The sequence below is a fragment of the Agromyces humatus genome, from assembly GCF_021228295.1.
Lineage (GTDB): Bacteria > Actinomycetota > Actinomycetes > Actinomycetales > Microbacteriaceae > Agromyces > Agromyces humatus.
The window spans coordinates 168,498-225,820 of record NZ_JAJQPD010000001.1 but is presented as its reverse complement, the minus strand read 5'-3'; the positions used below and the strand labels follow the sequence as shown (position 1 = coordinate 225,820).

The window sequence follows — 57,323 nt, the reverse complement described above, 5'->3', positions numbered from 1 at the left end:
AACGGCAACCTCGCTCCCGTCGCATACGGCATCGCAACGATCGGCCCGGCCATCGGCGTGGGCATCGTCGTGGGCAAGACGGTCGAGTCGGTCGCACGTCAGCCTGAGCTCCAGGGTCGTCTCACGGGCCTCATGTTCCTCGGCATCGCGTTCACCGAGGCGCTCGCCTTCATCGCGATCGCCGTGGCGTTCATCCCGTTCCCGTAATCACCCCCTGACGAGACACCGAGGTACCAATGCTCCAGGCAATCGTGACTGCGGCGACTGAAGAAGAGAGCATCAACCCGCTCCTTCCCGCGCCGTACGACATCATCTGGTCGGCGGTCGCCTTCGTCATCATCCTCATCTTCTTCTGGAAGTACGTGCTGCCGCGCGTGCAGAAGCTGCTCGATGAGCGCGGCGAGGCGATCGAAGGCAACATCGCGAAGGCCGACGAGGCACAGCGCAAGGCCGAGGCGGCGCTCGAGGAGTACACCGCCCAGCTCGCCGACGCTCGCACCGAGGCCGGCCGCATCCGCGAGACCGCTCGCGAAGACGGCAAGAAGATCGTCGCCGAGGCCAAAGTGGCCGCCACGACCGAAGCGGCGCGCGTCACGGCGAGCGCGCAGGCGCAGATCGACGCCGAGCGCCAGTCGGCACTCGTCTCGCTGCGCTCCGAGGTCGGCACGCTCGCGATCGACCTGGCGTCGGGTGTCATCGGCGAGTCGCTCACCGACGACACGAAGGCCGCCGCAGTGGTCGACCGGTTCCTCGCCGACCTGGAGGCCTCCGAGGCCACCGCCGGAGGGAAGAAGTAGTCCATGGGTAGCGCTACGAGAGAGGCCATGACCGGCACGCGCGATGCGCTGACGGCACTCGGCCGCGCCGACCTGTCGGTCGCAAACGACCTCCTCGCCGCAGTCCGCGCGATCAGCGGCACGTCGCAGCTGCGCTCGGCACTCATCGACAACGAGGCCGACGCGGCGCAGAAGCGCGCGCTGGTCGACGCGGTGTTCGGCAGCAAGATCTCGACCGATGCGGCCACGCTCCTCGTGAGCGCCGCGTCGAGCCGCTGGTCGAGCGGCGCCGACTTCCTCGACGGCGTCGAAGACCTCGGCATCCGCGTGGCGGCCGACGCCACCGGCGACGACATCGACATCGACGCAGAACTCTTCGCGGTCCAGCGCACCGTCGCCTCCGATGCGGGACTCGAACTCGCACTCGGTTCCAAGCTCGGTTCGTCCGCGTCCAAGGCGGTCCTCGTCGATCGGCTCCTCACCGGCAAGGCGTCGCCGGCGACCGTGTCCATCGTGCGCCACTTGGTGCAGCAGCCGCGCGGCCGCCGCATCGGCGAGATGCTGCGCCACGCGGCATCCGTCGTCGCCGACCAGCGCGGATTCGACCTCGCGATGGTCACGACCGCCGTGCCGCTCAGCGACGCGCAGCTCGCGCGTCTCGAGCAGGGGCTCACCGCCCAGACGGGCGGCCGCCGCATCCGATTCGACACCATCGTCGATCCCGCCGTCGTCGGAGGGGTTCGCGTGCAGATCGGCGACGACGTCTTCGACGGCAGCGTCGCCAGCCGCCTCAGCTCGCTGAGGCAGAAGCTTGCCGGCTGACGCCGGACCATCACGACCGGCGTCCCGCGCCGTGACAGACCAGTAGCTGTACAACCTGTACAGATAAGGGCCAGCCCCAGAAAAGGAAATGGCAATGGCAGAACTCTCCATCAGCCCCGACGAGATCCGTTCGGCTCTCGCGGAGTTCGCCTCGGCGTACGAGCCGGGTGCAGCGCAGAAGACCGAGGTCGGATACGTCACCGACGCAGCCGACGGCATCGCCCACGTCGAGGGCCTGCCCTCGGTCATGGCGAACGAGCTCATCCGCTTCGCGGACGGCACGCTCGGCCTGGCGCTGAACCTCGACGAAGACGAGATCGGCGTCGTCGTGCTCGGCGAGTTCACCGGCATCGAAGAGGGCATGGAGGTGACCCGCACGGGCGAGGTCCTCTCGGTTCCCGTCGGCGAGGGTTACCTCGGCCGTGTCGTCGACCCGCTCGGCAACCCCATCGACGGCCTCGGCGAGATCACCGGCATCGAGGGTCGTCGTGCCCTCGAACTGCAGGCTCCCGGCGTCATGCAGCGCAAGTCGGTGCACGAGCCGCTGCAGACCGGCATCAAGGCCATCGACGCGATGATCCCGGTCGGCCGCGGCCAGCGCCAGCTCATCATCGGCGACCGCCAGACCGGTAAGACCGCGATCGCGATCGACACGATCATCAACCAGAAGGCCAACTGGGACTCGGGCGACGTCAACAAGCAGGTGCGCTGCATCTACGTGGCGATCGGCCAGAAGGGCTCGACCATCGCCTCGGTGAAGGGCGCCCTCGAAGATGCCGGCGCCATGGAGTACACGACCATCGTCGCGGCTCCCGCCTCCGACCCGGCCGGCTTCAAGTACCTCGCGCCCTACACCGGCTCGGCCATCGGCCAGCACTGGATGTACGACTCGAAGCACGTCCTCATCATCTTCGACGACCTGTCGAAGCAGGCCGAGGCCTACCGTGCCGTCTCGCTGCTGCTCCGTCGTCCGCCGGGACGCGAGGCGTACCCCGGTGACGTCTTCTACCTGCACTCGCGTCTGCTCGAGCGTTGCGCGAAGCTCTCCGATGAGCTCGGCGCCGGCTCGATGACCGGCCTCCCGATCATCGAGACCAAGGCCAACGACGTCTCGGCGTACATCCCGACCAACGTGATCTCCATCACCGACGGCCAGATCTTCCTCCAGTCCGACCTCTTCAACGCCAACCAGCGTCCGGCGGTCGACGTGGGCATCTCGGTCTCGCGAGTCGGCGGTGACGCGCAGGTCAAGTCGATCAAGAAGGTATCGGGCACGCTGAAGCTCGAACTCGCGCAGTACCGCTCGCTCGAGGCGTTCGCGATGTTCGCATCCGACCTCGACGCCGCGAGCCGCCGCCAGCTCGCCCGTGGCGCGCGCCTGACCGAGCTGCTCAAGCAGCCGCAGTACTCGCCGTACCCCGTCGAGGAGCAGGTCGTCTCGATCTGGGCAGGCACCAACGGCAAGCTCGACGAGGTCCCCGTCGAAGACATCCTGCGCTTCGAGCGCGAGCTGCTCGACTACCTCGGCCGCAACACCGAGGTGCTCTCGACGCTGCGCGATACGAACGTGCTCTCCGATGAGACCGTCGCCCAGCTCGAGTCGTCGGTCGAGACGTTCAAGCAGGAGTTCCAGACCGGCGAGGGCAAGCCGCTCGCCTCGGTCGGCTCCGAGCAGTTCGAGGCGATCGCCGCCGAAGACGTCAACCAGGAGAAGATCGTCAAGAGCCGCCGCTAGGCGATTCCGCGATTGACGACCGAACCCTAGCGATACAGGAGAGAAATGGGAGCGCAACTTCGGGTCTACCGGCAGAAGATCAAGTCTGCCCAGACGACGAAGAAGATCACCAAGGCGATGGAGCTCATCGCCGCCTCGCGCATCCAGAAGGCGCAGGCGCGTGTGACGGCTTCGACGCCGTACTCGCGCGCCATCACGCGCGCCGTCTCGGCGGTCGCGACGTACTCCAACGTCGACCACGTGCTGACGACCGAGCCCGAGTCGATCGAGCGCGCCGCGGTACTGGTTGTTACGTCCGACCGGGGCCTTGCGGGTGCATTCAACTCGCAGGTGCTGCGCGAGGCAGAAGAGCTCAGCGAGCTGCTTCGGTCGCAGGGCAAAGAGGTCGTCTACTTCCTGATCGGGCGCAAGGCGGTGGGGTACTTCCAGTTCCGCCGTCGTCCGTCCGAGCGGCAGTGGGTCGGCAGCTCCGAGAACCCCCAGTTCGACCTCGCCAAAGACGTGGCCGAGGCCGTGCTCGAGGCGTTCCTGCGCGACGCGTCCGACGGCGGGGTCGATGAGATCCACGTCGTCTACAACCGCTTCGTGAGCATGATGACGCAGACCCCCGAGGTCGTGCGCCTGCTGCCGCTCGAGGTCGTCGAAGGCGTCGAGGAGCCGGACTCCACGGTCCTGCCGCTGTACGAGTTCGAGCCCGACGTCGAGACCGTGCTCGATGCGCTGCTGCCGGTGTACATCGAGAGCCGCATCTTCAACGCCCTCCTGCAGTCGGCCGCGGCCAAGCACGCAGCCACCCAGAAGGCGATGAAGTCGGCGAGCGACAATGCCGACAAGCTCATCACCGACTACACCCGCCTCGCAAACGAGGCACGCCAGGCCGAGATCACGCAGCAGATCGCCGAGATCGTGGGCGGCGCCGACGCGCTCGTCGCCAAGAAGTAATCCAGAAAAGAGAGAGCCAGAATGACTGACACCGCAACCGCGCCGGTCGCCGAGTCGACCGCCGGCGCCGTCGGCCGCATCGCCCGCGTGACGGGCCCTGTCGTCGACATCGAGTTCCCGCACGACTCGATCCCCGAGATCTACAACGCTCTCCGCACCGACATCACGATCGGTGACGAGACCAACACCATCACGCTCGAGGTCGCACAGCACCTCGGTGACGACGTGGTTCGCGCCATCGCACTGAAGCCCACCGATGGGCTCGTGCGCGGCCAAGAGGTCACCGACACCGGCGAGGCGATCTCGGTGCCCGTCGGCGACGTCACCAAGGGCAAGGTCTTCAACGTCATCGGCGAGGTGCTGAATGGCGAGCCCGGCGAGCAGATCGAGATCACCGAGCGCTGGCCCATCCACCGCAAGCCCCCGGCCTTCGACCAGCTCGAGTCCAAGACCCAGCTGTTCGAGACCGGCATCAAGGTCATCGACCTGCTCACCCCCTACGTGCTGGGCGGCAAGATCGGCCTCTTCGGCGGCGCCGGCGTGGGCAAGACGGTTCTCATCCAGGAGATGATCCAGCGCGTCGCACAGGATCACGGTGGTGTGTCGGTGTTCGCCGGTGTCGGCGAGCGCACGCGTGAGGGCAACGACCTCATCCACGAGATGGAGGAGGCGGGCGTCTTCGACAAGACCGCCCTCGTCTTCGGCCAGATGGACGAGCCGCCGGGGACGCGTCTTCGCGTGGCTCTTTCGGCGCTCACGATGGCGGAGTACTTCCGCGACGTGCAGAAGCAGGACGTGCTGCTCTTCATCGACAACATCTTCCGCTTCACGCAGGCCGGTTCCGAGGTGTCGACCCTGCTCGGCCGCATGCCGTCGGCCGTCGGCTACCAGCCGAACCTCGCCGACGAGATGGGCATCCTCCAGGAGCGCATCACCTCGACCCGCGGTCACTCGATCACGTCGCTGCAGGCCATCTACGTGCCCGCCGACGACTACACCGACCCGGCACCGGCGACGACCTTCGCGCACCTCGACGCCACGACCGAGCTCTCGCGCGAGATCGCGTCGAAGGGTCTCTATCCGGCGGTCGACCCGCTGACCTCGACGTCGCGCATCCTCGACCCCCGTTACCTGGGTGAAGATCACTACCGCGTGGCGACGACCGTCAAGCAGATCCTCCAGAAGAACAAGGAACTCCAGGAGATCATCGCCATTCTCGGTGTCGACGAGCTCTCCGAGGAAGACAAGATCACCGTGTCGCGTGCGCGCCGCATCCAGCAGTTCCTCTCGCAGAACACCTACATGGCGAAGAAGTTCACGGGTGTCGAAGGCTCGACGGTTCCGCTGAAGGACACGATCGAGTCGTTCGATGCGATCGCCAAGGGCGAGTTCGACCACGTCGCCGAGCAGGCCTTCTTCAACGTCGGTGGCATTACCGACGTCGAAGAGAAGTGGGCGCAGATCCAGAAGGAGAACGGCTGAGCATGGCCGACCTCAACGTGAGCGTCGTCTCGGCCGACCAGGAAGTCTGGTCGGGCGAGGCGTCCATGGTGGTGGCTCGCACCACCGAAGGCGAGATCGGCATCCTGCCGGGCCACGAGCCGTTGCTTGCGATCCTCGCCGGCGGTGAGGTGCGCGTCACGCTCCCTGGTGGTGAGAAGATCACCGCGAACGCAGAAGAGGGCTTCCTGTCGGTGCAGTCGAACTCCGTGCAGGTCGTGGCCTCGCGCGCCGAACTCGCCTGAGGAGTCACGGATGCAGGGGGAGCAGCCGTTCGACCGTCAGTTCGGTGACCTGAGCGTCACCCAACTCATCGTCATGGCCGGATTGCCGGGTGCGGGCAAGTCGACGATCGCCGAGATCGTCGGCGCCCGCCTCGGTGCGACGGTCGTGTCGGTCGATCCGATCGAGTCCGCGATCCTGCGCGCCGGCATCGACGCCGACCAGCCGACGGGTCTCGCTGCGTATCTCGTTGCCGAGGAGATCGCCCAGAAAGAGCTCGAGTCGGGTCGCACGGTCATCGTCGACGCCGTCAACGCCGCCGAGGCAGCGCGATTGCAGTGGCGTGACCTCGCCGAGCGCACCGACGTGCGACTTCGGGTCATCGAGGTCGTCTGCTCAGATGAGGCGCTGCATCGCGCGCGACTCGAGAAGCGCGAGCGCCGGCTTCCTCACCTCGAGGAGACGACCTGGCGTGCGGTCGAGCAGAGCCTCGAGGGGTACGCCGTGTGGACCGGCCCGTCGTCTGCGCTTCCGCGTGTGACGATCGACAGCATCGAGACGCTCGGCACGAACGTCGACGCGGCGCTCGCCTTCATCGGCTCGTAGTGCGGATCCTCCTTCCGCCGTCGGAGACCAAGCGTGACGGTGGCACGGGCGCGCCGCTCGACCTGAAGGTGCTCTCGTTCCCGGCGCTGTCGAAGGCGCGCATGAAGGCGGTGACGGCAGTCAGCCGACTGGCACGCGACCCTGACGCGACGATGCGTGCGCTGAAGCTCGGGCCGCGCCTCGCGAGCGAAGTGACCCGCAACCGACTGCTGCGACGCTCGCCCACGATGGCTGCGATCGACCGCTACACCGGCGTGCTCTTCGATGCGCTCGATGCCGCTTCGCTCGATGCGGACGCCCGTGAGTTCGCCCGCGAGACGGTCGTCGTGCATTCGGCGTTGTTCGGCCTCGTCGGAGCGCTCGACGACATCCCGGCGTATCGGCTCTCGCACGATTCGCGGCTGCCCGACCTGCCGCTGAAGGCTCACTGGCGCGCGCCGCTGGCGGCGGAACTGGCCCGCGAGTCGGGCGTGATCGTCGACCTCCGGTCGGAGGGATACGTCGACCTCGGCCCTGCGCCCGTGCGCGACGGGAGCGTCTTCGTGCGTGTCGTCTCGATCGACGAGGCCGGCCGCCGCCGTGCGCTCAATCACTTCAACAAGCGCACGAAGGGCCTGTTCACTCGCGCCCTGCTCGACACCCGACCGCAGATCGACTCGGTGGAGCAGCTGATCGAATGGGCGCGCACCGCCGGATTCGGGCTCGAGACCGTGCCGAGCCATGGTGCCGACTCAACCTTCGAGCTCGAGCTCGTCGCCTGACTCGCGTGCGTCGCCAGGAGCCGCAGCGGCCCTGAAGCATCCGGAGAGGTGGTCGTCGACCATTCCCGCCGCCTGCATGAGCGCGTACATCGTGGTGGGCCCGACGAAGCGGAATCCTCGGCGACGAAGCTCTTTGCTCATTGCGGTCGACTCGGGCGTCGTGGCAGGCACCTCGGCGAACGATGCCGGAGCATCGGAGCGCGGAGCCGGTGCGAAGCCCCAGAGCAGCAGGTCGATCGGAACGTCGAGTGCCAGGGTGGCGCGTGCGTTCTGAATCGTCGCCTCGATCTTGCCGCGATGACGGATGATGCGCTCGTCACCGAGAAGTCGTTCGACGTCGGCCTCGGTCATCGCCGCCACACGTTTGGCGTCGAAGTCGTGGAACACCTCGCGGAACGCCGGTCGTCGACGAAGAATCGTGATCCAAGACAGACCGGCCTGGAAACCCTCGAGGCACACCTTCTCGAACAGCCGCGTCGGATCGTGCTGCGGCGTGCCCCACTCCTCGTCGTGGTAGCGGCGATATTCGTCGCTGCTCGCACCCCAGCCGCAGCGGGCGAGACCGTCGTCGCCGACCACGAGCTCGGGTCGGGGAATGACGCTCACGCGGCGAACCCGATGTGCTCGTGGCCGAGCAGCCAGAGCTTCGTCGGGATGCCCTCACCGGCGGAGTACCCGGTGACACGGCCGTCGGAGGCGAGCACACGATGGCAGCCCACGATGATCGGCACGGGATTCGCGCCGACCGCACCACCGATAGCCCGTGCGGAGCCGGGCTTGCCGACGGCGGCGGCGAGCGAGCCGTAGGAGGTGGCGTCTCCCCATCCCAAGCGTCGCAGCTCACGCCACACCGACTCTTGGAACGGAGTGCCGCGCAGTCTGACCGGCAGGTCGAACTCGGTTCGAGAACCGATGAAGTACTCGGTGAGCTCGCTTCGAGCGCGGTCGAGCACGGCATTGGTGCGCTCGGGCTCGCCGTCATGGGGGAGCACGCCATCCTGCTCGATGGTGAGCGAGACGACGGCGTCATCGTCGGCGACGACTTCGATGCGCCCGATGGGGCTTTCGAGTCTGATGAGGAACACGTTGGTCATGCTCCGAGCGTAGCCGGGGCCCCCGACATGATCTCGCGGGAATCAGACACTGCGAAGAAGTCTTCTACGGCGTGCGTGGGGAGGACGAGTGCGAGCCGGGATTCGAGCGATCAGGGTGAACTCCGACCCGACTTCTCCTCCCCAGAGGGCCGAGTTCGACGAGCTTCCGCAGCAACGATCCACGCACGGCACGCCCGAGGAATCTGCGTCAACATCACTCGGCATGACCACCATCATCCGCGCCGCATCGGCGCACGACTTCCTCGCCCTCGTCCCGTCGCTCGCCGGATTCCGGCCCGATCGGTCGCTCGTCTGCGTCGCGTTCGAAGGCAATCGAACCGTCGGCGTGCTTCGTCACGATCTGCCGTCGAGGGCGCGCGACCGCGCGGCGCTCGTCTCGGTCGTGGTCGGAACGCTCTGCCGTATGCCCGGTGTCGACGCGGTCGTGCCGGTGCTGTACACCGATCGCACATTCGAGTCCGAAGGAGGGATTCCCGAGCGGCGGCTCGCCGAGCAGCTCATCCGCCGCGCCGAGCAGGCGGGTTTCGTCGTTCGCGATGCGCTCTGTCGTGCGGCGGATGCCTGGGGGTCGTACCTCGACCGCGAGACGCCGGTGTCGGGACATCCGCTCGGAATGATCGACGCGAACCCCGTGACCGAGCAGGCACCCGACGCGGCCGATGCGCTCGATGCTCCCGGTGCGGGCGGCGTGCTGCCCGCACCCGACGGGCGGGTCGCGCTGCGCATCGCCGAGGCGCTCGAGCGGTTCACCGACGCCGAGCCGGGTGACGCGGTCTTCGAACGGCTGGGCGACGACATCGATCCCGTCGAGCTCGTCGAATCACTGGTCTCGGGCGAGCCCGCGCGGCAGCCGGCGCTGCGGCTCGCCTGGTTCCTGCACCTTGCTGCACGGCCTGCGTTCCGCGACGGGATGATGCTGCAGTTCGCGTTCGGACCGGTCATCGGTGCCGCAGCGCACGACGATGCGATCGCCACGGCCGAACGAGCAGACGTGTCGGGGGAGTCGCTCGACGAGCTCGTGCGACGTGAGGTCGCCGAGGGAGAGCACGACGAGGTCAGCGAGCTGCTCTCGCGCCTGCTGCTCGGCCAGTCCACCCTGCGACCCGAGCGCGCGCGGGTCGAGCGCGCGCTCGAGCTGCTGCGGCCGCTCATCGCCAATGCGCCCGAGGCCGATCGCGTGGGCCCGCTCTGTATCGCGGCGTGGCTCTCATGGTCGGTCGGGCGCGGGTCGGCGGCCGGTGCATTCCTCGACCGTGCCGTCGAGCTCGACCCAGCCCATTCGATGGCAGGACTGCTCGCGACGTTCATGGGCAGCGGAGCGCTGCCCGAGTGGGCGTTCGTGCGACCGGCCGCCGAGGCGGCGAGCATCGGGGCCGGTCGTTCCTAGTGACCCGTCAGTCGCGCGGTCGCGCGGGCGATGACCGATGGCTTGCGGGTCAGGAGCTCCTCGGGGTCGGCGAGCGTCATGCCGAGGATGCCGAGGTTCGCCCCGAGATACCGCAGAGGCTCGGGTTCCCACAGCGGCGACCGGTGGTTCGCCCAGGGCAGCCGGGTCAGCTCGCTGTCGATGCCCAGCACGAGGTCGGTCATCGTGCGGCCCGCGAGGTTCGTGGTCGACAGGCCGTCTCCGACGTACCCTCCGGCGAAACCGACCCCGGTCTTCGGGTTGTAGCTCGCCGTGGCGCACCAGTCGCGGGCGACGCCCAAGGGTCCGCCCCATCGATGCGTCACTCGAGCTCCGCCGACGGCGGGGAAGAGGTCGCGAAGTGCGGCGTGCAGGTGCTCGAACACCCGATCGATCCGCTCGAACGCCGGATCGACGGCGCTGCCCCAGTGATAGTTCGCGCCGCGACCGCCGAACGCGAAGCGATTGTCGGCGGTGCGCTGCCCGTAGATGAGGAGGTGCCGGTAGTCGCTGAAGGTCTGGCCGTGCTCGATGCCGATCTCCTCCCACACGGTGTCGGAAAGCGGCTCGGTCGCGATCATGAGCGAGTACAGCGGCAGGATTCGCCGGCGCACTCGCGGCAGGCTGGGGCCGTATCCCTCAGTCGCGACGATGACGCGCTTGGCGGCGATCGTGCCGTGGGCGTCGCTGCCGTCGAGCGAGCGGAAGCGTACTTGGCCGGCCGACCAGTCGAGGACCTCGGTGCGTTCGAAGACGCTGACCCCCCGGGCTTCGACGACCCGTGCCAGTCCGCGCACCAGCTTCGCCGGGTGCACCCGGGCGCAGGCGGGGTCGAAGACCGCCGCAGGCGAGCCGCCGTCGAGCGCGGTCGCTCCCGACGCGGCGGCGACGGCGCGCTGGTCGCGGTATTCGAGCAGATCGACCCCGAAGCGGTGCGCCTCGGCGACGTCGGCCTTCGCCGCGCGACGTTGCACCTCGTTTCGGGCGAACACGAGCGTGCCACCGCGCTCGAAGTCGCAGTCGATGGCTTCGAGCGCCGTCACCCGGCCGACTTCGTCGACGGTGTCGACCATGGCGCGTCGCATGGCGACGGCCGCGTCGAAGCCGTACCGACGCTCGAGGGCGCCCGCCGACTTCGGGAACAGCGCGGAGCACCATCCGCCGTTTCGCCCAGAGGCGCCGAACCCGGCGATATCGCGCTCGAGCACGGCGATCGAGAGCGACGGGTCGGCACGCGAGAGTTCGTAGGCGGTCCACAATGCGGTGAGACCGCCGCCGATGAGCGCGACGTCGAACCGCGCGTTGGCCGTGAGCGCGTCGCGCGGCGACAGGTCGTCGAGACCCTGCTCGATGAGGTCGTCGAGCCAGAAGCTCAAGCGACGATAGGCACCCGGTGAGTCATCCGTCACCGCGCGGTGAACGCTCGTCGTCACAGCCGGTTCGATGCTTCGGTCAGTACGCCGCGCAGGATCTGCTCGATCTCCTGGAACTCGGGAACGCCGATCGTGAGCGGCGGCGCGAGCTGGATGACGGGGTCACCACGGTCGTCGGCGCGGCAGTAGAGGCCGGCATCGAAGAGCGCCTTCGAGAGGAATCCGCGCAGCAGCCGCTCGGACTCGTCATCGTTGAACGTCTCGCGTGTCGCCGTGTCTTTCACGAGCTCGATGCCGAAGAAGTACCCGTCGCCGCGCACGTCGCCGACGATCGGCAGGTCGAGGAGCTTCTCGAGTTCGGCGCGGAACAGCGGCGAGTTCTCGCGCACGCGCTCATTGAGCCCCTCCTCCTCGAAGATGTCGAGGTTCTCGAGCGCGACCGCCGCCGAGACGGGGTGCCCGCCGAACGTGTAGCCGTGGTAGAACGACGTCGTGCCCTTCGAGAAGGGCTCGTACAGCTTCTCGGACACGATCGTCGCGCCGATGGGGGAGTAGCCCGAGGTCATCGCCTTGGCACAGGTGATCATGTCGGGCACGTACCCGTAGGCGTCGCAGGCGAACATGTGCCCGATGCGCCCGAATGCGCAGATGACCTCATCCGAGACGAGCAGCACGTCGTACTGGTCGCAGATCTCGCGCACGCGCTGGAAGTAGCCGGGAGGCGGCGGGAAGCAGCCGCCCGAGTTCTGCACCGGTTCGAGGAACACGGCCGCGACGGTCTCAGGGCCCTCGAAGAGGATCATCTCCTCGATGCGGTTCGCGGCCCAGATGCCGAAGGCCTCGAGGTCGTCGGCCGGCGCGCCGACCTCGGCGGCACGGTAGAAGTTTGTGTTCGGCACCCGGAAGCCGCCGGGCGTGAGCGGCTCGAACATCTCTTTCATCGCCGGGATGCCGGTGATCGCCAACGCGCCCTGGGGGGTGCCGTGGTACGCGACCGAACGCGAGATCACCTTGTGCTTGGTCGGGCGGCCCTTGAGCTTCCAGTAGTACTTCGCGAGCTTGAACGCGGTTTCGACGGCCTCACCGCCGCCCGTCGAGAAGAACACGCGATTCAGGTCGCCCGGCGCGTAGCCCGCGAGCCGGTCGGCGAGCTCGATCGCCGCGGGGTGCGCGTACGACCAGATCGGGAAGAACGCGAGCTGCTCGGCCTGCTTCGCGGCCACCTCGGCGAGCCGGGCGCGGCCATGTCCGGCGTTCACCACGAACAGCCCCGACAGCCCGTCGAAGTACTTCCTGCCCTCGATGTCGTAGATGTGGTGGCCCTCGCCCCGGGTGATGATGGGCACCCCCGACGTCTCCATCGTCGACTGCCGTGCGAAGTGCATCCAGAGGTGGTCCTTCGCCTTCTGCTGCAGCGCGGTGTTGTCGTAGCCCGTGTCGGGCATGGCAAGGTCGTACACCGTGTCGGTCATGGTCATCCCTTTCTAGCGAGTGCCCCAGTTGTAGAACTGCTTCTGGAGCTTGAGGTACACGAACGTCTCGGTCGCGCTGACGCCGCTGAGATTGCGGATGCGGGTGTTCAGCAGGGTGATGAGCTCTTCGTCGTTCTCGCACACCACCTCGGCGAGCAGGTCGAAGCTGCCCGCCGTGAGCACCACGTAGTCGATCTCAGGGATCTCGGCCAGCTGCTCGGCCAGGACCCGGGTGTCGCCCGCGGCGCGGATGCCGATCATCGCCTGCCGGGTGAACCCGAGCTGCATCGGATCGGTCACCGCGACGATCTGCATGACGCCCGAATCGGTGAGTTTCTGCACGCGCTGGCGAACCGCCGCCTCCGAGAGCCCGACCGCCTTGCCGATGTCGGCATACGAGCGTCGGCCGTCGGCCTGCAGCTGCTCGATGATCGCCTTCGAGACATCGTCGAGCTGCACGGCGCGATTTCCGTTGGAGCGACCTGCGTTCGTCATTGCTCGATTGTGACAGTGACGGATGTCTCAGGCAAGGGATTCCGTCGTGTTCGCTCGGTTTGACGACTGATTCCATGCTTTTCGAGCGATCTGACAAGCGTGCTGCCACGGCAGATGCCGCCGGTGCCAGACTGAACGACATGCCCCGAGGTTCTGTCACGAGCGCCGCGACGGCGGGCGCGTCCGCGTGGGACGTGATCGTCGGCGACCGGTTCATCGTCGTGTTGGCCGCGCCCGCGCCCGATGCGGTGCTCGCGTCGCTCGCCGAGGCCGCGAGTGAATCCGCCCCAGGGCTCGAGGAGATCGTCGGCCGGCTCCCATTCGGCGACGTCGACTCCATCGAGTCCTTCGCACTCGTCTGGTGGCCCGGCGACGAACCGTCCGAGTTGACGGCCGTCGTGCGCGGCGACGCGGTGGTCGACCTCGAGTCCCCCGGGGGGAGTCGAAGGTTCGACGCACGCGAGATCCGACCGTGGCTGCTGGCCGAGTTCCACGATGTCACGCGGCTCAGGCTCACCGGTGCCGACGCTTCGCTCGAACCGCTCCGCGGCGGCGAGCCCGTTCGGCACGCCCGGGCGAGTCTGCGCGCGTCGGCGGTGGAGTGGACGCCGGCGACCGACCCCGAGCCGACCAAGCCCGTCACGCTCGTCGCCGCGCCCGGGAATCCCGATGCCGCGTTCGCGCCGGTGGACGGCCGTCCGCCGGCCCCCGATGCGCGGACCGGAACGTCGCCTTCGGTCGACGCCGACACGGTCATGCTCGGGCGGTCCCGGGTCGACGCCGACACGATCATCGTGCCCCGCCGACAGCTCGGGCCGGGCGGTGGCAGCTCGGCGCCGCTCGTCCGCGATCCAACTGCCGCGGGTGCGGCGAACGGGCGGGGCGAGGCGAGCGCGGGCGACCTCGGCTCCGGCGAGACCGCCGGCGATCCGGCCCTCATCGCGACCGTTCCTCAGGTGCGCATCGCGGGCGGACCGGTGCGCTCGGTCACGACGCCATTGCTCATCGGTCGCCGGCCGAGCCCGCCGCGCATCGCCCGCGTCGGCGGAATCCAGCCCGAACTCGTGACGGTCGAGTCGCGCGGAGGATTCATCTCGGCGACGCATCTCGAACTGCGCGTCGAGGGCACGCGTCTCGTCGCGACCGACCTGAGATCGACCAACGGCACGACGCTCCGATCCGCCGGCGGCGCGCGACAGCGATTGAGATCCGGCGAATCGATCGTCGTCATCCCGGGCGCGGAACTCGACCTCGGGGACGATACGATCATCGAGATCCTCCCTCCCCGAGGCGACGATCGAAGGACCCGACCAGACAGCAGGCTGCAAACTTGACGCAGATAGGCAACGGCAACGCCCGGCATCGCGTCTCGCTGCCCGACGGCACCGAGATCACACTCGCGTGGGCGGCGAAGACCGACACGGGGCTGCGTCGCGAGGTCAATGAAGACAGCTTCATCGCGCAGTCACCGATCTTCGCCGTCGCCGACGGCATGGGCGGGCACGCCGCGGGCGACTTCGCGAGCGCTGCGGTCGTCACCCGCCTCGCCGAGCACGGCGGAAAGCCCGTCATCGGAACCGCCGACATCGACGCGTCGCTCGACCGGGCCGTGCAGGACATGAGCCGCGGTGCGGGAGTCACCGACGAGGGCAGCGGAACGACGGTCACCGGCATCGCCCTCGGCATCATCTCCGACGAGCCGGCGTGGATCGTCTACAACATCGGCGATTCCCGCGTCTACCGGCTCGTGGGCGGGGTGCTCGAGCAGCTCACCACAGACCATTCCATCGTGCAGGAGCTCGTCGACGCAGGGCAGATCACGAGAGAGGAGGCCGACACGCATCCGCACTCCAACGTGATCACCCGCGCCGTCGGCTTCCACGAGGCACCGATCCCCGACTACCGAGCCATCGCGATCGAGCCCGGCATGCGCCTGCTGGTCTGCTCCGACGGACTCACCAAAGAGCTCACCTCGTACGGCATCAGGCACTTCCTAGTCGCGAACGAACGGGCCGAGAAGGCCGCCGCGCAGCTCATCGATGCCGCGCTCGGCAACGGCGGTCGCGACAACATCACCGTCGTGGTGGTCGATGTGCTGGCCGTGGCGCGCCCGACTGCCGGCGAGCGGTCGGAGGGCGGCGAGACCGCTCGAGCCTGACGGAGGTCCAGGCGCTCGGCCGTTGCATTGTGCACAGGACGGTTCCGCGACGGCGGGCCCGACCTACAATGGTGGAAAATCCGGGCCCGCCGGCTCCGGCGGACGCTCCCCGAACACGAGACGCATGCTGGGAGGATCGTGTCGCGCCGTCTGCCATCCACGCCACCGAACCTGCCGGGGTTCGAATTCGTGCGCGTGCTGGGCTCGGGCGGATTCGCCGACGTCTTCCTCTACGAGCAGAACATGCCGCGCAGGCTGGTCGCGGTCAAGGTGCTCCTCGCCGGAGTCGTGAACGACGACATGCGCCAGATGTTCCAGGCCGAGGCGAACCTCATGGCCCAGCTGAGCTCCCATCCGTCGATTCTCACGGTCTACCAGGCGAGCGTCGCTGCCGACGGCAGGCCCTACCTGGTCATGGAGTACTGTTCGGCGTCGATCGGCCAGCGCTACCGGGCGACCCAGCTGCCGATCGCCGAAGTGCTCTCGATCGGGGTGCGCATCGCGAGCGCCGTCGAGACGGCGCACCAGCAGGGCGTGCTGCACCGCGACATCAAGCCGTCGAACATCCTGACGACGGCGTTCGGCCACCCGGTGCTCTCGGATTTCGGTATCGCCGCGACGCTCGGCCAGGTCGAATCGAGCGACACGGTGGGGCTCTCCATTCCGTGGTCTGCACCCGAGGTGCTGCACGACGAGGTCTCGGGCACGGTCGCCAGCGAGGTCTGGTCGCTCGGGGCGACCGTGTATTCGCTCCTCGCAGGCCGGAGCCCGTTCGAGATCACCGGCGGCGACAACGGCACGGCGGCGCTCATGGCACGCATTGCGAAGGCCAAGGTCCCGCCGACCGGCCGCGACGACGTGCCGCCGAATCTCGAGGCGTTGCTGGCCCGAGCCATGTCGCGTGATCCTCGTGCCCGTCAGACGAGCGCGGTCGAGTTCATCCGCGACCTGCAGTCCATCGAGGCTGAGCTCGGGCTTGCGCAGACCCCGATCGAGGTCGTCATCGACGACTGGGCGCTCGTCACCACGATCGATGACGACGAGCGCACTCGCGTGAGCCGAGTGCATCCGGTGACCGTCGGTGGCGGTCGGCGTCGGCGCCGCGGTCCGACCGCCGCAGGCGCCACTGCGGGTGCTGGTGCGAGCGCGACCGAGTCGCGTTCGCGCGAGACGAGTTCGTCGAGCACGGCGAGGGGCGTGCGACGAGTTCCGCACCTGGCCTGGGGCGTGTCGCTCGTCGCGGTGCTGCTGCTCGCGCTGTCTGGGGCGGGCGTGTGGGCGGTCGTCCAGGGCACCCGGTCGACGCCCGTCGTGAGCAACGTGCAGGGCACGGTCGTCGGAACGGTCGTCACGTTCACCTGGAGCGACCCCGGTCTCCAGGCCGGCGACGTGTACATCGTCTCGATCGACGGTGTTCCATCGCCGGTGCAGCGTGAGGGCAACTTCACCCTCGAGGTGGCCGATCGCGATCGCGTGTGCGCGACGGTCGTCGTGAGTCGTGACGGCAGACCCGGGCAGCCGAGTATCGAGCGCTGCGTCGATGTCGTGGGGACCGGCTGATGGTGCCGCTTCGTCGACTGAACCGCCACCGCTCCGCGATCGTCACCGCGGCGGCCGTCGGAGCCGTCGTCGCGATCGTCGGGGGCATCGCGATCACCTCTGGAGGATACTCGGCGCAGCGCATCGACCTCGGCGACGCTGCGGTGTGGGTTGCGAACGACGCGCGGCAGTCGATCGGGCGCGCGAGCACGGCCGCATTCGAACTGAACTCCCTCGTCGAGACCGGTGGCGGCCGGGTCGAGGTGGCACAGGCAGGGTCGGCCGTACTGGTGCTCGATCCAGAGCGCGCGAGCGTCGAGATCATCGACGTGACGACCTCGTCGCCGACCGAGCAGCCGGTGGCCGTTCCGCCCGGCGCGACGGTGACGATCGCGGGGACCCAGGTCGTCGTCACCTCGGCAGGCGACCTCTGGACGTCGCCGATCGACGACTTCGCCGACTTCGATGCCGGCGGCGAGCCGCAGCTCTCGTTCGGTCCCGAGGCGCTGATCTCGGTCGACCCTGCGGGCAGGCTCTTCGCCTACACGCCGACGACCGGTGTGGTTCGAGCAGTCAACGCGGCTGACTCGGGCACCATCGCGCGGAGCTGGGAGATCGCGCCCATCACCGACGATCGCGAACTGCAGCTCAGTTCAGCCGGCGGAACGTGGGCGGTGCTCGATCCGAACGAGCGAACACTCACGCTGCCCGGCCGCGAGCGAGTCGACCTCACCGGGGTTCTCGCCGAGGGCGACGAAGCGGTGCTCCAGCTTGCGTCGGCCGACGGCGACGAGGTCGTGGTCGCCGATCGTCAGGGGCTCATCGCAGTGGGCATCGACGATGGCGTGGTGCGAACGCTGGTCGGCGGTCGATCGGGAACCGCCGTGGCACCGGCCGTTCACGAGGGATGCGTCCACGCGGCGTGGGGCAGGGGCACGGTCTGGCGGTCGTGCGCGCCCCCGAACGGTCGACTCAAGGAGCTCGACGGTGCCACCGGCCTCGCGGACTTCGAGTTCATGGCGAACGGGAGCGCCCTCGCACTCAACGATCGTCGCAGCGGGAACACCTGGGCGGCGAGCGCCGACTACGAGCTCATCGACAACTGGAAGCAACTGCTCGACGAGCAACGCGATGAAGAGGAGGTCGAGCAGAACGATCCCAACACGAAGCCGACGGTCGAGAAGAGCCAGATTCCGCCGGTGGCGGTCGACGACACCGAGTTCGGCGCCCGCCCCGAACGGTCGACACTGCTTCCCGTCATCCTCAACGACTACGACGCGAACGGCGATGTCCTCGTCGTGGACTCGATCGTCGCCGACCTGCCCGAGTGGGCGACGCTCGACGTCGTCTCCGACAATCAGCAGCTGCAGTTGACGCTCGGTCCCGAGGCCTTCGGGTCGGTGTCCTTCGACTACGTCGTCAACGACGGTCGCGGTGGAACGGCGCAGGCGCACGTCGAGGTCACGGTCCGCGAGCCCGACGAGAACGCGGCGCCGGTGCAGAAACGAACAACCGCGAGCGCCGTCGCAACCGGCGGACGGGTGACGAGCGCCGTGCTCGGAGACTGGGTCGATCCAGATGGAGATCCCTTCTTCCTCCAGCAGGCGTCGATCGATGCGCCCGACGCGGTCTCGTCGACGGCCGAGGGCGTCGTGGTGGTCGACGCCCTCGGCGAGCGGGGTGGAGACCGTACTGTCGCACTCCTCGTCTCCGACGGCCGTGACCAGGCGTCGGGCAGGCTCGAGGTCGAGGTTCTCGAGCCGGGCAACGTTCCGTTGATCGCCGACCCGTTCGTGGCGCTCGCCACCGCCGGCCAGGAGATCCGAATCGATCCGCTTCGGCACGTGCGCGGCGGCACCGGTACCGTCGAACTCAGCGCGGTCCCCGCGAAGCCGAATGTGGAGCTGACGCCCGACTACGACCGCGGAACGGTTCGCTTCACGAGCAGCTCGGTACGCACGCACTACATCGAATACTCCGTCACCGACGGCGACGAGACGGCCACCGGGGTGGTGCGCGTCGACGTCTCGGCGCCGCCCGACCGCGACACCAAGCCGATCACCGTGCCCCACACGGCATACCTTCGCACCGGGCAGCCGGTCGACGTCGACGTCCTGGCCACCGACATCGACCCGACCGGCGGCGTGCTCGTGGTCACCGCGGTCGACCCCGACCTCGCGAGCGAGGGCGTGACGGTCGAGATCATCGAGCACCGGCTGCTCAGGGTCACGCTCACGAGACCGCTCGCCGCGGGGTCGATGGTGTTCGGCTATCGCGTCAGCAACGGACTGGCCGAGGCGGAAGGCGAGGTGACGCTCGTCGAGGTGCCGGTGCCCGCCGTCGCCCAACCGCCCGTCGCGGCGCCCGACGTGATCTCGGTGCGCACCGGGGACGTCGTCGACATCCCCGTGCTCGCGAACGACGAGCACCCCGACGCCATGCCGATCACGCTCGCGCCCGTACTCGCAAAGGAGCCCGCCGAGGGGCTGCTCTTCGCCTCCGACGATCGGCTGCGATACTTCGCGCCGCCACGCGCCGGTGAGTACGAGGCGACGTATCGCATCGAGGCGGCCGGGCAGTATGCCACTGCGACGGTCGCGATCTCGGTCAAGAACCCCGACCCCGAGACGAATGTGGAGCCCGTTCCGGCCACGGTGACCGGCCGGGTCATCGCGGGCGAGACGGTGCGCATCCCGGTCCCGCTCGGCGGTGTCGACCCCGATGGCGACTCGGTGCAGCTTCTCGGCCAGTACTCGAACCCCACGCGCGGCACCGTCGTCGAGACCGGGCCCGACTGGTTCGAGTTCCGCGCCGGCGAATACTCGGCGGGTGCCGACCAGTTCCAGTATTCGGTGGTCGACGCGATGGGCGCTCGTGCGAACGGCACGGTGCGCCTGGGCATCGCTCCGCGCAGCACCGGCCCGCAGAAGCCGATCGCCGTCGAAGACGAGATCACGGTGCGGCCCGGTCGCACCATCTCGGTTCGCGTGCTCGAGAACGACTCCGACCCTGCGGGCGGCGTGCTCACGCTCACCGATGTCGAGTCGATCACGGGCGGAGCGACGGCCGTCGTCGTCGACGACTGGATCGAGGTGGAGGTTCCTTCGGGCGAGGCCGACTACGGCTTCATCTACACCGTAGAAAACGAGCAACTCGGCCAGGCGACCAATTTCCTCAGGATCGAGGCGCGAGACGATGCGCCGCTCGCGCGCCCCGAGGCGGCCGACACGGTGCTCGGTCTCAGCGACATCCTCGGAGAGGAACGGATCGACGTTCCCGTGCTCCGGAACGTGTTCCTCGCCGACGGCGATGCCGACGCGCTGCGAGTGGGCCTCGTCCCGGGATACTCACGCGGTGCCGCGGTGAATCCCGACGGCTCGATCCGCGTCGACATCGAAGACCGGCGGCGCATCATCCCGTTCACGGTCAGTCACCCCGAAGACCGCTCGGTGGTCGCGCACGCGTTCATCTGGGTACCGGGTCGCGACGATGCGCTGCCGCAACTCCGAAAGGACGCGCCCCGTGTCGAGGTGCACAGTGGCGAGGAGGTCGAGCTCGAGCTGGCGGACTTCGTGATCGCCGCGTCGGGGCGCCCGGTCGTGATCACCGATGAGGCGAGCGTGCGAGCGACGCACAGCGACGGCACCTCGCTCGTGGTCGACGACAACACCCTGCGGTTCCGCAGCGAGGAGACCTACTTCGGTCCGGCGTCGCTCTCGTTCACCGTCACCGATGGGTCGTCTCCCGACGATCCCGAGGCACGCACGGGAACGATCGTGATCCCGATCGAGGTGCAGTCGACGGTGAACCAACCTCCGTCGTTCATCGGGGGCGTGATCGAATTCGAGCCGGGCGAATCCAAGACGCTCGACCTCGTCAAGCTCACCAGGTACCCGTACCGCGACGCTGCAGACGAGCTCGAGTACCGCGTGCTGCCGCCGCCGGCCGACGGGTTCGAGGTATCGCTCGACGGTGACGAGATGACGATCACCGCATCGATCGACACGCCCACCGGCATGCGCGGCTCCGTCGGAGTGGGCGTCGCCGACGCGCGTGCCGACGGCGACGGGGGTCGAATCGAGTTGCGCGTCGTGCCGTCGACGAAGCCGATCGCGCGCCCGGTCGCCGATGTCGCCGTCGTCACCCGCGGCACCTCGACCTCGATCGACGTGCTCGCCAACGATGAGGCGACCAACCCCTTCCCCGATACGCCGCTGCGCCTGGTCGGAAGGGTGAACGGCCTCGAAGAGGGTGCGCTGCCGCGTGGCGTGCGCATCGTTCCGGACGAGTCCGGGTCGACGCTCTCGGTGACCGTTGCGCCCGACGCCGACCCCGTCAACACGACGCTGCAGTACCAGGTCGCCGATGCGACCGAGGAGTCGTCTCGCTACGCCTGGGGTACAGTGACGATCTCGGTGCAGGATCGCCCCGATCCCGTCACTGGCGCCCGGGTCACCGGCTTCGGAGACGGCACCCTCGATGTGGCGTTCGGGGCCGGCGCGTTCAACAACTCGCCGATCACCGGGTACGAGATCGCCCTCGTCGGCCCCGAGTCGGGTGACGTGCTGAGCGCATCGACGTGCGAGGCGACGACGTGCACGGTCGCGACGCCGGGCAACGGTCAGTCCAACGCGGTCGTCGTCCGGGTGCGTGCCCAGAACGGGATCGGATACTCCGACCCCGTCGCCGTGCCGGGCGCGATCTGGTCCGACGTGATTCCGTCAGCGCCCGCCGGGCTCCGCGCCCTTCCGCGCGACGGCCGGCTCCGCATCGAATGGGCGCCGGTCTCGACGGGTTCCGGCAGCGCCGTGCGCTCCTACGTGGTCACCGTCGGCGGTGTCTCGAACGAGGTCTCGGCCGGGGCTGCCTGCACGGCGAGCTTGTGCGGCGCCGACTCGGGGTCGCTCGAGAACGGCAGCCGGGTGCAGGTGAGCGTGAGTGCACGCAATGAGGCATACCCGGCGTTGGCGTCCTGGACCGAGTCGGCGACGACGGGAACGCCCTTCGGCCCGCCCATCCCGGGCGGGATCCAGGTCGACCCCGACGCAGCGGCCGGGGCGGTGTCGGTCTCGTGGTCGCCGTTCTCGGCCAATGGCGACGCGGTGCTCGGCTACTACGTGCAGCAACTCGTCGATGGTGCGTCGGGGGTGCCGAGCGGACCGCAGGCGTGCACGGTCACGACGCCGGCCCCGGGAAGTGTGGTGGCACCGAACAGCGGCGGCATCGTCGCCGAGACCGTGTCCATCTCGGCCGACTCGCCGACGACCTTCCGGTTCCCCGGGACCTCCTCGGACTCGACGAGATACTCGTTCGTCGTCTGGGGTTACAACCGTGCGGGTTGCGTGAGGACCGAAGTCGCGGGAACGGTCGTGCGACCGGGTCCCGGCGCCGTCACCGACGTGCGCAGCGGCATGGAGTACAACGGCCTCGAGACCTGGGACCGCTACATCAACGGCGTCGACGTCTCGGCGCCTCGCGTCCAGATCGTCGCCGTCGGCGCGAACGGCGCGCAGATCGCCGGCTCGAACCGGGAGTTCCGCGGCACGGGCTGGCTGCGCGACATCTTCAGCGACCCCAGCCGGTTCGCATTCGGCCAGACCGCCCGCTTCCAGGTGCGCGGGTGCACCGAATGGGGAACGTGCGGACCCTGGTCGCAGGTGATGCCGAGCGGCGAATCGCCCTCGCTCACCTTCGCGCTGCCGAGCCGCGTCTGGAACAGCACCGCGAACACGTGGTCGTGGACGACGCCGCCCGACAACTCGGGGCTGCCCGTCACGTTCCGGTGCGGGATCGACGGCCAGCAGAACAGTCGCGTCGCGCAGACCGCGACGAGCTGCCACATCCCCGAGGCGAGGCCGGGCGACACCGTCTGGTTGGATGTTGAGGTCGCGGGCATCAGCGCTCACTACACGACCACGAGTTAGGAACGCACATGACGATGACCGCCGAAGAGGCCGCAGCATTCGCGGCAACGCTCGACCGACTCGTCGGCGCGGTCGAAGAGGTGCTCCTCGGCAAGAACCGCGTGATCCGGCTCGCGTTCACCGCATTCCTGAGCGAGGGGCACCTGCTGCTCGACGACGTGCCCGGCACCGGCAAGACCTCGCTCGCTCGCGCCATGGCCCAGTCCGTCGCCGGAACGAGCAACCGGGTGCAGTTCACGCCCGACATCCTCCCGGGCGACATCACCGGCGTCACGGTCTACGACCAGCGCAGCGGGCTCTTCGAATTCCACCCCGGTCCCGTCTTCGCCAACATCGTGCTCGCCGACGAGATCAACCGCGCGAGCCCGAAGACCCAGTCGGCCCTGCTCGAGGTCATGGAGGAGGGGCAGGTCACGGTCGACGGCCAGACGCACCCGGTGGGGCATCCGTTCATGGTCATCGCGACGCAGAACCCGGTCGAGCAGGCGGGAACCTACCGGTTGCCCGAGGCGCAGCTCGACCGGTTCCTCATCCGTTCGTCGATCGGGTATCCCGACCACGCCTCCACCATCCGCATCCTCGAGGGTGCCGACCAGCGGGCGCACGACCAGCGCGTCGACGCGCAACTCGACGCCGACGAGATCATCGAGCTCGCTGCGCTCGCCCGCACGGTCTACGTCGACCCGACCATCCACGACTACGTGTCGCGGCTGGTCGACGCGACCCGCACCGCGGGCGAGGTGCGGCTCGGCGTGAGCGTGCGCGGCGCGCTCGCGCTCATCCGCACGGCGAAGACCCACGCGGCCGGTCGCGGCCGGCACTACGTCGTGCCCGACGACATCAAGGCGCTCGCAGAACCGGTGCTCGCGCACCGCATCATTCTCGACCCCGAAGCCGAGTTCGACGGCGTCACGGCGTCGAACATGATCGCGCAGGTGCTCATCGAAACGCCGCCACCCTCCACGAGGCAGGCCGTGTGACCTTCGCCCAGACCCACACGAGCATTCCCGAGGAGGCCAAGAAGCGCGGCCTGCTCGCGGTGGTCATCGAGCGTGCCCTGCTCGGCGCCCGTACCGCCGCGGTGGCGATCCGGCGGGGGGCACGAGCAGTGCGGGGCGTCGTCACGCCGCTCGGGTGGTCGGTCATCGCCGCCGCGATCGTCGCGATCGTCGTCGGGTACGGCTGGGGCTTGCTCGAGATCATCGCCATCGCCTGGGGCCTCGTCGTGATCGTCTCGGTCGCGGCACTCTGGCTGATCGGCCGGGGCGCGGGCGAGCTGCGGTTGCTGGTTCCGACGCCACGGGTGGTCGTGGGTGAGCCGGCCCTCGCGCGCCTCGTCGCGGCGAACCCCGGTCGCCGTGGATTCCGCGGCGTCCAACTCGAACTCCCGGTCGGCGCGAGGGTCTTCGAGCGCGTCCTCCCGAGACTGGCGCGCGGGAGTGCGTTCGACGAGCAGTTCGCCATCCCGACCGATCGGCGCGGCATCGTCCCGATCGGCCCCGTGCGGACGGTGCGCGCCGATCCGATCGGGCTCATGCGGCGCGAGATCGTGTGGTCCGAGATGGCCGAGCTCCGGGTGCATCCGCGCACGGTGTCGATCAGCGCGCTGAGCACCGGATTCATCCGCGATCTCGAGGGCTTCCCGACTCGCGACCTCACCTCGAGCGACATCGCGTTCCACGCGCTGCGCGAATACGTTCCCGGCGACGATCGACGCTACATCCACTGGCGCAGCTCGGCGAAGACGGGCACGTTCATGGTTCGGCAGTTCGAGGAGTCGCGTCGCAGCCGGCTCATGATCCTGCTCGACCTCGAACCCGGAGCGTACGTCGACGACGCCGAGTTCGAGCTCGCGGTCGGCGCGGCGGCCTCCGTCGGCGCTCGGGCGATCCGCGACGCCCGCAGCGTCTCGTTCGTGGTGTCGGGGCCGCGGTCGGCGAGCGGCAGCCGGCTCGGCGGGCCGATGCGCGAGCTGCCCACCGTCTCGCGGGATCGGCTGGTCGACGCGCTCTGCGTGATCGAGCGCGAGCCACGGGCGGCGTTGCTGCCCGATGTCGCGCGCAGCGCGGTCGAGACATTGCACGGCATCTCCCTCGTGATCCTCGTCACCGGCACCGCCCGGGGCATCGCCTCGCTGCGTTCTGCGGCGGGCCGGGTGCCCGCAGGGGTCGAGGTGCTCGCGGTGCAGTGCTCGCCCGAGGGTGAGGCGAGCTCGCGCACCGTCGCCGGCCTCACCGTGTTCGACATCGGCTACCTCGAAGACCTGCGGGCGATGCTCGCACGAACGGCGTCGGTCGCATGATCGCCCGGGCTCCGGCAGGCGCCGATCGGTTCGCACCGACGGCGGTGACCGTCGTGCTCGTCGTCGCGATGCTCGGTGCGGCGATGATCCCCTGGTGGCCGATCTACGAGAGCCCTGCGTTCTTCGTGGCCGCGGGCGCGGCGATCGTCCTCGGATCTGCGATCGGCGTTGTCGGTGCCTGGCGCCGATGGCCCGCCTGGGCGGTGGTGGCGGGGGTCGCCGCAACGTACCTCGTGGTCGGCGTTCCCGTCGCGGTTCCCGATCGGGCCGTGCTGGGCGTGCTGCCGACGCCTGCGGGCCTGCTCGAGCTCGTGACCGGGGCGGCCCTCTCATGGAAGCAGCTCGTCACGATCGCCGTGCCCGTGGGTTCGTACCAGGCGCTCCTGGTTCCGCCGTTCCTGCTCGGACTCGCATGCGCGACCGCCGCCGTGACGATCGCGCTTCGCAGCCGCCATCCCGCCGCGGCGGTGATTCCACCGGCGGTGCTGCTCCTCGCGGGCATCGCGCTCGGCGTCGTCCACACCGGCATCGCACTCCAGGCGGGCCTGGTGTTCCTCGTCACCGTCGTCGCATGGCTCGTGCGGGTCGCGATCGCGAAGCGCCGGGCGATCACCCGCGGCCGACGCGTCGACGGTGCCGTCGCCGACGCGCGGCGCGTGTTCGGGGCATCCGCGCTCATCGCCGTCGCGCTCATCGGTGCGACGGCCGCGTCACTCGCCCTCCCGGGCCCGCAACGGAACGTCGTGCGAGCAGAACTCGAGCCGCCGTTCGAGCCTCATGAGCACGACAGCCCGCTCGCAGGGTTCCGTGCGGCATTCCGCGAGGAGGTCGCGGACGAGACCATGCTCGAGGTGACGGGGCTGCCACCGGGCGCCGGCCTCCGCATCGCGGCGCTCGATACCTACGATGGGGTCGTGTACACGGTCGGCGGCCGTGACGGCAACACCCTCTCGGGGCGGTTCGCGCGCGTGCCGTACCGACTCGACCAGTCCGACGCGATCGGCACCACCGTGGATATCGCCGTCGACGTCGAGGGCTACGACGAGGTGTGGGTGCCCGGTATCGGCCAGCTCGAGCGAATCACGTTCGAGGGACGCGACGCCGTCGCGCGCACCGACGCGTACTACTACAACGACGTCACCGGTACCGGCGCGACACAGCACGGACTCCGGTCGGGCGAGTCGTATGAGGCCACGTCGACGGTGCCGGTGCCGATGCCGGTGCCCGACCTCGCCGAGCTGCAACCCGGGACGAGCGTGCTGCCGGCGACGCCCGACCTGCCTGAGGAGCTCGAGAGCCTGCTCGAGCGGTGGGCCCCGGCATCCGGCGATCAGGGCCTGCGACTGTCCCAGGTCATCGCCGGCTTCCATGAGCACGGGTACGTCAGTCACGGTCTCGACGATGAGGAGTTCAGCCGATCGGGGCACTCGCTCGACCGGCTGAGCGAGCTCGCCACCAAGCAACCGATGCTGGGCGACGGCGAGCAGTACGCCGTGGCGGCGGCCCTCATGGCGCGGCGCATCGGGTTCCCCGCCCGCGTGGTCGTCGGTTACATGCAGCCCGAGAAGCCGACCGACGACGCGGCCGGGGTGACGCGCTTCCGCAGCGCCGATCGCCAGGCGTGGATCGAGGTGCAGGACGATGACGGCGCATGGGTCGCCGTCGACCCGAACCCGCCGCCGGGGCCCGTGCCGCCCCCGGAAGCCACCGAGCCCAACATCGTCTCGCGGCCCCAGTCGGCCCTGCCGCCTCCGGCGGAACGCACTCCGGTCGACGACTACGACGCCGACCCCGACGCAGCGCCCGACGACGGCGACGGCGCCGGCGACGAGTGGCTGGCGGTGCTGCTCGGCGTGCTCGAGATCGCCGGGTTCGTCATCCTCGGGCTCGCGGTGCTGGTGAGCCCGTTCCTGGCCATCATCGTCGCGAAGCTGCGGCGTCGCCGGCTGCGGCGGCGCGCACCGACCGCGGTCGAGCGCATCGAGGGCGGCTGGGACGAGTTCGCCGACATCGCGTCCGATTACGGATATGCGATCTCGCCGACGGCGACGCGCGCCGAACAGGCGGCGACGGTCGGCGGGCTCGGTCCGCTCGTGCTCGCGTCGGTCGTCGATCGTGCGGTGTTCGCGCCGAACGGCCCCGGTGACGACGACGACCACCGCGTCTGGCACACGGTCGATGATCTGGCGCAGCGTCTGAGCGAGTCTCGCAGCACCCGCGACCGGCTTCGCGCCGCCGTCTCGTTGTCCTCGCTCGGCGGGTACGCTGTCACGCGGAGGGGAGGCCGAACGTGAGCTGCCGAATCTGCGGTGCGGAGCTGCCCGACGGTGCCATGTTCTGCGGCGAATGCGGCAGCTCGACGAGCGCGACGCCCGAGTCTCGGCGGCGCGCCGACCCACGGCCGGGCGACACCACGATCCTCGATCCCCTCGAGCGTCCGTCGCGCCGCAACAGCGGCGTGGTGAGCGTCCCGGTCGATGGATTCCGGGCTGCGACCGCCATCGAGTCCGGTGCCGAGCCGGCCATGATCGGGTCCGATGGGGCAGACACCGCGATCGATTCGGATGTCGCGCCCGACGCCGAGGCGCAGCCCGCGACTTCGGCCCCGGGGCATCCGTCGCGGTTCGTCCTGAAGTTCAGCACCGGCGAGACGCGAACGGTCTCCGGAAACGGCCTCATCGGCCGGCGCCCGTTGCCGCAACCGGGCGAGCATTACGACCATCTCGTGCAGATCGCCGACCGCACCCTTTCGGTCTCGAAGACCCACCTCGAGTTCGGCGAACACGAGGGCACCCTGTGGGTCGCCGACCGGTTCTCGGCGAACGGCACGGTCGTGCGGCGCCCCGACGATGGAGCGTTGCGCTGCGAGCCCGGGCGACGCTATCTCGTGCCGCGCGGAAGCCGGGTCGAGCTCGCCGAGCAGTCGTTCGTCGTCGGCTGATCTGATCCCGGCCCCCCTCGAGCGCGCCGGTCACTCGTCCTCGACAGGAACGCTTCGCCGGCGGTTCCGCACGGCTGCGCCGATCGGGCGTGCTCGCGGCGTCGGCAGCTGATCGGATGTCTCCGTGCGCCCGCTCGAACCCACCGAACCGCCAGTCGTCGATCTCCCGCTCGCGTTGCCCTCTCCGCCGGGCGAACCCGAGCGACCCGCATTCCCGCTGCTCGCGGTGCTCGCACCCGTCGTCGGAGCGCTGGCGCTGTGGGCGATCACCGGGTCGCCGTTCTCGCTCGTCTTCGCGATCCTCGGCCCGGTGGTGGCGGTCGCGTCCGTGTTCGACGCGAAGCGGCAGGGGCGCGCCCGACTCCGGCGGGCTCGTGTCGAGCGCGCCCGCAGGCTCGATGAGCTCCGCGCCGAGATCGAGGTGCGGCATGAATGCGAGCGTCGCGCCGCGTGGCGCAGAGCTCCGTCACCCGCCTCCCTCGTCGCGCGCACGACGCCGCCCGCGTGGCAGGGCGGCCCGCTGCCGGCCATCGTCGTGGGCAGCGGACCGATACGCAGCCACCTGCGCGTCGACGGCTCGCCGACCGACTCCGACGAGCGCCAGCTGTTGGCTCGGGCCGCATCGCTCGAGGGCGCGCCGGTGCTGGCCGATCCATACGGAGGCGTCGGCTTCGTGGGTGCACGCCCGCTCGCCCTCGCTGCCGCGCGAGCGGCGCTCGTGCAGTGCGCCCACCACGGGGTCCCCGGTGAACTCGCACTCGAGCTTCCCCGCTCCACCGAGTGGGAGTGGGCCGCGCGACTGCCCCACTCGGGCACGGGCACCGAGCGGCTGCGAGTGCTCGACCGCGGCGGCGGCGGTGCGCCCGCGAACGAAGCCGATCCGCCGAGCAGGTTCGGATCCCGGTCGAACGGCCGCGCGACCGGGGGCACGGCGCTGATCGCCGTCGCCACCGAGACGTCGGCGCTGCCTCCCGGACTTCAGACGATCGTCCACGTCGACGCACCGGGTTCGGCGTTCGTGCGGCGCCCCGGCGGCGTTCCACCGGCGCCGGTGGTGCCGGCCGTCACGGGTGCGGCCGACGCACTCGCCTGGGCTGAGGCGTCGACTCTCGTCGCCGAACGCGCCGGCGTGGCGACGGCCGGCGCCGAGCTGCCCGCTCGCGTGGTGCTCGGCGAGCTCGATCAACCGGTCGTCGACCGTGCATCGCGGGCATCGCTCGCGGTCGCGGTCGGCGCGGCGGGCGCGGGCCCGCTCGTGATCGACCTCGTGCATCACGGCCCGCATGCGCTCGTCGCCGGCACGACGGGCAGCGGCAAGAGCGAGTTCCTGCTCTCGTGGCTCACGGGGCTCGCGCGTGCGTACCCGCCCGATCGTGTCGCGTTCCTGCTCGTCGACTTCAAGGGCGGAGCCGCGTTCGAGCCGATCCGCGAGCTCCCGCACGTGACCGGAATCGTCACCGATCTCGATGAGGGCGAGGCCGAGCGTGCGGTGATGAGCCTTCGTGCCGAGCTGCGCCACCGCGAGCGCGTGCTTGCGCAGGCCGGTGCCCGGGACATCCGCTCGCTCGATGCCGGAATCGAGTTGGCCCGGCTCGTCCTCGTCGTCGACGAGTTCCAGGCCATGATCGAGCGATTCCCCGACCTCGGCTCGGTGATCGCCGACATCGCGGCGCGCGGCCGATCACTCGGCGTGCACCTGGTGCTCGCCTCGCAGCGGCCCAACGGCGTCGTGCGCGAGCAGATCACGGCCAACTGCGCGATCCGGGTGTCGTTGCGGGTGATGCAGCGCACCGACAGCCTCGCCGTCGTGGGCACCGAGTCGGCTGCCGAGATCGCGCCCGACACCCCCGGTCGTGGCATCGTCGATCGCGGCGACGGGCGCGCGATCACATTCCAGTCGGCGGTCGCCGATGTCGCGGCGCTCACCGGGGCGCGGGTCGCGAACGCGGCGGGGGCCCGGGCTCGACGGCCATGGCTCGATCCGTTGCCGAGCCGTGTCGGGCGCGACCGGCTCGTTTCGCTCGTGCGATCCGCCGGCGGTGCCGCGGATGCGGCAGCACCGCGCACCGCCGCTGCCGACACCGATGGATTCGCGATCGGCCTCGCCGACGAACCGCACCACCAGCGCCGCAGTCTCGCGACGTGGACGCCTGCGGCCGATGGGCACCTCCTCGTGCTCGGCGCACCCGGAAGCGGCCGCACCGGAGCGCTGGCGGCTGCAGCGGGGGCCGTGGCCGCGGTGCACGGCACCGCTTCGGTGCTCCTGCTCGACGGCGCGCGAAGTGCGGTGTGGGATACGTTGCACGGCCTGCTCGCGGCGGTGCGCGGCGGCGGCGACTGCCCGCGGCTCGTCGTCATCGACGACCTCGACGTCCGGTTCCGGTCGTGGCCCGACGACTATCGCCTGGCCGCGCTCGACGCGGTCGAGGCGTTGCTCCGCGAGGGGCGTGCACGGGGGCTCTGGGTCGCCGCGGCCGTCTCGCAGGGGCATGGGCTGGGTTCGGGGCTGCGCGACGCGTTCGGAGCGCGCCTGCTGCTGCACCATGCCACGAGGTCGGATCTCGTGCAGTCGGGCGGGGTCGGCGGTCTGTGGCGCGCCGACGAGCCGCCCGGTTCGGCCCAGTGGCGTGGACTTCGGGTGCAGGTGGTCGAGGCCGAACCGATGCCGCAGCCCGAGGCCGGCGGTGAGCGGCCGCTCGTGCTGCAGGGCGGCGGAGTCCATGCGGTCGTCGCTGCCGGCACGAGCGCTGCAGCGGCGGCGATCCGCTCGGCCGGCGCGGTTCCGATCCTCATCGCTTCGGGGGCGGATGTCGCGGGGCGCGCGGTCTCCGCGGCTGCCGGTCACCCCGGGCCGACCGTGATCGTCGGCGACGCCGACGCATGGGCTGCGAACTGGGCCATGGCCGCGCGTATCCGCGAGGAGGCCGTCATCGTGGTGCACGGCGGCGCACCGGAGTATCGGGCCCTGATCAGGGACCGAGCGTTGCCCCCGCTGCTCGACGAGGGCGGTGGCCAGTGCTGGGCGAGTTTCGGGGGAGCGCCCGCCCGGCGGTACGACTGGCCGCCGACCATACAACCGAATCCGGCGTGGGAAGCCGAGCGAGGCACTGAATCCGAATCGAATGTTCCCGAAAATTAACGATTCGGACATTATTGGGAGCAAATGGGCCTGCAGTGTGTCAGTATCTTCCCACCCCGAATGAGCCTGCAACGAATGGAGTCGCTCGTGAGCCCCCGGCCTCTTCCCCAAGACCCGATGATCCGCAGCCTGATCGCGCAGGCGCGCCGAGCACAGCTGAACCGCCGTACTCTGCTCGCCGGCGCGGGAGCCGGCGCGACCGCGCTGGCACTCGCGGCGTGCTCGGCCGGTGGCGGCGCAACGAAGCCCACGCCCGCCGCCGACACGTCGTCGACCGACAAGACGCTCAACTGGGCGAACTGGGCGGCCTACATCGACGAGGACGACGCCGGCAACTACCCGACGTTGGTCGCGTTCACCGAGGAGACCGGCATCGAGGTCAACTACGAGGTCGCCGTCGACGACAACAACACCTACTACGGCAAGGTGAAAGACCAGCTCGCACTGGGCCAGGACATCGGTGCCGATCTCTCGGTGCTCACCGACTGGATGATCGCCCGCTGGATCAGGCTCGGCTACGGGCAGGAGCTCGACCACGCGAACCTGCCGAATCTCGCGAACCTCACGCCTTCACTGCAGAATCCCGACTTCGATCCCGAGCGCAAGTTCTCGGTGCCGTGGCAGGGCGGCTTCGCCGGCATCGCCTGGAACAAGGAGGCGATCCCCGGCGGGCTCTCGAGCGTGTCCGACCTCTGGGATGCGTCGCTCAAGGGCCGTGTCGGCGTCCTCTCCGAGATGCGCGACACGATGGGCTGCATCATGCTCGAGCAGGGCGTCGACATCGCCGGCGACTGGGGCGACGCGGAGTTCAGTGCGGCGATCGAGGAGCTCGACAAGCAGGTCGCCGATGGCCAGGTGCGCAACATCAAGGGCAACTCGTACCTCGAAGACCTGAAGAGCGAAGACACGCTCGCCGCGATCGTCTGGTCGGGCGACATCACGGTGATCAACGCCGAGGCCGGCGACAAGTGGGAGTTCGCGATCCCATCGGCGGGCGGAACGCTCTGGAACGACAACTTCATCGTGCCGATCGGCTCGCCGCGGAAGACCAACGCCGAGACGCTCATCAACTACTACTACGAGCCCGAGGTCGCCGCCGAGGTGGCCGCCTGGGTGAACTACATCACCCCGGTCGTCGGTGCCAAGGAGGCCGCGATCGCGATCGACCCCGAACTCGCGGAGAACCAGCTGATCTTCCCGAATGAAGAGACGCTGTCGCAGGCGCACATCTTCCGCTCGCTCTCGGGTGCCGAAGAGCAGAAGTACCAGGCCGAGTTCCAGGCCATTCTGCTGGGGTCGTGAGCGTGTCCGTTCGCGAATTCGCCGAGCGAGGTGCCGACCTCGAGCTCGTAGGAATCCAGAAGCGCTTCCCCGGATTCACCGCGATCGAAGAGCTCGACCTGACCATCCCCGCCGGATCGTTCTTCGCCCTGCTCGGCCCCTCCGGCTGCGGTAAGACGACGACATTGCGCCTCGTCGCCGGGCTCGAGGAGCCCACGCGCGGACGCATCCTCATCGGCGGCACCGACGTCACCGAGACGAAGGCGCATCAGCGCCCGGTCAACACAGTGTTCCAGAGTTATGCGCTGTTCCCGCACATGTCGATCATCGAGAACGTCGCATTCGGGTTGAGGCGCCGCCGCATCGGCGACGCCGACGCCCGCGCGCACGAGGCGCTGCGGCTCGTCGAGCTCGACCACCTGGCGCAGCGTCGCCCGGCGCAGCTCTCGGGCGGGCAGCAGCAGCGCGTGGCGCTCGCCCGGGCGATCGTCAACCGTCCGGCCTTGCTACTGCTCGACGAGCCACTCGGCGCGCTCGACCTGAAGCTGCGTCGGCAGATGCAGCTCGAGCTCAAGACGATCCAGGAAGAGGTCGGCCTCACGTTCCTCCACGTGACGCACGACCAGGAGGAGGCCATGACCATGGCCGACACCGTCGCCGTCATGAACAAGGGCTCGATCGAGCAGATGGGCGCGCCCGAACAGCTCTACGAGCTCCCGCGCACGGTGTTCGTCGCCAACTTCCTCGGCCAGTCCAACCTGTTCACCGGCAGGGTCGCCGGCACGACCGACACCGCGATCGCGGTCGACGTGCAGGGAACGCGCCTGGTCGTGCCCACCACTCGCGCCGCACGACACCAGGGCGAGGTCACCATCGGGGTGCGGCCCGAGAAGGTCGCGCTCCACCGCGATGCACCGGCGGTGTCGCCGTCGCGCAACGTGCTCGGCCCCGGTCACGTCATCGACGTGTCGTTCTCGGGTGTCAGCACGCAGTACATCGTGTCGATCACCGGCGTCGGCACGGTGACCGTCTTCGCGCAGAACATCGGCATCGGCCCGATCGCGTCCGAGGGCGACGAGGTATGGGTCAGCTGGGATGTCGAGCACGGCTTCGGTCTCGACGACGACCCGGCGGACGCCGGGAAGTTCGCAGCAGACGACGACACGCACGCCATCGCCGTGCAGCGTCGCGAAGCGCTCGTCGCGGAGCTCGAGGAGAGCTGACGATGGCCTTCGCAGCGTTCGCCACGACGGAGGCGCAGCCGCAGGCACCGAAGCGGAAGAGCCGGATCGCGCTCTTCCTCCTCCTGCCCGGCATCCTCTACATGGTGCTCTTCTTCCTGACGCCACTCATCTCGCTCATCCTCACGTCGCTGCAGGCGCCGAACGAGTTCGGTGACATCGGCGTCTACGACTACGCGTTCAACTGGCAGAACTACGTCACCGTGGTGCAGGAGTACTGGCCGCACATCCTGCGTTCGTTCGGCTACGCGCTCGTCGCGACGGTGCTCGCCCTCGCGTTCAGCTACCCCCTCGCGTACTTCATCGGCGTGAAGGCGCGGCGCTGGCCGCTGCTGCAGAGCGTCATGCTCGTCCTCGTGATCGCACCGTTCTTCATCAGCTTCCTGCTGCGCACCCTCGCGTGGAAGCAGTTGCTCTCCGACGAGTCGTTCATCATCACCTCGCTGAAGGCGCTCTCGCTGATGGCACCCGATGCGCACTTCACCGGCACACCGGCCGCCGTCATCTTCGGGTTGACCTACAACTTCATCCCGTTCATGACGCTGCCGCTGTACACGACCCTCGAGCGCCTCGACCTGCGCTACCTCGAGGCGGGCAGCGACCTCTACGCCAACCCGTTCACGGTGTTCCGAAAGGTGACGATCCCGCTCTCGATGCCGGGCATCGTGGCGGGCACGCTGCTGACCTTCATCCCGGCCGCGGGCGACTACGTGAATGCGAGTCGCGACTTCCTCGGCGGGCCCGACACGCAGATGATGGGCAACGTCATCGAGGCGAACTTCCTCGTGCTGCTCAATTACCCGGCGGCCGCGGCGCTGTCGATCATCCTCATGGCCGCGATCCTCGTGCTCGTCGGCATCTACGTGAGGCGTTCCGGAACGGAGGACCTGCTGTGAGCGGCGAAGTCCAGGCAGCCGCCGTGCTCGGCGGGCTCCAAGAGAGCGAGCAACTCGAGGACTCGGGGCATCGCGGCGGGCGCGTGCGACGGCAGCGCATCGGTCTCGGCGACTGGCTGCTGCCCGTCTACACCGTCCTCGCGTTCGTGTTCCTGCTCATCCCGATCGTCTACACGCTCGTGTTCTCGTTCAACGACTCCATCAAGTCGAACATCTCGTGGCGCGGCTTCACGTTCGACAAGTGGCTCAACGTCTGCAACGTCGAGGGCGGCGCGGTGTGCGAGGCCTTCGCCAACAGCATCGTGATCGGCCTCGTCGCGACGGTCATCGCCACGACGCTGGGCACGATGATCGCGATCGCGCTCGTACGCTACCGGTTCCGCGCCAGGTCGTCGATCAGCCTGCTGCTCTTCCTGCCGATGGCCACCCCCGAGGTCGTCCTGGGCGCGGGCCTCGCGGCGCAGTTCCTCGCGGTGGGCGTCCCGAAAGACATGACGACGATCATCCTGGCGCACACGATGTTCTGCATCAGCTTCGTCGTGGTCACGGTCAAGGCTCGCGTCGCGAGCCTCGATCCGGCGCTCGAAGAGGCCGGGCGAGATCTCTACGGTTCACCGTCGCAGGTGTTCTGGCGGGTCACGTTCCCGCTGCTCGTGCCCGGCATCCTGGCGGCGGCACTGCTCTCGTTCGCCCTGAGCTTCGACGACTTCATCATCACCAACTTCAACTCGGGCTCGGTGTCGACGTTCCCGAAGTACATCTACATCTCGGCGTCGCGCGGCATCCCCGCCGAAGCCAACGTGATCGCGTCGGCGGTGTTCCTCTTCGCCCTCGTGCTCGTGATCGTCGCGCAGGTGTCGAGGGCGGCACGCGCGAAGCGCCTCGCCAAGCTCAGCTGACGCGAGTGTGAGCCTCGGCGACCCGAACCGAGGCCGAGTATGGCGGATGCCGCGGGGGAGTCGCCCCCGCGGCATCCGTTCGCTTCGTGAGCGCGTGAGCCGTGGGCACGCGCCATGCGGACCCGTTCAGATGGTGGCGCGTACGCTGCCGACCCGTCGTTCGCCGCCCATGACCCAGAGATCGAGCTCGGTCTGCACGGCGTCGATCGCCTCGTCGTCGACGGCACCCGCTGCGGCGAGCAGTCGCAGCGCGATGATCGTCGACGCGCGCGAGGAACCGTCGAGCACCTTGAGCGCCGTGGTCGTGCCGTTCTTCGCCGTCATGACCATGACGCCTTCGGCCCCGACCTTCGCGAAGACCCCGAGCCGTTCGATCGCGACCGTGTCTGGCTGACCGGGTCCGCCGACCGCCCACGGGTGCTCGCGAACGGCCTCGGTGAGCGCGGCTGCCTCGCGGTAGAGCGCGAACGGCGAGGTCGTCGCCGCCGTCGTGATCTTCTGCACGCCGCGACCGAGCGCCGTGAGGCTGATGGCGTGCACGGGGGCACCGCAGCCGTCGACCGCGGTCGAGGCGGGGCGCTCGCCCGTGAAGCGCTCGACGACGTCGAGGATGCGCTTCTGCAGGGGGTGGTGAGGGTCGAGGTAGTCGTCGAGCGACCAACCGTTCTCGACGCACGCGTTGAGCATCGCGGCGTGCTTGCCCGAACAGTTCATGTAGACCCGGTCACGCGGCCCACCTGAGCGGATCAACTCGTCGCGGGCCACCCGGTCGGTCGGCGCGGCGGGCGGACAGCCGAGAGCGGACACGGGCAGCGCGGCGCGCTCGAGGAGCTTTCTCACGAGTGCGACGTGTGCTGCGGTGCCGGAGTGGCTGGCACTGGCGATCGCGGCGTCTTCGCCTCGCAGCGTGACGCCCGAGGTCATCACGGCGACCGCTTGGAACGGCTTCAGGCAGGAGCGCGGGAAGATCGGCGTCGTCACGTCGCCGAGAGCGCGAAGCACCTCGCCTTCGGGGGAGAGCACGATGGCGGAGCCGGCGTGCCTGGACTCGATGAAACCACTGCGTTCGACCACGGCGAGCTCGACGGAATCTGCGACGGAGAATGTGCCGGTCACGACTCAGCCGAGGGCCGCGAGGCCGTCGTCGAGCACGCGCAGGCCGTCTTCGATGAGTTCGTCGGTGACGGCGAGGCTCGGCAGGAACCGCAGCACGTTGCCATAGGTGCCGGCGCTGAGGAACAGCACGCCGTTCTGTGCGGCGTAGGCGACGAGCGCCCCCACCGCCTCGGCGTTCGGCTCCTTCGTGGTGTCGCCGGTGCCGGGCTGCACGAGTTCGATGGCGATCATCGCGCCCTTGCCGCGGATGTCGCCGATGATGTCGTAGCGCTGCTTGAGCCGCTCGAGGCCCTCGGTGAAGGTCGCCTCGATGCGCCGTGCCTCGGCCAGCAGGTCGTCGTGCTCGATCGACTCGAACACCGCGATCGCCGCGGCGCACGCGACGGGATTGCCGCCGAAGGTGCCGCCGAGGCCGCCGGGCTGCGAGGCATCCATGATCTCGGCCCGGCCGGTGACCGCCGCGAGGGGCAGTCCGCCCGCGATGCCCTTGGCCGAGAGCACCAGGTCGGGCTCCCAGTCGAAGTGCTCGCTCGCGTAGTAGCGGCCGGTGCGGGCCATGCCCGACTGGATCTCATCGGCGATCATGACGACGCCGTTCTCGGTGCACCAGCCCTGCAGCGTCGGCAGGAACCCGTCGGCGGGCACCATGAAGCCGCCCTCGCCCTGGATGGGCTCGACGACCAGGCACGCGAGGTCTGCCGCGCCGATGACCTTCTCGAGGTAGGCGATGGTGCGGGCCGCCGCGTCGGTGCCCGAGAGCCCGTCGCGGTACGGATACGAACTCGGCGCGTGGTAGACGTCGCCGGCGAGGGGGCCGAACCCGCTCGCGTACGGCATCGCCTTGAAGTTCATCGCCATCGTGAGGTTCGTGCGTCCGTGGTACGCGTGGTCGAGCACCGCGACGCCACGGCGACCGGTGAACTTGCGGGCGATCTTCACGCCGTTCTCGACGGCCTCCGCCCCCGAGTTCACGAGCACGCTCTTCTTCGCCCAGCTGCCCGGCGTGTGCTCGGCGAGCAGTTCGGCCACGCGCACGTACTCCTCGTAGGGCGTGATCGTGAAGAGGGTGTGAATGACGTCCTGCAGCTGCCCCGCGGCCGCTTCGACGACACGCGCCTCGGTGTGCCCGACGGTCGTGACGCCGATGCCCGCACCGAAGTCGATGAACTGGTTGCCGTCGACGTCGACGAGGATCGCGCCGTTGGCGCGTTCGATGTAGACGGGAAGGGCCGATGAGACGCCGGCGGAGACGACCTTCGAGCGGCGGTCGTGCAGCTCCTGAGACTTCGGACCGGGGATGGCGGTCACGACCTTGCGCTGCTGCGGCACCGAGTAGACGGGGGCGGCAGCCTTCTGGGCGGAGATCTGGGTGTCAGTCATGGTGTCTCAACCCTATCGCCGCAGGCCGGGCGCACCGCGGCCGCGCATACGGCAGAATCGGATGTCACGGGGCGGCGCGAGAGGCGGAGGATCCGATGCTGGGCGAACATCGGTACGAGGTGGCACTCGAGTGGCAGGGCGACCGCGGCGAGGGCACGAGCGGCTATCGCGCCTACGGCAGGCAGCACGTCGTGCGCGCCGTCGGCAAGCTCCACGAGATCGACGGGTCGAGCGACCGCGTCTTCCACGGCGACCGCGAGCGCTGGAACCCAGAGGAGCTGCTGCTCGCCGCACTCAGCCAGTGCCACATGCTGTCGTACCTGCACGTGGCGACCAACCACGGGGTCGTGGTGCGCGCGTACACCGACGCCCCGACGGGCACGATGCATGAGGACGGCCGTGGCGGGGGCGCGTTCACCGAGGTCACCTTGCGTCCGACCGTGACGGTGGCCGACGCGTCGATGCTCGCGCTCGCCGACGAACTGCATGCCGAGGCGGCGCAGAAGTGCTTCATCGCGGCGTCGGTCGCGTTCCCCGTGCGCCACGAGGCGATGTCGGTCGTCGTCGGCTGATCGTCAGCTCGCCGGCACGGCCGGCAGCGTCGCGCCCGGCGGGCACGGGTGCCCGCCGATGAGTCGGGTGCAGGCCGGCAGGAATCCCGGATAGCGCTCGGTCTCGGGGTCGCCGAACCAACGGTGCCAGAGCCGCCAGAAGTTGAGGTTGCCGAATGCCGAGCACGAATCGCCGGTCTCGGGGGCGGCGATCGTCGCCGGGCTCGGTTGGTACGGCGTGTAGTTGTACAGGTTCGCGGTCGCCTGGTTCCGCACGTCGACCGCGGTGGCTCCGCAGGCCGCATCGGGGTGGTACTGCACCTTCACGGTGCCGATGCGGTACTGCCGCTTCGGCTCTTCGGTGTACTGCCGGAACTGCCACGCCGCGTGGTACACCTGATTGAAGAACCCGAAGTACTTCTGGTCGCAGTCGGCGGTGTCGGGGCACGCGTAGCCGGTGGCGCGCTCGTATCCCGACGCGTTCGGCCGGGTCAGCAGCGACTGCTCCTTCTGCAGCAGCACGAGCAGCGTGCGCGGGCTCACCCCGCACGCGACCGCGACCTTCGCGAGGATGCGGCTCGCGCGTTCGCCAGTCGCGCCTCGGTACTCGGCGCAGTGCTCCCCGCCGACGGCGGGCTGGGTCGACGTGGTCTCGCGGAAATCGGCGAGGCACGGCACGTCGTCGGCCGGGCGGCAGTCGAGCCCGCCGAGGAATGTCTGGATCTCGCGCTCGCTCATCGCCCCGCTGTCGTAGAACGCGTCGTCGCTCACGATGAACCCGGGGTCGAATCCCACTGCGTCGGGGATCTCGAACTCGGGGGTCGGGGTGACCCGGGTGGCTGCACCGCCGTCCCATGGTTCGTTCGGAGTCGTCGGCGAGGTGCAGGCTGCGAGGCCGACGAGTACGAGCACCGCCGCGACGATGCGGGCGGCCGACTTCGTGAAATTCACCGAAGCGACGATACCGGCACACGACCGGCGTCGGCTGGGAGCCTCACCGGCATCTGCTGGGAAATCCGTTCACATCCGCTCGCGCGGGACGACCTTGTCGGCGAGTCGCGCGAGCGCACCGTGGGGCGGCACCTCGTTGTATCGGCCCGACGGCTCCTGCCCGCTGAGCGCCTGGATGGCCGTCATGATCTCGTCGGTGGCGGCGCGTCGGGCCCGGCCCGAGGTCGCGCCGCCGTGGTGTGCGAGGTCGAGCGGTTCGCCGAAGCGCACCGTCACCGGCCTGATGCGTGGGAGCCTGGCACCGACGGGCTGGATCTGCTCGGTGCCGATGAGTCCGACGGGAACGACCGTGGCGCCGGTGGTGAGCGCGAGCCATGCCACACCCGTGCGGCCCCGGTAGAGCCGCCCGTCGAGCGATCGGGTGCCCTCGGGGTAGAGCGCGAACGCGCTGCCCTCGTCGAGGACGCGCTTGCCGGCATCGAGGGCCTCCTGAGCCTGCGAGCCGGCGCCGCGCTCGACGGGCACTGCGCCGATGGCGCCGAAGAAGGTGCGTGAGACCCAGCCCGAGAATCCGGTGCCGGTGAAATAGCTCGACTTCGCGAGGAACTGCACCGGGCGCGGTGAGGCGAGCGGGATCACGATGCTGTCGACGAACGACAGGTGGTTCGAGGCGAGGATCACCGCCCCGTGCTTGGGCACGTGCTCGGCGCCGGTGATGGTCGGCCGGTAGATCAGGCGCACGAGGGGCCTGAGGATGCCACGGACGATGCGGTAGAGGGGCCCTTGCCGAACCGGCGCGGCAGGGACGGCGTCGGCCACGATCTCGCTCACCATCCGACCCTACGAGCACGGGTATGCACCGCACGGCATATCCGGCGGTCGGCCCGGGCCGCGCTGATGGGGGAGGATTGGAGCCATGTCCATGGATGCCACGGCCGACGGCGAGCTCATCGAGCTCGAGGAGTCGGGCGTGCGCGTGCTCGTGGTCGTGCGCGGCCGTCGAGGGCCCGGCACCGACTCGGTGCTGCGGCGGCTCGTCGCCGGGGGCGCGGGCGTGCCGGCCGACGATGTCGAGCTCGTGCACGCGTGCGAGGTGTGCGGCGCGCGGCATGGCCGGCCGGTCGTCGCCTATCCGACGACGCCGTCGGGTGGTGCGTGGTTCGCAGACGCCGCGGTCTCGGGCGATGCGATCGTGGCTGCGGCCGGCACCAGGCGACCTGTGGGGGTCGCCATCGAGTCCGCGGTCGCCGGCGTCGATGACGTCATCGACGAGGCGGCGTTCCATTCGAGCGAGCTCGCGGCGCTCGCCGAGCTCGACCCCGCGCGGCGTCCGCTCGTGCGCGCCGCGCTGTGGGCGCGGAAGTCGGCGCTCCTGCGAGCGGTGGGGCACACGGGGTTCATCGAGCCGTCGACGCTCGCGGTCTCGGTTCCCGGCGACGACGGCGGCGTCGGCCGCGTCGAGCGCAGCGTCCCCGAATTCGGGCCCGGATGGCGCGACATCCGGTTCCACGACGTTCCGGTGCCCGGCAACCGCGCCGGGTCGGTCGCCGTCCTCGGCTGATCGGCGCGTCTCGGCAGTGCCGAATCGCCTCGGCCGATCAGATGACCCGCGCCGGGGCCATCCCGCGGCCGCCCGGTCGCGGCCATACAGTTGAGGCGTGCGCAGCGTCATCATCCTCGGGTCCTCAGGTTCGATCGGCACGCAGGCCCTCGACGTCATCCGGGCGAATCCACGCCGCTTCGACGTCGTCGGCCTCGCCGTCGGATCGAACCGGGCGCTGCTCGCCGAGCAGGCCGCGGAATTCCACGTCGAGCACACCGCCGTCGGCATCGACGAGGCGGTGCAACTCGTCAGAGATGTCGAGGCCGACGTCGTGCTCAACGGCATCACCGGCTCCGTCGGGCTCGCACCGACCCTGGCGACCCTCGAGCGCGGCACCACGCTCGCACTCGCCAACAAGGAGTCGCTCATCGTGGGCGGCGACCTCGTCACCCGCCTCGCGCAACCGGGCCAGATCGTGCCCGTCGACTCTGAGCATTCGGCGATCGCGCAGGCGCTGCGCTCGGGCACCGACGACGAGGTGCGCCGACTCGTGCTCACCGCGTCGGGCGGACCGTTCCGCGGCCGACGGCGTGCAGAACTCGTCGGCGTCACGCCCGCCGAGGCGCTCGCCCACCCCACCTGGGACATGGGGCTCGTCGTCACGACGAACTCGGCGACGCTCGTGAACAAGGGCCTCGAGGTCATCGAGGCGCACCTGCTCTTCGACGTCGACTACGACCGCATCGACGTCGTCGTGCACCCGCAGTCGATCGTGCACTCGATGGTCGAGTTCATCGACGGTTCGACGATCGCGCAGGCCTCGCCGCCCGACATGCGGCTGCCGATCTCGCTCGGGCTCGACTGGCCGAACCGCGTCGCGGCGGTCGGTCGCCCGCTCGACTGGACCACGGCGCAGTCGTGGACCTTCGAACCGCTCGACGCCGAGGCCTTCCCCGCGGTCGCGCTCGCGAAGCAGGTGGGCAGGGCCGGCGGCGAGTATCCCGCGGTGTTCAATGCGGCGAACGAGCAGGCCGTGGCGGCGTTCCATGCGGGCCGCATCGGATTCACGGGAATCGTCGACACCGTGCGCGACGTCGTCGACGCGCACGAGGCATCCGATCGCACGCTCACCGTCGACTCGCTCGCCGACGCCGAGCGGGCGGCCCGGCGCGCCGCCGACGCCCGCATCGCGCGCGCCTGACGCGCTCCCAGCAGACGGCCAGCCCACTCGAAGCCATCGGCAGTACGCTGAACGCCGTGGAATCCGTACTGCTGTTCATCGGGGGCGTCGTCATCGTCGTCATCGGCCTCGCGCTGTCGATCGGGCTGCACGAGATCGGGCACCTGCTGCCCGCGAAGCTCTTCGGCGTCAAGGTCACGCAGTACATGATCGGCTTCGGGCCCACGATCTGGTCCAAGCGCAAGGGTGAGACCGAGTACGGCGTCAAGGCGATCCCGCTCGGCGGCTACATCTCGATGATCGGCATGTTCCCGCCGGCGAAGGGCGCCAAGGTGCACGCCGATTCCACGGGATTCCTCCGCGGTCTCGTGCAGGACGCACGCGACTCCAGCATGGAGTCGATCACGCCGGGCGACGAGAGCAGGGCGTTCTACACGCTGCCGGTCTGGAAGCGCCTCATCATCATGTTCGGCGGCCCGTTCATGAACCTGCTGCTCGCGGTCGTGCTGTTCGCGGTGCTGCTCATGGGCTTCGGCGTCACCCAGGCGTCGACGACGGTCGGCACCGTCTCGGCGTGCGCGCTTCCGGCGACGAGCGAGCGGCAGACGTGCGAACCGGGTGATCCTGCTGCGCCCGGCGCCGCGGCCGGCATCGAACCCGGTGACCGCATCGTCTCGGTCGCGGGCGAGCCCATCGCGACGTGGGGCGAGTCGACCGCGATCATCCGCGACCACCCCGACGAGGCGGTCGAGCTCGTCGTCGTCCGCGACGGCGACGAGGTCGCATTGACGGTCACGCCCATGCTCAGCGAGCGGTACGCCATCGACGCCAACGGTCAGGTGGTGACCGATGCCTCGGGCGAGCCGGTCGTCGTGCAGGCGGGGTTCATCGGCGTGGGCGCCGCGACCGAGACGGTGCAGCAGCCGGCGACGGCGGTGCTGCCTGCGGTCGGCGACAACGTGGCACGGGTCGCCGGCATCATCGTGAACCTGCCGCAGCGCCTCGTCGACGTCGCCAACGCGGCGTTCGGCCCCGGCGAGCGCGACCCGAACGGCCCGATCTCGGTCGTGGGCGTGGGCCGGGTCGCCGGCGAGATCGCGAGCCTCGACGAGATTCCGATCGCCTCCAAGGCCGCCGGGCTGATCGGCCTGCTCGCATCGCTGAACATCGCGCTCTTCGTCTTCAACATGATCCCGCTGCTGCCGCTCGACGGCGGCCACATCGCCGGCGCGCTGTGGGAGGCGATCCGCCGCGGGTTCGCGAAGCTCTTCAAGCGGCCCGATCCGGGGCCGGTCGACCTCGCGAAGCTCATGCCGGTGACGCTCGCCGTCGTCGTGGTGTTCGGCGCGATGAGCGCGCTGCTCATCTACGCCGACATCGTGAAGCCGGTGTCGCTGTTCTGATGCAGGGTGCGCGGCGCCGCCCGTACACCCGGGGGAGTAGGGCGTGAGCCTTCGCCGGGCAGATCCGCGCGCGCGCCCGGGGCATTACGATCGAGGAATGCCCGCGCCCTCGTGGAGCGGTCCCTCCGATCGGGCGATGCCCGGGCCTCCGTGGGGTCCGCCTCCCGACCGATACCGACGGCCACCGGCAGCGTTCGTGCTGCTCGCGCCCGTCGTCATCAGCCTGCTCGTGCAGGTACCCGCGGCGATCGGCATCGCCGTCTGGACCCATGTCGGCTGGGCGGCGGGTCTCGGTCAGGTCGCACTGGCCATTGCCGGACCGCTCGCGCTGCTCGCGTCGCGCCGGTTCCCCGGGCCGACGGTCGCCGTGGTCGCGGCGCTCGCTCTCGCCGACCTGCTCGTCACGCCCGACGCCGGACCCCCGTACCTCGCGTTCGCGTTCGCGATCGTGCTCGCGGTCGCTCGCGGGGCGGTCGTCTGGGCGGCGGTGTCGACGGTCGTCGCATGGGTCGCCGCGATCTGGCTCGGCGCGGTGCTGGGGCTGTCGTGGCATCCGTTCCGCATCGCCGCGACCACCCTCGCGCTCGCGGCATGCTTCGGCATCGGCTGGTTCGTGCGCGTGCGGCGCACCCGTGCCGCCGCGTACCGCGAACAGGCCCTGCGCCGTCGCAGGTCGGCCGAAGCGCGCGAACGCGTGCGCATCGCCCGCGAACTGCACGACGTCATCGGCCACGCGCTCTCGCAGATCAACGTGCAGGCGAGCGTTGGGCTGCATCTCATGGACCGCGATCCCGAGCAGGCGCGCACGGCCCTCAGCAGCATCAAGGAGACGTCGAAGACGGCGCTCGACGAGGTGCGCAGCGTGCTCGGTGTCATCCGCGACGGCGATGCCCCACTCGCCCCTCAGGCCGAGATCGCCGAACTGCCGCGCCTGCTGCGGGGTGTGGGCTCGCCCGACTTCTCGGCCGAACTCATCGACCGGCTCGACGCCGTGCCCGGTCGCGCCGCGCAGTTCGCGGCGTACCGCATCGTGCAGGAGGCGCTGACGAACGTGGTGCGTCACTCCGGGGCGACGCGTGCGGTGGTCGAGCTCGAACACGTCGGCGACGAACTGGTGGTCACGATCGACGACGACGGGTCGGGATTCGGGGAGCGTGCCGATACCGACGCCGTCGATGCGGTCGACGAGGAGCACACCGGTACCGGCATCCTCGGTATGCGCGAACGCGCGACCCTGCTCGGCGGAACCGTCGATCTCGAGACATCCGATCTCGGCGGCGTCAGGGTCGTCGCGCACCTGCCATGGCGGGCCACCGCATGATTCGCGTCGCGCTGGCCGACGACCAGGTGCTCGTTCGCGCAGGTTTCCGCGCGCTGCTCGAGGCCGAATCCGACCTCCACGTCGTCGGCGAGGCGTCGACCGGCGAAGAGCTCCTCGAGCTCGTGCGTCGCGAACCCGTCGACGTCGTACTCATGGACATCCGCATGCCGGGCACCGACGGGCTCTGGGCGACCGAGCAGATCGCCGCCGACCCGGCACTCGGGGGAGTGCACGTCGTCATCGTCACGACGTTCGAGCTCGACGAGTACGTCGCCAGGGCGGTGCGTGCGGGTGCGAGCGGCTTCCTCGTGAAGGACACCGAGCCCGTCGACCTGCTGCGCGCGGTGCGGGTCGTCGCGAGCGGCGAGGCGCTGCTCTCGCCGGGGGTCACGAAGCGCCTGCTCGAGCGCATGGCGGTGGGCCTGCGCGACGCACCCGACGAGCAGCGTCTCGCGGCGCTCACCGAGCGCGAGCGCGAGGTATTGCGCCTCGTCGGGCAGGGCCTCACGAACGACGAGATCGCCGGGCGGCTCGTGCTCTCGCCCCTCACGTCGAAGACGCACGTCTCGCGCATCATGTCGAAGCTGCACGCGCGCGACCGGGTGCACCTCGTGGTGGTCGCCTACGAGTCGGGCCTCGTCGCGCCCGGCTGGCAGTAGCCGCAGTAGACGGCAGTCGCCCGCCGGGGTCGTCATGCTCCCCGGGGAGCAGCGCAGGTGCCTCCGCCGGGCGGATTCGCCGCCGCCCGCTCATCGCGAGACTCGTCTCGACGGCCTGAACCGCAGGCCGCACGAACACGGGAGAATCTCATGCTCACCACCCTCGCCGCCACCTCGGTGGCCGCCCACGCCAGCCCATGGGGGGCCGGGTTCGGATGGGCATTCATCCTCATCCCGATCTTCTGGTTCCTGGTCATCGGGCTCATCGTCTTCCTGATCGTCCGCAACCGGCGTCGATACTGGGCGCACGGCGGTCCCGACGGTTCGTACGGCCCGCCCTGGATGCGGGCCGGCGCGAGCGCCGAGTCGACGCTCGCCGAGCGGTTCGCGAAGGGCGACATCGACGAGACCGAGTACCGCGCGCGCCTCGAGGTGCTGCGCGCGAACCGGCCGAACGCCTAGCGTTCGCAGGCGACGAGGGGGCGGATGCCGCGGCATCCGCCCCCTCGTTCATGCCGGCGGGCGCGGCGGGAGCGCCCGCTCGAGCGCGGCCGCCTGGTGGCGGTGCCCGACGGTCTCGTAGCCGACGATGACCACGACCGGTGAGAGCGCGGTGAGCACGATGCCCGTGCCCATGCTCGCGCCGGCGGCGACCGCCCACACCGCGATCACGAGGATGATGATGCTGCCGATGAAGAGCCAGATGTGGAACGGGTCGAACTGCCGCAACAGCAACGAGTACAGGGTGAACAGCGCCACCGAGAAGACCGCCACGGGAACGACGACCGTGAGCAGCGCCTCGACGGTGCCGATGTGCGCGACACCCCCGATCTCGTACGCAGCGACGTGCAGGCCGGCGCCCGTCGCGGCGAGCGATCCGAAGATGAAGAAGTGGCCGTAACCCCAGGTGAATCCGCGTTCGCGGAAGCTCGTCAGTATCTTGGCCGATGGCATCGTGAAGTACACCCACCACATGGCGAATGCGAGCAGCGTGCCGCCGAACGCCACGAGGGCCGCCTCGACCGACCAGCCCTGTTCCTCGACCACGGCCGAGATCGCGAGGATCGTGCCGAGCACGACCTCGCCGAGGGTGATGATGACGAGCAGCCCATAGCGCTCGGCGATGTGGTGGGCGTGCCACGGGGTGCCGCCGACCCGGCGCTCGATCACGTAGGGGCAGACCAGTTCGAGCGTGCCGAGCACCGCGAAGATGCCGAGCATCACCGGCAGCGACGGGTTGATGAAGATGGAGATCACCCAGCCCACCTGGATGATCCCGACGACGGTCGCGTAGGTCAGCGCCGACCGCCGGTGCGCGGGGTCGTCGCGGGCGATGCGCAGCCAGAGCGCGATGGTCGCCACGCGCATGATCACGTAGCCGGCGACCATCACGCCGTTGTCGAGGTGCTCGCCCTCGTCGATCGAATGGAACGCCGGGGGCAGCCCGAGGGCGAGCACGAGCACGCCGAGCATCTGCACCATGGTGGCGATGCGGAAGAACGCGTCGTCGGTGTCGTAGGCCGACGCGAGCCACGAGTAGTTGATCCAGGCCAGGCAGATCGCGAACACCGCGATCGAGAAGCCGAGGAACGCGGGGCCCCAGTGCCCGAGTTCGAGCAGGTGAGCTGCCTGTGCGCCCGCCTGGCTGAACGCGACGACGAACGTGAGGTCGAAGAGCAGCTCGAGCGGGGTCGCGCCGCGGTGCGGTTCGTTCGGGTCACGACCGACCATGCGCCGCAGGCGGTGGTCGAGTGGGGGATGCGCGGTCGGCGTGCTCATGGCACACATCGTCGCACGCGCGGGCGCCGGTCGAGTAGCGCGAAGGCGCGTATCGAGACCGGTGACCGGGTCTCGACACGGCGCTTCGCGCCTGCTCGACCGACGAGGGCCGCGATCAGCGCGAGAGCAGCAGTGCCTCGCCCTGGCCGCCGCCGCCGCACAGCGCGACCGCGGCGTTGCCGCTGCCCCGACGCGAGAGCTCGAGCGCCGCGTGCAGTGCGAGGCGCGCGCCCGAGGCTCCGATCGGGTGGCCGACCGCGATGGCGCCGCCGTGCATGTTGACGATGTCGCTCGAGAGGTCGAGGTCGCGGGTGGACTGCAGCGAGACCGCGGCGAAGGCCTCGTTGATCTCGACGACGTCGAGGTCGGATGCCGCGACACCGCCCTTCTCGAGGGCCGCGGCGATGGCGTTCGACGGCTGGGAGTGCAGCGAGTTGTCGGGACCGGCGACCTGGCCGGCGGCGCCGACGAGGGCGAGCCACGGCAGGCCCTTCGACTCGGCCCACTCGCGGCTCGCGACCACCACGGCGGCGGCGCCGTCGGAGAGCGGCGACGAGTTGCCCGCGGTGATCGAGCCGTCGGCGGTGAATGCCGGGCGCAGCTTCGCGAGCACCTCGACGGTGGAGTCGGGCCGAACGCCCTGGTCGGCGTCGACGACGACCGGATCGCCCTTGCGCTGCGGGATCTCGACGGGCACGATCTCGTCGGCGAAGACCCCGGCGGCCTGTGCGGCGCCGGCGCGCACGTGCGAGGCGGAGGCGATCTCGTCCTGTTCAGGACGCTCGATGCCGTAGCGGGCATTGAAGCGCTCGGTCGAGGCGCCCATCGAGTCGTGGTCGAACGCGTCGGTGAGCCCGTCGGCGGCGGCGTGATCGAGCATCTCGACCGAGCCGTAGACGTGACCTGCCCGCGAACCGGGCAGCAGGTGGGGAGCGTTGGTCATCGACTCCTGGCCGCCAGCGACGACGACGGATGCCTCGCCGAGGCGGATGAGGCGTGCGGCGTCGGTGATGGCGACGAGGCCCGAGAGGCACACCTTGTTGAGGGTCGTCGCCGGGACGCGCCACGGGATGCCGGCCGCCACGGCCGACTGCTTGGCGGGGTTCTGGCCGGCCCCTGCCTGCAGCACCTGGCCCATGATGACGGCATCGACGTCGTCGGGGGAGACCCCGGCCTTCTCGAGTGCGCCGCGGATCGCGACGGTGCCGAGCTGGACCGCCGTCTGATTCGCGAGGTTGCCGTTGATGCGGGCGAACGGGGTGCGTGCCCCAGCGATGATGACGACGTCGGGGATGCTCATGTCTTCGGAACTCCTTCGTTCGGGTTGCGAGCTGCTCGCGTTCAACTCTATGGTACGTTCATGACACCTGAACCACCTGTCAGGTTCTGCATCACACGTCCAGCCATTCACTGTTGAGAGGCAATCCAATGCGGGTTACGAAGAAGTACCTCGCGACGGCCGTCATCGCCGCCGCGACCATTGCACTGGTCGGGTGCGCTCCGACCACCTCGGGCGGCGACGCCGAGTCGACCGACGCCGGTGCGCCGGTGTCGGTCTCGATGATCACGAGCCAGACCGGGCCGCTCGCGGCCTACGGCGAGGCCTACACCAAGGGCTTCGAGGCGGGCCTCGACTACGCCACCGACGGCACCGGCACGGTCGACGGCCGCGAGCTCGACATCGAGTGGCTCGACGACCAGGGCAACCCCGACACGGCAGTCTCGCTCGCGAAGGACGTCATCGGCCAGGGCACGCAGATCATCGCGGGCACGGTCGTGTCGGGCATCGCCACGGCCCTCGCCGAGCAGGCCGCCCAGAACAAGATCCTCTACATCTCGGGCCCCGCCGCCACCGACGCCATCACGGGCGTCAACGAGTACACCTTCCGGTCGGGCCGCCAGACGTTCCAGGACGTCGCCACCGCCGGTACGTTCATCGGCGACCCCGAGGGCAAGAAGGTCGTCGTCTTCGCTCAGGACACCGCGTTCGGCCAGGGCAACCTCGCCGGCGTGCAGGCCGTGCTCGGCGGTCAGGGCGCCACGGTCGAGGGCGTGCTCGTCGCCGAGGACGCCACCGAGTTCACCCCGTTCGCGCAGCAGTTGCTCGCAGCCTCGCCCGACCTCGTGTTCGTCGCATGGGCCGGCGCCTCGTCGGGTGCGATGTGGACGGCACTGTCGCAGCAGGGCGTGTTCGACGCCGTCCCGGTCGTGACCGGCCTCGGCGACGTCGCGACCTACGGCGCCTACGGCGACGCATCCGCCGACATCTCGTTCCTCAACCACTACTTCGGCGGCGCCTCGGGCACCGACGCCGAGACCGCGATGATCGAGCACCTCGAGGCTGAGGGCGCGGTCGCCGACCTCTTCTCGCCCGACGGCTTCGTGGCCGCGCAGATGATCGTGCAGGCGGTGCGCGAAGGCGGCGACACCGTCGACGGCATGATCGGTGCGCTCGAGGGCTACACGTTCGACTCGGTCAAGGGCGAGATCACGGTGCGCGAGGGCGACCACGCGGTCATCCAGCCGATGTACCAGGCGAAGCTCGTCCAAGACGGCGCCGACTGGGTGCCCGAACTCATCGACACGATCGCTGCCGACCAGGTCGCCCCTCCGGCCGCCGGCTGATCCCCTGCCGTGCAGTCCGGCGGCCGCGCCCGAACGCGGCCGCCGGACCACCCCCTGACGCCACGAACAGGTAAGGCAACCATGACCGACCACGCCGTGCTCGCCCTCGAGCACATCGGCCTCCGCATCGGCGGTGCGCGCATCCTCGAGGATGTGTCGCTGCAGGTGCCCGCGGGCGAGATGCTCGGGGTGATCGGCCCCAACGGCGCCGGCAAGACGACCCTCTTCAACGTCATCTCGGGCGTCGTGCGACCCACCGAGGGCACCGTGCACCTCGACGGGCGCGACGTCACCCAGCAGCCGATCCACCGCCGAGCCGCCGCCGGCCTCGGGCGCACGTTCCAGACGTCGAGCCTGTTCCCGGCACTCACCGTGCTCGAGAACGTGCGGCTTGCGGCCCAGGCGCACACGGGGCATGCGACATCCGTCTTCCGCACTCCTCGTCGCACGGATGCTGCGACCGCGGCCGCGCGCACCGCCCTCGCCGAGGTCGGCCTGGCCGACCGGGCCGGCACCGCCGCCGCGGGGCTCGCGCACGGCGAGAAGCGCAAGCTCGAGATCGCGATGCTCATCGCCATGGATCCGAAGGTCATCCTGCTCGACGAGCCGATGGCCGGGGTCGCCTCGGGCGACATGCCAGCGATCACCGAGGTCATCCGCGGCCTGCACCGCGGCGGCCGCACCGTGCTCATGGTCGAACACCACATGGAGGTCGTACTCGGTCTCGTCGACCGGGTTGCGGTCATGCACCACGGCGAGCTGCTCGCCGTCGACACCCCCGAGGCCGTGATGGCGAACCCCACGGTGCAGTCCGCCTATCTTGGAGAGCCGGTATGAGCGAGCCCATCCTCGTCGTCGACGGCCTGAACGGCCGCATCGCCGGGCAGCAGGTCGTCGAGGACATCTCCTTCGAAGTCCCGGCCTCGGGTGTGACCGCCCTGCTCGGCCGCAACGGGGTCGGCAAGACCTCGACGATCAAGTCCATCCTCGGACTCATCGACCGCACCGGTGCGGTGCACCTCGGCGGAGAGCGCATCGACCGGCTGCCCACGCACCGCATCGTGCAACGCGGCGTCGGCTACGTGCCCGAAGACCGCGAGATCTTCGGCTCGCTCAGCGTCGCCGAGAACCTGCGGCTCGCCGAGCGCGACGACCGGCCGCGCCGAGAGCTCATCGAGCGGCTGTTTCCCGACATCCACGCCCGCCGCGCCCAGCGCGCCGGCACACTCTCGGGCGGCCAGCAGCAGATGGTGTCGCTCGCGAGGGCGCTCGTGAACGAGAACCGGCTGCTGCTCGTCGACGAGCCCACGAAGGGACTCGCCCCGCGCATCGTCGACGAGGTCGCGGCCGCGCTCGCCGAGGCCGCTGCGACCGTGCCGATCCTCCTCGTCGAACAGAACCTGCACGTCATCCGCAAGCTCGCCGAGCGCGTCGTCGTGCTCTCGGGCGGCCGCGTGGTGTTCACCGGGTCGGCCGCCGACCTGCTCGACGACGAGGCGCGCATCCAGCGCTACCTCGGCGTGCACGACGCCACCGACGACCGTGCCGCTCCGGCGCACGCCCCCGACCACGACGCCGCCACTGCGATACCCGTCGCCGACACCACGGAGGAACTCCGATGAGCACCGTGCTCCTCCTCGTCATCACCGGGCTCGGGCTCGGCGCCCTCTATTTCCTGGTCGCCAGCGGTCTGTCGCTCATCTACGGGCTCATGGGCGTGCTGAACTTCGCGCACGGCTCGTTCCTCACGATCGCGGCCTTCATCGGCTGGGAGGTCGGGCGCCGGGTCTCCGACGGCACCTGGTGGGGGCTGCTCGTCTCGGCGCTCGTCGGCATGATCGTCGGTGCCGTGGTCGCCGCGGCCACCGAGTACTTCCTCATCCGCCGCCTCTACGAGCGGCATATCGAGCAGGCGCTCATCACCGTCGGCCTCGCACTCGCCACGGTCGCCCTCTTCGAGGGCATCTGGGGCACCGACCCGATCTACACGGCCCGACCCGAGTGGCTGACCCAGACCACTGAGATCCTCGGTGCCAAGATTCCGAACGACCGGTTCCTGCTCATCGTGTGCGCGGCCCTCGTGCTCGGCGGCATCGTGCTCTTTCTTCGGAAGACCCGTTACGGGCTGATCATCCGAGCCGGCGTCGAGAACCGCTCGATGGTCACCGCGCTCGGCATCGACGTACGGCGCTCGTTCACGCTCGTGTTCGCGATCGGCGGTGCTGCCGCCGGACTCGGCGGCGTGCTCGCCTCGGTCTACTACGGCTATGTCTCGGCGCACCTCGGATCGGTGCTGCTCATCTTCGCGTTCATCGTCACCGTCATCGGCGGGCTCGGCTCGCTGACGGGTGCGGCGATCGCGTCGGTGCTCGTGGCGGTGCTCCAGCAGTTCGCCAACTTCTACCTCGGCGGCACCGGCGACCTCGTCGTCGTCATCGCCCTCGCCGCGGTGCTGCTCGTGCGCCCGCGTGGACTCATGGGGAAGGTCGCATGAACCAGCAGCTCACCGATTCCGCGCCCGCTTCGACGGGCTCGGCGACCGAGGCGCCCGCACCGGCACCCGACGGCAGGGCCGGCGGCGCGACATCCGGCCGGCGACCGCTCGTGCTGCTCATCGGGGGCATCGCGCTCGTCGTCGTGCTCGCGATCCTGCCGCTGCTCGCGATCGAGATCCCTGGCGTGCTGCCCGGGCCGACGTACACGCCGGGAACCCTGCAATTGCTCGCCTACGCGATGCTCATCGCGGCGCTCGCGCTCAGCTACCGCATGATGTTCGGCCTGGCCGGGCTGCTCTCGTTCGGGCATGCGCTGTTCTTCGCCGCGGGGGCATACGGACTCGGCATGGCGCTCGAGTACTTCGCGCCCGTCGAGTGGCAGAGCGAGCTCATCTTCCTCGCGTCGATCGTCGTGACGCTGATCTTCGGCATCGTGCTGGCCGCGACCGTGGGGTCGCTGGCACTGCGGGTCACGGGCATCTCGTTCGCGATGGTCACGCTCGCCTTCGCGCAGGCCGGGTCGGTGCTCATCCGCCGCAACCCCGGCGGCGCGACCGGTGGCGACGAGGGCCTCTCGCTCGACATCGCGAACGTGCCCGATGCGCTCGTGGGGGTGCTGAACACGAGAAATCTCTACTGGCTCTCGCTCGGCATCCTCGTGTTCGTGTACCTCGTCGTGCTCTGGGTCGAGCGCAGCCGCGCCGGGCACGTCGCCGAGGCGACGCGCGAGAACGAGTTGCGCGTCCGGGTGCTCGGCATCCGTCCGTACCAGGTGAAGTTCCTCATCTTCATCGTCGCGTCGACGCTCGCCGCGATCGCCGGCATGGGCTACCTGCTGCTGCAGTCGGGCGCGTCGCCCCGGGTCGCGACGGCGGATTTCACCCTCACGATCCTCGTGATCGTGGTACTCGGCGGGGTGGGGTATCGCTGGGGCGCGATCGTGGGCGGTATCGTCTACACACTGCTCGACCAGCGGCTCACGGCGCTCGCGGGCTCCGACTTCATCGCAGGTCTGCCCGCCGTGCTCCGCGTGCCGCTGTCCGAGCCGCTGTTCATTCTGGGAACGCTCTTCATCCTCGTGGTGCTGTTCCTGCCCGGGGGGATCGCGGGAATCCCGCAACGCATCCGAACCGGTCGGAAGCAGCACCCGGTCGAATCGGAGGAGGCCGCGGATGCCTGACGGTCTGCACACCCTCGGTCGCTGGACCCGCGATCGGGCCCGGGCGACCCCCGAACGCATCGCGATCGACGACCGCGGCGTCGTCCTCAGCTACCGCGAGCTCGACGTCCGCGCCGAGCGCCTCGCCGTGGCCCTGCGCGCCGCGGGCTATGTGATCGGCGATCGCGTCGCCACGATCACCGGCAACAGCTCCGACCACGTGGTGCTCTTCTTCGCGTGCGCGAAAGCCGGCCTCACGCTCGTACCGCTGTCGTGGCGGCTCGCGCCGCGCGAGCTCGCCGAGCAGCTCGAGATCGCCGAGCCGGCGCTGCTGCTCGTCGAGACCGAGTTCGAGTCGGTCGCGAAGGCGACGCTCTCGCGACTCGCGCGCCGCATCCCGACCGCGCCGCTCGGCGCGCACGGCGTCGAGTCCGACGTTCCCGCGCCCGCGGGCGACCCGCGGCACGGGTCATCCGCCGCCGTTCGCGATGTCGCCGACGACGACGCCCTGCTCATGATCTTCACCTCGGGCACCACGGCGAAGCCGAAGGGCGCGGTGCTCACCCACGCCAACTGCTTCTGGACCAACCTCTCGTTCTCGCGCATCGCCGAGATCGGTCCCGGCGACAGCGTGCTCGCGGTGCTGCCCCAGTACCACGTCGGCGGGTGGAACATCCAGCCGCTGCTCGCGTGGTGGACCGGGGCGACGGTGGTGCTCGAACGCACCTTCGACCCGGCACGCGTGCTGCACCTCATTCAAGAGCGACGCATCACGACGATGATGGGCGTGCCCGCCAACTACCTGTTCCTCGCGCAGCATCCCGACTTCGAGCGCACCGACCTGTCGAGCCTCGTGCACACGATCGTCGGCGGTGCGCCGATGCCTCCGGCGCTGCTGCGCACGTGGCACGCCCGCGGCATCGCGCTCACCCAGGGCTACGGACTCACCGAGGCGTCGCCCAACGTGCTCTGCCTTCCCGACGACGACGCGCTCGGCCGCGCGGGCTCGGCCGGAAAGCCGTACCCGCACGTCGATGTCGCCGTCGCCGATCCGGTCACCGGCGAGCACCTCGAGGGCGAGGCCGAGGGTGAGCTGCTCGTGCACGGGCCATCGGTGTTCGCCGGCTACTTCCGTGACCCGGCCGCGACCGAGGCGACGCTCGTCGACGGCTGGCTGCGCACCGGCGACCTCGTGCGGCGCGACGCCGACGGCTACTTCACGATCGTCGACCGCATCAAGGACATCTACATCTCGGGCGGCGAAGGCGTGGCGCCCGCCGAGGTCGAGGCCGTGCTCATGGGGCACCCGGCCGTCGCCGACGTCGCCGTCGCCGGGGTCCCCGACGAGCGGTGGGGAGAGGCCGGCGTGGCGTGGGTCGTCGTCACCCGCGGGCGCGCGACCGACGCCGCGGAACTGCTCGAGTTCGCGGCCGGCTCGCTCGCGCGCTACAAGGTGCCGCGCGAGGTGCACTTCGTCGACGCGCTGCCGCGCTCGACCGCGGGCAAGGTGCTGCGACGCGTGCTCGTCGAGAGCTCGCAGCCGCCGGTTGAGGAGCGTCCGACGACGGAGGATGCGTCTCGAAGCCGCGAGACGAACATCGAGCGGGTTGAGGAGCGTCCGACGAAGGAGGATGCGTCTCGAAAGACACCCCGCGGGCGACCGGGTTTCGAGACGATCGCTGCGCGACCTCCTCAACCCGCGGGTGAGGAGGACGCGCGATGAGCGCGGCACCCCGCACGGCACGGGGCGAGAAGACCCGGCGCAAGCTGCTCGAGGCCGCAGAGCACGTGTTCGCGGCCAACGGGTACCACGAGGCATCCGTCTCTCGCATCACCGATGTCGCCGGCGTCGGACAGGGAACCTACTACCTCTACTTCGACTCGAAGCTCGCGATCTTCAACGAGCTCGTCGAAGATCTCAACCATCGCGTGCGTCAGGCGATGAGCGAGGGCGCGCGCGGCGCCTCGAGCCGGCTCGAGGCCGAGCGGGCGGGCTTCGCCGCGTTCTTCCGCTTCACGGCCGAGCACCCGGGCCTCTACCGTGTCGTGCGCGAGGCCGAGCAGGTGTCGCCCGATGCGCTTCGACTGCACTACACGCGCATCGTCGAGGGGTACATCGACGGCCTCCGCGACGCGTTCGACGACGGTGAGATCAGTGATATCGACCCGACTGTGGCCGCGTGGGCACTCATGGGCATCGGTGAGATGATCGGCATGCGCTGGGTGCTCTGGGGCGACCCCGATGCGGCGCCCGGCGCCGGCGCAGACCCCACCGCGAGCGGCACCCGTGAGGTGCCCCAGCACGTGCTCGACGAGATGATGCGGTTCATCGAGGGAGCCCTCGGGCGCCCTGGGACCGCAGGAACGCGGCGCGCCGACGCGCCCCAGAAGGAGGAATCGTGACCGATCTGAGCGGACGGCGGGCGGTCGTGACCGGCGGCGCGAGCGGCATCGGCGAGGCGTGCGCGCGCGCCTTCGCCGCGGCCGGCGCCCACGTCGTGATCGCCGACCTGAACGGCGAGGCCGCCGAGCAGGTCGCTCGCGCGGTCGGCGGCGAGGCCTGGCAGGTCGACCTCGGCGACACCGGCGCGCTCGCCGACCTCACGCTCGACGCCGACATCCTCGTCAACAACGCCGGCATCCAGCACGTGCGCCCGATCGAGCAGTTCGAACCCGAGCGGTTCTCGCTCATCCTGCGCCTCATGCTCGAGTCGCCGTTCCTGCTCATCCGCGCGGCCCTGCCGGGCATGTACGAGCGCGGATTCGGCCGCGTCATCAACATCTCGAGCGTGCACGGCCTGCGCGCCTCGCCGTTCAAGTCGGCGTACGTCGCCGCGAAGCACGGCCTCGAGGGGCTGTCGAAGGTCACCGCCCTCGAGGGCGGCCCGCACGGCGTCACCTCGAACTGCATCAACCCCGGGTACGTGCGCACGCCGCTCGTCGAGAAGCAGATCGCCGACCAGGCTCGTCTGCACGGCATCCCCGAAGACGAGGTGCTGCCGAAGATCATGCTCACCGAGTCGGCGATCAAGCGCCTCGTCGAGCCCGCCGAGGTCGCGAGCCTCGCGCTGTGGCTGGCGAGCCCCGAGGCCGGCATGGCGACCGGCGCGAGTTACGTCATCGACGGCGGATGGAGCGCGCGATGACCGAGACCACCTTCGCTGCACCCGTCGCCGGCGGCGACCTGGCCGGCGGGCAATGGCGAGCGGATGCCCCGGACCTCGCGGTGCTCGCGGTGCACGGCATCACGGCGAGCCATCGCAACTGGGACCTCGTCGCCGACGCCCTGCCCGATCGACGGGTCATCGCGCCCGACCTGCGCGGCCGAGGCCGCAGCAACGGCCTTCCGGCGCCCTACGGGATCGAGCAGCACGCCGACGACCTCGCCGCGACCCTCGACGCGCTCGACGTCGAACGCGTCTACGTGCTCGGTCACTCGATGGGCGCGTTCGTCTCGGTGCGATTCGCCGAGCGACACCCCGAACGGGTCGCAGGCGTCTCCCTGATCGACGGCGGGCTGCCGGTGCCGAGCCCCGAGGGCATCGCGCCCGCGGACCTGCCGAAGGTGTTGCTCGGGCCGGCCCTCGACCGGCTGTCGATGACGTTCCCCAGCCGCG

The 57,323-nt window shown here is 69.8% G+C and carries 50 protein-coding genes (2 of these 50 cut by a window edge); 39 read left to right on the top strand and 11 right to left on the bottom strand.

The window, feature by feature from the left end; all coding sequences use genetic code 11:
* The 9 genes from atpE to LSF15_RS01020 all read left to right on the top strand — a co-directional run.
* Positions 1-207, top strand: the 3' portion of a protein-coding gene (gene atpE / locus LSF15_RS01060; protein WP_231048411.1) for an ATP synthase F0 subunit C. 30 nt of this gene lie to the left of the window's left edge; 207 of the gene's 237 nt are visible here — the last part of the coding sequence; the start codon falls outside the window, past its left edge; its stop codon occupies positions 205-207.
* A gap of 29 nt (positions 208-236) precedes the next feature.
* Entirely contained in the window at positions 237-797 is a 561-nt protein-coding gene (locus LSF15_RS01055; protein WP_232496672.1) for a F0F1 ATP synthase subunit B, read from the top strand.
* A gap of 3 nt (positions 798-800) precedes the next feature.
* Positions 801-1,598 carry a F0F1 ATP synthase subunit delta gene (locus tag LSF15_RS01050; RefSeq protein WP_269756063.1) on the top strand — a complete coding sequence of 266 codons (798 nt, stop codon included), beginning with the start codon at positions 801-803 and terminating at the stop codon, positions 1,596-1,598.
* 94 nt (positions 1,599-1,692) lie between these two features.
* Positions 1,693-3,333 (top strand): F0F1 ATP synthase subunit alpha, encoded by a 1,641-nt coding sequence (gene atpA, locus LSF15_RS01045; RefSeq protein WP_232496670.1) that lies wholly within the window; start codon positions 1,693-1,695, stop codon positions 3,331-3,333.
* Positions 3,334-3,378: 45 nt separating this feature from the next.
* Complete coding sequence (locus LSF15_RS01040) at positions 3,379-4,275, top strand: F0F1 ATP synthase subunit gamma (protein ID WP_232496669.1); 897 nt, start codon at positions 3,379-3,381, stop codon at positions 4,273-4,275.
* 21 nt (positions 4,276-4,296) lie between these two features.
* Positions 4,297-5,757: a F0F1 ATP synthase subunit beta gene (gene atpD / locus LSF15_RS01035; RefSeq protein ID WP_232496668.1), complete on the top strand. Its 1,461-nt coding sequence runs from the start codon at positions 4,297-4,299 to the stop codon at positions 5,755-5,757.
* Positions 5,758-5,759: 2 nt separating this feature from the next.
* Complete coding sequence (locus LSF15_RS01030) at positions 5,760-6,020, top strand: F0F1 ATP synthase subunit epsilon (protein ID WP_232496667.1); 261 nt, start codon at positions 5,760-5,762, stop codon at positions 6,018-6,020.
* Between the two features lie 10 nt (positions 6,021-6,030).
* Positions 6,031-6,603 carry a P-loop nucleotide/nucleoside kinase family protein gene (locus LSF15_RS01025; protein ID WP_232496666.1) on the top strand — a complete coding sequence of 191 codons (573 nt, stop codon included), beginning with the start codon at positions 6,031-6,033 and terminating at the stop codon, positions 6,601-6,603.
* Entirely contained in the window at positions 6,603-7,364 is a 762-nt protein-coding gene (locus LSF15_RS01020) for a YaaA family protein (RefSeq protein WP_308188394.1), read from the top strand. The genes LSF15_RS01025 and LSF15_RS01020 overlap by 1 nt, the downstream gene beginning before the upstream one ends.
* Here LSF15_RS01020 and LSF15_RS01015 read toward each other — a convergent pair.
* Both LSF15_RS01015 and LSF15_RS01010 read right to left on the bottom strand, forming a co-directional pair.
* Positions 7,335-7,961 carry a DNA-3-methyladenine glycosylase I gene (locus LSF15_RS01015; RefSeq protein ID WP_232496959.1) on the bottom strand — a complete coding sequence of 209 codons (627 nt, stop codon included), beginning with the start codon at positions 7,959-7,961 and terminating at the stop codon, positions 7,335-7,337. The genes LSF15_RS01020 and LSF15_RS01015 overlap by 30 nt on opposite strands.
* Before the next feature lie 5 nt (positions 7,962-7,966).
* Positions 7,967-8,458, bottom strand: coding sequence for a methylated-DNA--[protein]-cysteine S-methyltransferase (locus LSF15_RS01010; RefSeq protein ID WP_232496665.1), 492 nt, complete (start codon positions 8,456-8,458; stop codon positions 7,967-7,969).
* A 223-nt stretch (positions 8,459-8,681) separates the two neighbouring features.
* On the opposite strand from LSF15_RS01010, the gene LSF15_RS01005 reads away from it, so the two are divergent.
* On the top strand, positions 8,682-9,866 hold the full coding sequence (locus LSF15_RS01005) for a DUF4192 family protein (RefSeq protein ID WP_232496664.1): 1,185 nt from the start codon (positions 8,682-8,684) through the stop codon (positions 9,864-9,866).
* Here LSF15_RS01005 and LSF15_RS01000 read toward each other — a convergent pair.
* From LSF15_RS01000 to LSF15_RS00990, 3 genes are read right to left on the bottom strand one after another with little or no spacing between them, the layout of a single operon-like run.
* Positions 9,863-11,260 (bottom strand): NAD(P)/FAD-dependent oxidoreductase, encoded by a 1,398-nt coding sequence (locus LSF15_RS01000; RefSeq protein ID WP_232496663.1) that lies wholly within the window; start codon positions 11,258-11,260, stop codon positions 9,863-9,865. The two genes, LSF15_RS01005 and LSF15_RS01000, sit on opposite strands and share 4 nt — an antisense overlap.
* A gap of 53 nt (positions 11,261-11,313) precedes the next feature.
* On the bottom strand, positions 11,314-12,729 hold the full coding sequence (locus LSF15_RS00995) for an aspartate aminotransferase family protein (RefSeq protein WP_232496662.1): 1,416 nt from the start codon (positions 12,727-12,729) through the stop codon (positions 11,314-11,316).
* A gap of 12 nt (positions 12,730-12,741) precedes the next feature.
* The gene (locus LSF15_RS00990) at positions 12,742-13,224 is read right to left on the bottom strand and encodes an Lrp/AsnC family transcriptional regulator (protein WP_232496661.1); all 483 of its coding nucleotides are present in this window, start codon (positions 13,222-13,224) and stop codon (positions 12,742-12,744) included.
* Between the two features lie 140 nt (positions 13,225-13,364).
* On the opposite strand from LSF15_RS00990, the gene LSF15_RS00985 reads away from it, so the two are divergent.
* The 13 genes from LSF15_RS00985 (at position 13,365) to LSF15_RS00925 (ending at position 35,544) form a co-directional block, all read left to right on the top strand.
* On the top strand, positions 13,365-14,558 hold the full coding sequence (locus LSF15_RS00985; protein ID WP_232496660.1) for an FHA domain-containing protein: 1,194 nt from the start codon (positions 13,365-13,367) through the stop codon (positions 14,556-14,558).
* The gene (locus LSF15_RS00980) at positions 14,555-15,382 is read left to right on the top strand and encodes a PP2C family protein-serine/threonine phosphatase (RefSeq protein ID WP_232496659.1); all 828 of its coding nucleotides are present in this window, start codon (positions 14,555-14,557) and stop codon (positions 15,380-15,382) included. Before LSF15_RS00985 ends, LSF15_RS00980 begins: the two co-directional genes overlap by 4 nt.
* Before the next feature lie 138 nt (positions 15,383-15,520).
* Positions 15,521-16,942, top strand: a complete 1,422-nt coding sequence (locus LSF15_RS00975) for a serine/threonine-protein kinase (RefSeq protein ID WP_232496658.1) — start codon at positions 15,521-15,523, stop codon at positions 16,940-16,942.
* Positions 16,942-22,845, top strand: coding sequence for an Ig-like domain-containing protein (locus LSF15_RS00970; RefSeq protein ID WP_232496657.1), 5,904 nt, complete (start codon positions 16,942-16,944; stop codon positions 22,843-22,845). Before LSF15_RS00975 ends, LSF15_RS00970 begins: the two co-directional genes overlap by 1 nt.
* 8 nt (positions 22,846-22,853) lie before the next feature.
* Positions 22,854-23,825, top strand: coding sequence for an AAA family ATPase (locus LSF15_RS00965; RefSeq protein ID WP_232496656.1), 972 nt, complete (start codon positions 22,854-22,856; stop codon positions 23,823-23,825).
* Positions 23,822-25,147 carry a DUF58 domain-containing protein gene (locus tag LSF15_RS18960; protein WP_232496655.1) on the top strand — a complete coding sequence of 442 codons (1,326 nt, stop codon included), beginning with the start codon at positions 23,822-23,824 and terminating at the stop codon, positions 25,145-25,147. Before LSF15_RS00965 ends, LSF15_RS18960 begins: the two co-directional genes overlap by 4 nt.
* A complete protein-coding gene (locus LSF15_RS00955) occupies positions 25,144-27,441 on the top strand; it encodes a transglutaminase TgpA family protein (protein ID WP_232496654.1) in 2,298 nt (765 codons plus the stop codon). Before LSF15_RS18960 ends, LSF15_RS00955 begins: the two co-directional genes overlap by 4 nt.
* The gene (locus LSF15_RS00950; protein WP_232496653.1) at positions 27,438-28,088 is read left to right on the top strand and encodes a zinc-ribbon domain-containing protein; all 651 of its coding nucleotides are present in this window, start codon (positions 27,438-27,440) and stop codon (positions 28,086-28,088) included. Before LSF15_RS00955 ends, LSF15_RS00950 begins: the two co-directional genes overlap by 4 nt.
* A 124-nt stretch (positions 28,089-28,212) precedes the next feature.
* Positions 28,213-31,227: an FtsK/SpoIIIE domain-containing protein gene (locus LSF15_RS00945; protein WP_232496652.1), complete on the top strand. Its 3,015-nt coding sequence runs from the start codon at positions 28,213-28,215 to the stop codon at positions 31,225-31,227.
* Positions 31,228-31,314: 87 nt separating this feature from the next.
* Positions 31,315-32,529 (top strand): polyamine ABC transporter substrate-binding protein, encoded by a 1,215-nt coding sequence (locus tag LSF15_RS00940; RefSeq protein WP_232496651.1) that lies wholly within the window; start codon positions 31,315-31,317, stop codon positions 32,527-32,529.
* Positions 32,530-32,531: 2 nt separating this feature from the next.
* Positions 32,532-33,731 carry an ABC transporter ATP-binding protein gene (locus LSF15_RS00935; protein ID WP_232496958.1) on the top strand — a complete coding sequence of 400 codons (1,200 nt, stop codon included), beginning with the start codon at positions 32,532-32,534 and terminating at the stop codon, positions 33,729-33,731.
* Positions 33,732-33,733: 2 nt separating this feature from the next.
* Positions 33,734-34,645 (top strand): ABC transporter permease, encoded by a 912-nt coding sequence (locus tag LSF15_RS00930; RefSeq protein WP_232496650.1) that lies wholly within the window; start codon positions 33,734-33,736, stop codon positions 34,643-34,645.
* A gap of 98 nt (positions 34,646-34,743) precedes the next feature.
* Positions 34,744-35,544, top strand: a complete 801-nt coding sequence (locus LSF15_RS00925; RefSeq protein WP_232496957.1) for an ABC transporter permease — start codon at positions 34,744-34,746, stop codon at positions 35,542-35,544.
* Positions 35,545-35,670: 126 nt separating this feature from the next.
* Here LSF15_RS00925 and LSF15_RS00920 read toward each other — a convergent pair whose 3' ends face one another.
* Positions 35,671-36,660 carry an asparaginase gene (locus tag LSF15_RS00920; protein WP_232496649.1) on the bottom strand — a complete coding sequence of 330 codons (990 nt, stop codon included), beginning with the start codon at positions 36,658-36,660 and terminating at the stop codon, positions 35,671-35,673.
* Between the two features lie 3 nt (positions 36,661-36,663).
* Positions 36,664-38,040 (bottom strand): 4-aminobutyrate--2-oxoglutarate transaminase, encoded by a 1,377-nt coding sequence (gabT, locus tag LSF15_RS00915; protein WP_232496648.1) that lies wholly within the window; start codon positions 38,038-38,040, stop codon positions 36,664-36,666.
* Positions 38,041-38,135: 95 nt separating this feature from the next.
* Between gabT and LSF15_RS00910 the strand changes: the two genes are divergently transcribed.
* Positions 38,136-38,612 carry an OsmC family protein gene (locus LSF15_RS00910; RefSeq protein ID WP_232496647.1) on the top strand — a complete coding sequence of 159 codons (477 nt, stop codon included), beginning with the start codon at positions 38,136-38,138 and terminating at the stop codon, positions 38,610-38,612.
* 3 nt (positions 38,613-38,615) lie between these two features.
* On the opposite strand, the gene LSF15_RS00905 is transcribed toward LSF15_RS00910, so the two are convergent.
* The gene (locus LSF15_RS00905) at positions 38,616-39,542 is read right to left on the bottom strand and encodes a hypothetical protein (RefSeq protein WP_232496646.1); all 927 of its coding nucleotides are present in this window, start codon (positions 39,540-39,542) and stop codon (positions 38,616-38,618) included.
* Positions 39,543-39,611: 69 nt separating this feature from the next.
* Complete coding sequence (locus LSF15_RS00900; protein WP_232496645.1) at positions 39,612-40,376, bottom strand: lysophospholipid acyltransferase family protein; 765 nt, start codon at positions 40,374-40,376, stop codon at positions 39,612-39,614.
* Between the two features lie 82 nt (positions 40,377-40,458).
* Between LSF15_RS00900 and LSF15_RS00895 the strand changes: the two genes are divergently transcribed.
* The 6 genes from LSF15_RS00895 (at position 40,459) to LSF15_RS00870 (ending at position 46,110) form a co-directional block, all read left to right on the top strand.
* Positions 40,459-41,103 carry a 4'-phosphopantetheinyl transferase family protein gene (locus tag LSF15_RS00895; protein WP_232496644.1) on the top strand — a complete coding sequence of 215 codons (645 nt, stop codon included), beginning with the start codon at positions 40,459-40,461 and terminating at the stop codon, positions 41,101-41,103.
* Positions 41,104-41,200: 97 nt separating this feature from the next.
* The gene (dxr, locus tag LSF15_RS00890; protein ID WP_232496643.1) at positions 41,201-42,286 is read left to right on the top strand and encodes a 1-deoxy-D-xylulose-5-phosphate reductoisomerase; all 1,086 of its coding nucleotides are present in this window, start codon (positions 41,201-41,203) and stop codon (positions 42,284-42,286) included.
* 56 nt (positions 42,287-42,342) lie between these two features.
* On the top strand, positions 42,343-43,668 hold the full coding sequence (locus tag LSF15_RS00885; RefSeq protein ID WP_232496642.1) for a M50 family metallopeptidase: 1,326 nt from the start codon (positions 42,343-42,345) through the stop codon (positions 43,666-43,668).
* Positions 43,669-43,765: 97 nt separating this feature from the next.
* Entirely contained in the window at positions 43,766-44,989 is a 1,224-nt protein-coding gene (locus LSF15_RS00880) for a sensor histidine kinase (RefSeq protein WP_232496641.1), read from the top strand.
* Positions 44,986-45,648, top strand: a complete 663-nt coding sequence (locus tag LSF15_RS00875) for a response regulator (protein WP_232496640.1) — start codon at positions 44,986-44,988, stop codon at positions 45,646-45,648. Before LSF15_RS00880 ends, LSF15_RS00875 begins: the two co-directional genes overlap by 4 nt.
* Before the next feature lie 150 nt (positions 45,649-45,798).
* A complete protein-coding gene (locus LSF15_RS00870) occupies positions 45,799-46,110 on the top strand; it encodes an SHOCT domain-containing protein (RefSeq protein WP_232496639.1) in 312 nt (103 codons plus the stop codon).
* A 48-nt stretch (positions 46,111-46,158) separates the two neighbouring features.
* On the opposite strand, the gene LSF15_RS00865 is transcribed toward LSF15_RS00870, so the two are convergent.
* Positions 46,159-47,427 carry a low temperature requirement protein A gene (locus tag LSF15_RS00865; RefSeq protein ID WP_232496638.1) on the bottom strand — a complete coding sequence of 423 codons (1,269 nt, stop codon included), beginning with the start codon at positions 47,425-47,427 and terminating at the stop codon, positions 46,159-46,161.
* Positions 47,428-47,542: 115 nt separating this feature from the next.
* Positions 47,543-48,727, bottom strand: a complete 1,185-nt coding sequence (locus tag LSF15_RS00860) for an acetyl-CoA C-acetyltransferase (protein ID WP_232496637.1) — start codon at positions 48,725-48,727, stop codon at positions 47,543-47,545.
* A gap of 128 nt (positions 48,728-48,855) precedes the next feature.
* Here LSF15_RS00860 and LSF15_RS00855 point away from each other — a divergent pair, with 128 nt between their 5' ends.
* The 9 genes from LSF15_RS00855 to LSF15_RS00815 all read left to right on the top strand — a co-directional run.
* Positions 48,856-50,052, top strand: coding sequence for a substrate-binding domain-containing protein (locus tag LSF15_RS00855; protein ID WP_232496636.1), 1,197 nt, complete (start codon positions 48,856-48,858; stop codon positions 50,050-50,052).
* An 81-nt stretch (positions 50,053-50,133) separates the two neighbouring features.
* The gene (locus LSF15_RS00850) at positions 50,134-50,889 is read left to right on the top strand and encodes an ABC transporter ATP-binding protein (RefSeq protein ID WP_232496635.1); all 756 of its coding nucleotides are present in this window, start codon (positions 50,134-50,136) and stop codon (positions 50,887-50,889) included.
* Complete coding sequence (locus LSF15_RS00845; protein WP_232496634.1) at positions 50,886-51,674, top strand: ABC transporter ATP-binding protein; 789 nt, start codon at positions 50,886-50,888, stop codon at positions 51,672-51,674. The genes LSF15_RS00850 and LSF15_RS00845 overlap by 4 nt, the downstream gene beginning before the upstream one ends.
* Positions 51,671-52,546: a branched-chain amino acid ABC transporter permease gene (locus LSF15_RS00840; protein ID WP_232496633.1), complete on the top strand. Its 876-nt coding sequence runs from the start codon at positions 51,671-51,673 to the stop codon at positions 52,544-52,546. Before LSF15_RS00845 ends, LSF15_RS00840 begins: the two co-directional genes overlap by 4 nt.
* Positions 52,543-53,727, top strand: coding sequence for a branched-chain amino acid ABC transporter permease (locus LSF15_RS00835; RefSeq protein WP_232496632.1), 1,185 nt, complete (start codon positions 52,543-52,545; stop codon positions 53,725-53,727). The genes LSF15_RS00840 and LSF15_RS00835 overlap by 4 nt, the downstream gene beginning before the upstream one ends.
* Entirely contained in the window at positions 53,720-55,429 is a 1,710-nt protein-coding gene (locus tag LSF15_RS00830; RefSeq protein ID WP_232496631.1) for a class I adenylate-forming enzyme family protein, read from the top strand. The genes LSF15_RS00835 and LSF15_RS00830 overlap by 8 nt, the downstream gene beginning before the upstream one ends.
* Complete coding sequence (locus tag LSF15_RS00825; RefSeq protein ID WP_232496630.1) at positions 55,426-56,109, top strand: TetR/AcrR family transcriptional regulator; 684 nt, start codon at positions 55,426-55,428, stop codon at positions 56,107-56,109. The genes LSF15_RS00830 and LSF15_RS00825 overlap by 4 nt, the downstream gene beginning before the upstream one ends.
* Positions 56,106-56,852, top strand: coding sequence for a 3-hydroxybutyrate dehydrogenase (locus LSF15_RS00820; protein ID WP_232496629.1), 747 nt, complete (start codon positions 56,106-56,108; stop codon positions 56,850-56,852). The genes LSF15_RS00825 and LSF15_RS00820 overlap by 4 nt, the downstream gene beginning before the upstream one ends.
* Positions 56,849-57,323 carry the 5' portion of an alpha/beta fold hydrolase gene (locus LSF15_RS00815; RefSeq protein WP_232496628.1) on the top strand. It continues 425 nt past the right edge of the window, so only the first 475 of its 900 coding nucleotides appear in the window; the start codon lies at positions 56,849-56,851; the stop codon falls past the right edge of the window. Before LSF15_RS00820 ends, LSF15_RS00815 begins: the two co-directional genes overlap by 4 nt.

What these genes read in the sequence shown, in the direction of transcription:
- LSF15_RS00860 (WP_232496637.1), bottom strand. Translation starts at nt 48,727, where the DNA reads ATGAGCATCCCCGACGTCGTCATCATCGCTGGGGCACGCACCCCGTTC.
- LSF15_RS00835 (WP_232496632.1), top strand. Translation starts at nt 52,543, where the DNA reads ATGAACCAGCAGCTCACCGATTCCGCGCCCGCTTCGACGGGCTCGGCG.
- LSF15_RS01050 (WP_269756063.1), top strand. Translation starts at nt 801, where the DNA reads ATGGGTAGCGCTACGAGAGAGGCCATGACCGGCACGCGCGATGCGCTG.
- gabT (WP_232496648.1), bottom strand. Translation starts at nt 38,040, where the DNA reads ATGACTGACACCCAGATCTCCGCCCAGAAGGCTGCCGCCCCCGTCTAC.
- LSF15_RS01030 (WP_232496667.1), top strand. Translation starts at nt 5,760, where the DNA reads ATGGCCGACCTCAACGTGAGCGTCGTCTCGGCCGACCAGGAAGTCTGG.
- LSF15_RS00850 (WP_232496635.1), top strand. Translation starts at nt 50,134, where the DNA reads ATGACCGACCACGCCGTGCTCGCCCTCGAGCACATCGGCCTCCGCATC.
- LSF15_RS00845 (WP_232496634.1), top strand. Translation starts at nt 50,886, where the DNA reads ATGAGCGAGCCCATCCTCGTCGTCGACGGCCTGAACGGCCGCATCGCC.
- LSF15_RS01025 (WP_232496666.1), top strand. Translation starts at nt 6,031, where the DNA reads ATGCAGGGGGAGCAGCCGTTCGACCGTCAGTTCGGTGACCTGAGCGTC.
- LSF15_RS00910 (WP_232496647.1), top strand. Translation starts at nt 38,136, where the DNA reads ATGCTGGGCGAACATCGGTACGAGGTGGCACTCGAGTGGCAGGGCGAC.
- LSF15_RS00875 (WP_232496640.1), top strand. Translation starts at nt 44,986, where the DNA reads ATGATTCGCGTCGCGCTGGCCGACGACCAGGTGCTCGTTCGCGCAGGT.
- LSF15_RS01010 (WP_232496665.1), bottom strand. Translation starts at nt 8,458, where the DNA reads ATGACCAACGTGTTCCTCATCAGACTCGAAAGCCCCATCGGGCGCATC.
- LSF15_RS00970 (WP_232496657.1), top strand. Translation starts at nt 16,942, where the DNA reads ATGGTGCCGCTTCGTCGACTGAACCGCCACCGCTCCGCGATCGTCACC.
- LSF15_RS00840 (WP_232496633.1), top strand. Translation starts at nt 51,671, where the DNA reads ATGAGCACCGTGCTCCTCCTCGTCATCACCGGGCTCGGGCTCGGCGCC.
- LSF15_RS00830 (WP_232496631.1), top strand. Translation starts at nt 53,720, where the DNA reads ATGCCTGACGGTCTGCACACCCTCGGTCGCTGGACCCGCGATCGGGCC.
- LSF15_RS00870 (WP_232496639.1), top strand. Translation starts at nt 45,799, where the DNA reads ATGCTCACCACCCTCGCCGCCACCTCGGTGGCCGCCCACGCCAGCCCA.
- LSF15_RS00900 (WP_232496645.1), bottom strand. Translation starts at nt 40,376, where the DNA reads ATGGTGAGCGAGATCGTGGCCGACGCCGTCCCTGCCGCGCCGGTTCGG.
- LSF15_RS00895 (WP_232496644.1), top strand. Translation starts at nt 40,459, where the DNA reads ATGTCCATGGATGCCACGGCCGACGGCGAGCTCATCGAGCTCGAGGAG.
- LSF15_RS00955 (WP_232496654.1), top strand. Translation starts at nt 25,144, where the DNA reads ATGATCGCCCGGGCTCCGGCAGGCGCCGATCGGTTCGCACCGACGGCG.
- LSF15_RS01040 (WP_232496669.1), top strand. Translation starts at nt 3,379, where the DNA reads ATGGGAGCGCAACTTCGGGTCTACCGGCAGAAGATCAAGTCTGCCCAG.
- LSF15_RS00825 (WP_232496630.1), top strand. Translation starts at nt 55,426, where the DNA reads ATGAGCGCGGCACCCCGCACGGCACGGGGCGAGAAGACCCGGCGCAAG.
- atpD (WP_232496668.1), top strand. Translation starts at nt 4,297, where the DNA reads ATGACTGACACCGCAACCGCGCCGGTCGCCGAGTCGACCGCCGGCGCC.
- LSF15_RS00965 (WP_232496656.1), top strand. Translation starts at nt 22,854, where the DNA reads ATGACGATGACCGCCGAAGAGGCCGCAGCATTCGCGGCAACGCTCGAC.
- LSF15_RS00995 (WP_232496662.1), bottom strand. Translation starts at nt 12,729, where the DNA reads ATGACCGACACGGTGTACGACCTTGCCATGCCCGACACGGGCTACGAC.
- LSF15_RS00865 (WP_232496638.1), bottom strand. Translation starts at nt 47,427, where the DNA reads ATGAGCACGCCGACCGCGCATCCCCCACTCGACCACCGCCTGCGGCGC.
- LSF15_RS00985 (WP_232496660.1), top strand. Translation starts at nt 13,365, where the DNA reads ATGCCCCGAGGTTCTGTCACGAGCGCCGCGACGGCGGGCGCGTCCGCG.
- LSF15_RS00930 (WP_232496650.1), top strand. Translation starts at nt 33,734, where the DNA reads ATGGCCTTCGCAGCGTTCGCCACGACGGAGGCGCAGCCGCAGGCACCG.
- atpA (WP_232496670.1), top strand. Translation starts at nt 1,693, where the DNA reads ATGGCAGAACTCTCCATCAGCCCCGACGAGATCCGTTCGGCTCTCGCG.
- LSF15_RS01005 (WP_232496664.1), top strand. Translation starts at nt 8,682, where the DNA reads ATGACCACCATCATCCGCGCCGCATCGGCGCACGACTTCCTCGCCCTC.
- LSF15_RS00880 (WP_232496641.1), top strand. Translation starts at nt 43,766, where the DNA reads ATGCCCGCGCCCTCGTGGAGCGGTCCCTCCGATCGGGCGATGCCCGGG.
- LSF15_RS00855 (WP_232496636.1), top strand. Translation starts at nt 48,856, where the DNA reads ATGCGGGTTACGAAGAAGTACCTCGCGACGGCCGTCATCGCCGCCGCG.
- LSF15_RS00990 (WP_232496661.1), bottom strand. Translation starts at nt 13,224, where the DNA reads ATGACGAACGCAGGTCGCTCCAACGGAAATCGCGCCGTGCAGCTCGAC.
- LSF15_RS01055 (WP_232496672.1), top strand. Translation starts at nt 237, where the DNA reads ATGCTCCAGGCAATCGTGACTGCGGCGACTGAAGAAGAGAGCATCAAC.